This is a genomic window from Streptomyces bungoensis (assembly GCF_001514215.1).
Lineage (GTDB): Bacteria > Actinomycetota > Actinomycetes > Streptomycetales > Streptomycetaceae > Streptomyces > Streptomyces bungoensis.
Genome location: NZ_KQ948852.1, coordinates 12,292 through 67,292, shown reverse-complemented (window position 1 = coordinate 67,292; position 55,001 = coordinate 12,292). Strand labels below are relative to the sequence as shown.

The window sequence follows — 55,001 nt, the reverse complement described above, 5'->3', positions numbered from 1 at the left end:
CCCCACCGCGTGCCGCGGGGGTGACTGGCGCCGCGGACGTTTTACGTATAACCTCTCGCGCTACCACCCCACCGGACGGCACCGAAAGGCCCCGATGAGACGCCTCGCCCTGGTCACCCTCGTCGTCGACGACTACGACGAGGCGATCCGCTTCTACACCGGGGCGCTCGGTTTCCGGCTGGCCGAGGACGCGCCGCGCCCCGACGGCTCCCGCTGGGTCGTCGTCGAGCCCGGCCCCGCGGCCGCCGGCACCGGCCTGCTGCTCGCCCGCGCCAAGGACGAGGGACAGCGTGCCCGGGTGGGGGACCAGACCGGCGGGCGGGTCGGGTTCTTCCTGCACACCGACGACTTCGCCCGCGACCACGCCCGCATGACCGCCGCCGGCGTGACCTTCCTGGAGGCCCCGCGCCACGAGCCGTACGGCACGGTCGCCGTCTTCCAGGACCTGTACGGCAACCGCTGGGACCTGCTCCAGCCCGCCGCGTGACCGCCTGACCCGCCGAGAACCACCCGCCCGGAACCACCTGCCGAGGAAAGCCCTGCCATGACCGCGCCCCGCATCGACACCGAGACCCTCCGCCGGCTCCCCAAGGCCGTGCTGCACGACCACCTCGACGGCGGCCTGCGCCCCGCCACCGTCGTGGAACTCGCGGCCGCGGTCGGCCACGCCCTGCCCACCACCGACCCGGACGAGCTCGCCGCGTGGTTCTACGACGCCGCCAACTCCGGTGACCTGGTCCGCTACATAGCCACCTTCGAGCACACCCTCGCCGTCATGCAGACCCGCGAGGGCCTGCTGCGCACCGCCGAGGAGTACGTCCTCGACCTCGCCGCCGACGGCGTCGTCTACGCCGAGGTGCGCTACGCCCCCGAGCTGAACACCCGGGGCGGGCTCACCATGCGCGAGGTCGTGGAGACCGTGCAGGAGGGCCTGGCCGCCGGCATGGCCAAGGCGGCCGCCGCCGGCACCCCGGTCCGCGTCGGCACCCTGCTGTGCGGCATGCGCATGTTCGACCGGGTCCGCGAGGCGGCCGGCCTGGCCGTCGCCTACCGCGACGCGGGCGTCGTCGGCTTCGACATCGCCGGCGCCGAGGACGGCTTCCCGCCCGCCGACCACCTGGAGGCCTTCGACCTCCTGCGCCGCGAGAGCGTGCCGTTCACCATCCACGCCGGCGAGGCGCACGGCCTGCCCAGCATCCACCAGGCGCTGCAGGTGTGCGGCGCCCAGCGCATCGGCCACGGCGTGCGCCTGACCGAGGACATCCCCGACCTCGCGGCCGGCAAGCTCGGCCGGCTGGCGTCCTGGGTGCGCGACCGCCGGATCGCCCTGGAGATGTGCCCCACCTCCAACCTGCAGACCGGCTGCGCCGGCTCGATCGCCGAGCACCCGATCACCGCGCTGAAGGACCTCGGCTTCCGGGTCACCCTCAACACCGACAACCGTCTGGTGTCGGGGACGACGATGACCCGGGAGATGTCCCTGCTGGTCGAGGAGGCCGGCTGGACGGTGGAGGACCTGCGCACGGTCACCGTGAACGCCCTCAAGAGCGCCTTCGTCCCGTTCGACGAGCGCAACGCCCTCATCGAGGACGTGGTCCTGCCCGGCTACGCGGCCGCGCTCTGAACCAGGCCCTTGAGGTAGGCGGCCTGTCCGGCGTGCTGGAGGTCGTCGGACAGGACGCTCACCAGGCGCACCGCCAGCGTCACCGGCGGATCCCAGCGCTCGTCCACCACCCGCTCCAGGTCCTTGGCGGCCAGCGAGCGCAGGGCGCCGAGGGTCTGCTCGTGCACGGCGTCGTAGTACTCCGCCAGCGGCCCGGCCGACTCCACGCGCACCTTCGCCACCTCGGCGGGACCGTGCCCGTACCCGGTGTCGTGCCGCGGCAGGTCCAGGCCGAAGCGTTTCTCGAAGCCCTGGGAGAGCCACACCTGGTCGAGGCCGAAGGCGCCGGCGACGTGGTCGTCCTGCACCCGGGTGAGGTGCCAGACCAGCCAGGCGACGGAGTTGGCGCCGGGCGCCGGGCGGTGGTGCAGCTCGTCCGGTCCGAGGCCGTCGAGGGCGGCGTGGACTTCTTCCCGGATGCGGCCGTAGCCGTCGATGAGGATGTCCTTGGCATGCATGGGTCCACCATGGCGCATCGGGCCCGCTCGTGCGCCGCCGAACCTGCGGCCCGCGGCCGCGCGCCGCGAGGAGCTAGCCGCCCGTCTCCAGCAGCGTGACCAGTGCGCGGGCCGCCGGGCTGGTGGCCCGCTCCGGCGGCAGCAGGGCGACCGTCTCGTACTCCGTCTCGGCCGTGCCCTTCAGCGGGAGCGCCGTGAGCGCGGGCCGCTTGTGCCGGAAGTGCCGCGGCACGACGGCGACGCCGAGGTTCTCGTCGACCAGGTCCAGCAGGCTGTGCACGTCGTTGACCTCCAGTGCCACCGTGCGCCGGACGCCGGCCGCGGTGAAGGCGGCGTCGGTGGTGCGGCGCGGCCCCCAGTCCGGGTGGAAGTCGACGAAGACCTCACCCGCCAGGTCCTCCGGCCCGAGCACCGCCCCCGCCGCGGCGAGCCGGTGGCTGGGGTGGCACAGCACGGTCATCGGCTCGCCGGCCAGCGACACCGAGCGCAGTTGGTCGCCGTCCGCCCGGGTGCGGTAGGCGAAGGCCAGGTCCAGCCGTCCGGCCGCGACCTCCTCGGCCAGCGCGCCGGAGCCCGCCTGCCGCAGCCGGACCTCCACGTCCGGATGGCGCCGCCGGAAGGCCGCCAGCAGCCGCGCCACGGGCACCCCCGCGATGCACTGCTCGGTGCCCAGGGCCAGCGTGCCGCGCAGCACGCCCTGCACCGCGGCCACCGCCTCGTGCGCCGCGCGCACCTGGGCCAGGATCCCCTCGGCCTCCCGCAGCAGGGCGCGCCCCGCCTCGGTCAGCGTCACCCGCCGGGTGGTCCGCACGAACAGCGGCGCCCTGAGCTCCCGCTCCAGCGCCCGGATGGACGCCGACAGGCCCGACTGGGACACCATCAGGCGCTCGGCGGCCCGGGTGAAGTGCTGGTCCTCGGCGACCGCGACGAAGTGCTGGAGATGACGCAGTTCCATGATTGAGCAGCCTAGTCGCACAATCCCATCGCATTTACCTGTTGGACCGCTGTACACCGGCCGGGGAAGAGTGGACGGGCCCGACCGTGTGCCCACCCCTCTGGAGTCCTGTTGTACACCGCACACCCCGACCGCTACGCCGACCTGCCCTACCGGCGCACCGGACGCAGCGGCCTGAAACTCCCGGCGCTGTCGCTCGGCCTGTGGCACAACTTCGGCCCCGACCGGCCGGTCGAGACCCAGCGGGCCATCCTGCGCCGCGCCTTCGACCTCGGCGTCACCCACTTCGACCTCGCCAACAACTACGGCCCGCCGCCCGGCGCCGCCGAGTCCGCGCTCGGCGAGGCGCTGCGCGCGGACTTCGCGCCGTACCGCGACGAGCTGGTGATCTCCACCAAGGCCGGCTACCTGATGTGGCCCGGCCCGTACGGCGAATGGGGCTCGCGCAAGTACCTGCTGTCCTCGCTGGACCAGAGCCTGAAGCGGATGGGCCTGGACCACGTCGACATCTTCTACTCGCACCGTCCCGACCCGGACACTCCGCTGGAGGAGACGATGGGCGCCCTGCACTCCGCGGTGCAGCAGGGCAAGGCGCTCTACGTCGGCGTCTCCAACTACTCGGCGGAGCAGACCCGCGAGGCGGCCCGCATCCTGGCCGACCTCGGCACGCCGCTCCTCATCCACCAGCCGCGCTACTCGATGCTGGACCGGCGCCCCGAGGACGAGGGCCTGCTCGACGCCCTGGACGAACTCCAGGTCGGCTCGATCGTCTTCTCCCCGCTGGAGCAGGGCCTGCTCACCGGCCGCTACCTCGACGGCGTTCCGGAGGACTCGCGCGCCGCGAGCGACAGCCCCTTCCTCGACTCGGACGCGGTCACCGAGGACCTGGTCGGCCGCCTGCGCGCGCTGAACGACGTGGCCCGGTCCCGCGGCCAGACCCTGGCCCAGATGGCCCTGGCCTGGGTGCTGCGCGGTGGGCGGGTCACCTCCGCCCTGGTCGGCGCGAGCAGCCCGCGGCAGATCGAGGACAGCGTCGGCGCCGTGCGGAACCTGGACTTCGACGCGGAGGAACTGGCCCGTATCGACGCGATCGTCAAGGGCTGAGCACTCGGGGGCGCCCGTCCTGGCCGGACGGGCGCCCCCGTCGCGTGTCACTCCGCGGCCGGCAGCCGGTCCAGGAAGCCCAGCACCTGGCGGATGCGGCCCTCGCCGTCCAGGGTGATCACGTCGGACCCGGCCACCGGAGCCGAGCCGTCGGCCTCGTTCACCAGCTCCCAGCGGAAGCGCGCGATGTCGCGGTGCCCGTCCACCGCGCCGAGGAGGCGGAACGAGAACCCCGGGAACTGCTCCTGGGCGGCGGCGATCACGGCCGCGATCCCGTCGTGCCCGCGGACGTCCGCCAGCGGGTCGGTGTAGCTGCCGTCCGCGGCCCAGGCCGCGGCGACCGCCTTCTCGCGGGCCTCCGGTCCGGTGGCGTTCCAGGCCTCGAGGTAACGGGCGACGGCGCTCTCGTAACGGTCGGTGTTCACGGTCATGGCGAATCAGCCTCCATGGAGGTCGTCACTGCTGGTCAGGAGCCGGATCCGGGGGTTCGCCGATCCGGTGTGACCACCATGCCCGAGTGGCGGGGACCGGTCGATTACCTCCGGGGTCATGCCCGCGGCCGCGGCCTGCCCGTGCATTACCGGCCAGAACGGGCGGTGAATATGCCAGCAGACTGGCCGGAAAGTCATGGTGACACTGTGTCGTGAGTGGCGATACTCGACGTTAGGGGCACTTCCCGCACAGGGCCGCACACAAAGCGAGGCGACCCCCTGGCACCGTCCTGCACACCAGCGAGGCGACGGGGGAGTGATCGTGCACGACGAATTCCTGTGCCATGTCACGGCATACGGCATGTGCGGCGGACAGCGCGTCGGGGTGCCACTCGGCACCTATCGCGCGCCCACCCTCGCACTGGCGCTGTGGTGGTTACGGGACCGGGCGTCCTGGATCGCCGAACGCCTCGATCCCAGCCCCGAGGACCCCGCCTTCCCGGCGGGCGCGCTCGTCCCGGTCGCGGCCACCGTGGCCGACGTGCCCGCCCTGCTGCGCGCCTGGTGCGCGGACGTGGCGCGGCAGGAACGGGTCGGGGACGAGCTGGCCGCCGGACGGCTGGTGCGGATCGCGGCCAGCGACGACACCACCGAGTACGAACTGCTCGCCGAGTCCGTCGACGCCCTGCGCATGCAGCGCACCCTGCCCGCACTCGTCATGCCCGTCGCCTGACACGTGCCACGGCCCGCACACCAGGTCCACGGCCCCGCCTTCGCCGTCCGCGAGCTCCGGACCGGACGCCCGCCGTTCCGGCGCGAGAACCACACGGCCCCGCTGCGGGCCACCGGACGAGGAACGCCACCGACGCCCGCGACCCGCCCTGCGCGCCGTCCTCCGTCGGCGGCCACGCCGACACGGTGACGGACGCCGGCTCCGACCGGCCCACGGCCTCCACCGGGGCGGGCCGCCCCCATGTCCTCCGCTAGCCGCCCGGCGGCGCCGCCTCGTCCCCGCCCGCAGCGCCGCGCCGGAGCGCCGGCCGGGCCAGCAGCGCGCCGACGAAGCCCGCGCCCAGCCCCCACAGCGCGCCCAGGCCCACCGCCTCCCACAGCCGGGGTCTGAGGAACAGCTCCCCGGACAGACCGCCGCCCAGATCGCCGATGCCCAGCAGGGACAGGCCGTAGTGCGCCGAGATCCGGCACACCAGGCAGATCATGAGCACCGTCAGGGCCAGCGCTACGGCCAGCCGTACGGCGTGCTGATGGGCCCGGACACCGGGCGGCGACCGCACCGCCATCGCGACGGCGACCGCCGGCACCAGCACCACCTCCGCGACCAGCAGCCACCACATCGACGCGTCGTACGCGGTGAGCGTGCGCAGGTTGAGGGTCGACACGTCGGGCGTGCGCAGGATCTGGTCCAGCACGTGCGGCATCGGCAGCCCGAACGGGCCCTCGACCCGGCCGTGCCAGGTCGCCCCCTGCCCGAGGGAGAGCGCGAGCCACACCAGGTTGGGCAGCCCGAGCAGGATCAGCGCGAACGTCTCGGCCGGGTGCCCCCGCGTCGCCGCCGCCACCAGGGCGAGGACCAGCCCCAGGGCGACGTATCCGAGCAGCAGCACGAGCATCGCGTGCGCCGCCGGACGCACCGGCTCCCGCAGCCGCAGCAGCCGGCCCGGCAGCGGCGCGCCCGGCGCGACCAGGAGCGCCAGCACCAGCACGCCCGCCAGCCACAGCAGGCCGAACAGCACGGTCAGCGGCACGTCCGTGGTGAACCCGACCGTCGGCGCGACGCCGAACAGACCGGCGAGATCGCTCAGCGTGCCGTTGCCCACGTCGACGGCGAAGGTCTGGCGGGCGGCGAAGGCCAGCCCGATCAGCGCGAGCAGCCACAGCACGGCGAGCCGGGCCGCCCAGCCGGCCAGCTCCCCGGCCGAGGCGACGGCCCGGTGCCGCAACGGCCGCAGGAACGCCGCACCGATCACCAGGGCCCCGGCCAGTGTCACCGACAGGGGCATCACCGTGAGGCCGGCCCGGGTCCGTGCCAGGGCGCCCGCGTCACCGGAGAACTCCAGGCTGCCGCCGACCGCGGCCACCACGGTCGCGACGACCACCCGGGCGAAGGCACCGTCCGGCAGGTCCGCCGCCCCGGCCGCCCACAGGCCCAGCGCCGCGAGGACGACCATGACGGCCAGCCCGGTCAGCACGGCCGCCAGGGCCTGGACCCAGCCGTGACGGGTTACGGCCGGCGCGGAGGCGGTCGGAGGGCTCACACCTGTCACGCTAGGCAGCGCCCGCCGACCCCGCGCGCCGGGTGGGCCGTCCGGTGCCGGCCCACCCGGCGTCGGGTCGGGGGCGTGAGCGGGCCCACGTCATCGGGTGGACTGCTCCGTCCCACTCGGGGTACGAGGACAGGTGCGACCATGACCGGCCGGATTCGGCTTCCGAGAGAGACACCGCATGATCGAGCACCTGGGCGGGGCAGTGATACCGGATGGTTTCGACGTTCCCGTGGAGCCGCTACGACGCGCGGCGCACTACACCGGCGAGCCCGGATGCATCGCTGAGGCACGGGCCTTCACGACCCAGTTCCTGCAGCAGCTGAGGACCGAGTGGTGCGCGGTCGTCGACCGCACGACGGACGGTGACCTGCTGCTCGTCGTGAGCGAGCTGGTGACCAACGCCGAGCAGCACAGCAGCGGCCCCTACATCCTGGAGCTCGAGGGCACGGACGCCGCGGTCGTCGTGGCCGTGTACGACAGCAGCTCCGCCCTGCCGCGCCGGTTTCCGAAGAACCCCGAGCGCGTCGGCCGGCACGGCCTGGAGATCGTCCACGCCGTCGCCACCGAGGTGACCGTGGAGCGCGTCCCGGTCGGCAAGCGCGTGTGCGCGCGGTTCGAACTGAAGGGCTGAGATCCCCACGGCCGTACGCCCGGGTGCCCCGCGCCCGGGCGTGGCCGCCGGTGTCAGGCGCAGCCGAGTTCGCCGAGCATCCCCTGGCGCAGCCGGGTGATGATCCGCTTGATCAGCCGCGAGACGTGCATCTGGGAGCAGCCGAGCCGTTCCCCGATCTCCGCCTGGGTGGCCTCCTCGACGAACCGCATGTGGATGATCTGCCGGTCGCGGTCGCTGAGCTCGGCCATCAGCGGAGCGAGGGCGTGGAAGTCCTCGACGAGCCGCAGCCCCTCCTCCTCCACACCGATGAAGTCCGCGAGCACGGCCTCGCCGTCCTCGGGGCCGTCACCGGTGAGCGCGGCGTCCAGGGACGAGGAGTTGTAGCCGTTGGAGGCGAGCTGGGCCTCGACCACTTCCTTGACGGAGATGTTCATCAGCGTGGCGAGCTCGGCGACCGTCGGGTCGCGGTCGAGCCGGCTGGAGAGTTCCTCGCGCGCCTTGGCCAGCTCCACGCGCAGCTCCTGCAGCCGGCGCGGCACGTGGACCGCCCAGGTGGTGTCCCGGAAGAACCGCTTGATCTCGCCCACGATGTACGGCAGCGCGAAGGAGGTGAACTCGACCTCGCGCGCCAGCTCGAACCGGTCGATGGCCTTGATCAGGCCGATCATGCCGGTCTGGACGATGTCCTCCATGTCGTCCCCGCGGCCCCGGAACCGCCCGGCCGCGAACCGCACCAGCGACATGTTCATCTCGATGAGGGTGTTGCGTGCGTACTGGTACTCGTGCGTGCCCTCCTCCAGCTCGGTCAGCCGGCGGAAGAACTGCCGCGACAGCACCCGTGCGTCCCGCGGCGCGACGGAGGCCGGGTCCTCGACACCGGGCAGTGGTCCTTCGCCCGTCCCGTCCCGCCCGGCCTTCTCGACGAGCCCTGCTCCCGACCGGATCCCGGCGGTGTCCATTGCTGCCTCTCCCACGAAAGTCACGGTTCGACGCCTGCCTCTTCGGCCTTGTGTTCGAACTCTGCCCGTGTTGTGCCCGGGCCGTGTGTCCCCGTGTACCCGCGATGCGGGCTCTCACGCCTGTCCGCGGACGTACTCACGATCCGTGTACCCCTGTGCACGGCACGCATGCGCCCGCCGCGCTCATCGGCCGGAAAACACCGCCGTCCGGCTACCGCGGGACCTAAGGTGAGGAGGATGAGCAACCAGGTGAGCGACGAAGCCCGTGTGGTCCCGCTGCGCCCCGGGCCGGCCGCTCCGCCGGTCCCGCGGGCCACGCCCGGGGAACCGCTGTGGCGCGACCTCGTCGGCGGGGTGCTGCGCCGGGAGCGGCTGGCGCAGGAGCGCACGCTCCGGGAGGTCGCCGACGAGGCCCGGATCTCCCTGCCGTACCTGTCCGAGATCGAGCGCGGCCGCAAGGAGGCCTCCTCCGAGGTCCTGGCGGCCGCCGCCGGAGCCCTGGGCCTCGGCCTCGGTGAGCTGCTGTCGCTCGCGCAGGGCGAGCTGACCCGGCAGGCGGGCACGGCGCGCCGGACCACGCGCCACACCTCGTACCAGGGACTCTGCCTGGCCGCCTGAGCCGCCCCGTCCCCGGCCGCCGTCAGCCGGTGCCCTGCTCCCGCAGCTGCCGGAAGAAGGCCCGGACGTCGGCGACCAGCAGGTCCGGTTCCTCCATGGCCGCGAAGTGCCCGCCCCGGTCGAACTCCGTCCAGCGCACGATGTTGTCGGTCCGCTCCGCCCGGTGGCGCAGCGGGAGCTGGATCTCGGCCGGGAACAGGGCGAGCGCGGTCGGCGCCTTCGACGGCTCGGCCGGCCGGGCGCCGGTGCCGTCCGCGGCGTGCGCCCGCTCGTAGTAGATCCGGGCGGAGGAACCGGCCGTGCCGGTCAGCCAGTACAGCATCACGTTGGTCAGCAGCCGGTCCCGGTCGACCGCCTCCTCGGGCAGCTCGGCGCAGTCGCTCCACGCCTGGAACTTCTCGACGATCCAGGCGAGCTGGCCGACCGGCGAGTCGTGGAGGGCGTAGCCGACGGTGTGCGGCCGGGTGGACTGCTGGACGGCGTACCCCGTCCCCTCCCGGGACCACTCCTCCCACCGGCGCCACGACTCGCGGGCCCTGTCCCGCTCCGTCGGGGTGAGCGGTGCCAGCTCCTCCTCGGTGGGCTCCGCGAGCGCCTGCGCGCCCGGCAGCAGGTTGAGGTGCACGCCGATCACCCGCTCGGGGTGGGCCCGGCCCAGCTCGCGGGAGATCGCCGCGCCCCAGTCGCCGCCCTGCGCGCCGAACCGCTCGTAGCCGAGCCGGCGCATCAGCTCCACCCAGGCACCGGCCACCCGGGCCGCCTCCCAGCCCGGTTCGGTGGTGGGCCCGGACAGCCCGAAGCCCGGGATGCCCGGCACGACGACGTGGAAGGCGTCCGCCGGGTCCCCGCCGTGCGCCACCGGGTCGGCGAGCGGCCCGGCCACGTCCAGGAACTCCACGACGGAGCCCGGCCAGCCGTGGGTCAGGATCAGGGGTGTGGCGTCCGGCTCCGGGGAGCGCAGGTGCGCGAAGTGGACCCGCGCCCCGTCGACCGTGGTGGTGTACTGCGGCCACCTGTTGAGCTCCGCCTCGGCCGCACGCCAGTCGTAGTCGTGCCGCCAGTACCGGACGAGGTCCCGCAGATAGCCGGCCGGGACGCCGTAGTCCCAGCCCGTCCCGGGCAGCTCGGCCGGCCAGCGGGTGCGCTCGAGGCGTTCGTAGAGGTCGTCCAGGTCGCCCTGGGGGATCGTCAGGGTGAAGGGGCGGATGCTCTCGCCGGGCGAAGAGGTCATGATCCGGATGCTAGGGGGAGGCCGGCGTCACCCGTCCGGATCAGCCCCGGGATTGATCCGGACGGGCGTCACCCGTCCGGGCTAATCCAGGGTCCGGCCGATGAGTTCCGGGCGGAGCACCGGTCGATACGGGTGACCGTGCTCCACGCTCCGGGAGGTACTCATGCGCACCGACGGATTCACCACCTGTCTCTGGTTCGACGGCCGGGCCGAGGAGGCGGCCGAGTTCTACGTCTCCGTCTTCAAGAACTCCAGCGTCGGCCGGATCAGCCGCTATCCCGAGGGCAGCCCCGGACAGGCCGGCTCGGTCATGAGCGTGGAGTTCACGGCCAACGGGCAGAGGTTCGTCGCGCTCAACGGCGGCCCCCAGTTCACCTTCGACGAGGCGATCTCGTTCCAGCTCCACTGCTCCGACCAGCAGGAGATCGACCACTACTGGAGCCGGCTCACCGAGAACGGCGGCGAGGGCGGCCCCTGCGGCTGGCTCAAGGACCGCTTCGGCGTGTCCTGGCAGGTCGTCTACGACCGGCTGATCGACATGGTCTGCGACCCGGACACGGAGAAGGCGGAGCGCGCCACCCGCGCCATGATGGGCATGGGCAAGCTCGACGTCGCCGCGCTGGAGAAGGCGTACGCGGGGGAGTAACGGGCCCGCGGCGGGCACCTACCCGGCCTCGGCGAGGATCTCGGCGATCACGTGCCGGGAGCTCTCCACCAGCGCCGGGTTGGTGTCCCAGTAGTACGGCAGCTGGATCAGCGAGACCGACAGCGCCCAGCCCCGCCCGCGCGCCCACTCCGCGTCGCCGGCCCCCACCGCCTTGCGGAAGGTGTCCCGGGCGGAGGCCGGCAGCAGGTTCCAGGCGACGATCAGGTCCACGGCGGGGTCGCCGACCCCGGCGGTGCCGAAGTCGATCACTGCCCGGAGCCGGCCGCCGTCCACCAGCACGTTGCCCGGCGACAGGTCCCCGTGGGCCCACACCGGCGCCCCGGTGTGCCCCGGGGCCTCCAGGGCCTCCTCCCACAGGGCCGTGACGGCACCGGCGTCGACCCGTGCGCCCAGCTCGGCGACCGCCTCGCGGGTGGGCTCGTCCCGCTCCTCGAGAGGACGGCCCCGGTAGCCGGGCGGGGCGTCCCGCGGGGGGATCGAGCGCAGCGCGCGCACGAACGCCCCGAGGTCCTCGGCCAGCCGCTCCGGCCGCTCGACCGCCCCGGCGACGGGGTTGCGGCCCTCCAGCCAGCGGTAGACGGACCAGGGCCACGGGAAGTCCTCGTCCGGCTCGCCCACGCCCAGCGGCTCGGGCACGGGCACCGGCAGCACCGGCGCGAGCCGCGGCAGCCAGCGCTGTTCGTGCCGCACGTCGGGTACGGCCGAGGGCCGCCGGGGGAGCCGTACGACGAGGTCGGCGCCCAGCCGGAACATGGCGTTCTCGGTGCCGGACGAGGCGAGGCGGCGCACGGGCAGCGCCGCCCACGCGGGGAACCGGCGGGCGATCAGGCGGTGGACCAGCGGGGCGTCGAGGAGGAGCTCGTCCGCGTGCATGCGGGGCGGCTGCTGGGGGTCGAAGGCACTCATCGGGAGCCCATCCCACCGCCCCGGCGCCCTCGTTGTCGACGGGATTTTCACCGGGCCCCGGCAGCGGGACGCCTTCGGCGCGCGGGCCGGGCCCGGGATGACTAGCGTGAGGTGCCGGGACGTACCGTCCGACCGAGAGGGGCCGGGCCATGGCCGTGCAACCTGAGGGAACCCCCTGCTGGGCCGACGCGATGTTCGGCGACGTCGAGGCCGCCAAGACCTTCTACGGCGACGTCCTCGGCTGGACGTTCGGGGACTCGTCGCCCGAGTACGGCAACTACACGCAGGCGTACGCCGACGGCCGCGCGGTGGCCGCCGTCGTGCCGCCCATGCCCGGCGAGACGGGGCAGTCGCAGTGGTGCCTGTACTTCGCCACGCCGGACGCGGCCGCGACCGCGCGGCGGATCCGGGACAACGGCGGCGAAGTGCTCATGGAGCCGATGCGGGTCGGCGACCTCGGCACCCTGTGCCTGGCCCGCGAGCCCAGCGGAGCGGTGTTCGGCCTGTGGCAGGCGGGCACCCACGAGGGCTTCGAGGCGACGGCGGTCCCCGGCGCCTACTGCTGGGCGGAGGTCTTCACCCGCGAACCGGAGAAGGCCGACACCTTCCTCACCGCCGTCTTCCCGTACCGGGCGAAGGAGATCGAGGACGACGCGGTCGACTTCCGGATGTTCGACGTCGGTGAGAAGACCGTCCTCGGCCGGATGCGGATGACCGACGACTTCCCGCCCGAGGTGCCGTCGTACATCAACGTGTACTTCACCGTCGCGGACTGCGACGAGGCCGTGGCCCGGGCGACCGGGCTCGGCGGAGTCCTCCGCTTCGGCCCGATGAGCAGCCCCTTCGGCCGGTTCGCGGCGCTGAGCGACCCGCAGGGCGCGCAGTTCTCGGTGATCGACGTCACGACCACCGCGGGCGAGATGCCCAAGGTCAGGGACGTCTGACCGGCCCCGGACCGGCCACCTGCCCGGCCGTGGCATGATCGGGCGCATGCGTGAACGTGTGGTGGCCGCGTGCGACGGGGCTTCGAAGGGCAACCCGGGACCGGCCGGCTGGGCATGGGTGGTCTCGGACGACGAGCGGAACCCGGCCCGCTGGGAGTCGGGCCCGCTCGGCCGGGCCACCAACAACGTCGCCGAACTCACCGCCCTGGAGCGGCTCCTGGAGTCCGTCGACCCGGGCGTCCCCCTGGAGATCCGGATGGACTCCCAGTACGCGATGAAGGCCGTCACCGCCTGGCTGCCCGGCTGGAAGCGCAACGGCTGGAAGACGGCCGCCGGGAAGCCGGTCGCCAACCAGGAACTGGTGGTCCGCATCGACGAACTGCTCGACGGCCGCTCCGTGGAGTTCCGCTACGTGCCCGCCCACCAGGTGGACGGCGACCCGCTGAACGACTTCGCCGACCGCGCCGCCAGCCAGGCCGCCTCGGTGCAGGAAGCGGCCGGCAGCGCGCTCGGCTCCCCGGAGCCCCCGGCCTCGCCGGACACCCCCGCCGCCCGGGCGCCGCGCCGGAAGGCCCCGGCCCGCCGCACCGGCGGCGGAGACTCCGCGCGCACCCTGAAGGCGAAGTTCGCCGGCCGCTGCCAGTGCGGCCGCTCCTACGCGGCCGGCGAGTCCATCGCCAAGAACGCGAAGGGCTGGGGCCACCCGGAGTGCCGCACCGCCGACGCCTGACCGGCCCGGCCGGCCGCCCCTCAGCTGTCGAACGTGTAGAACCGCGTGTGGTCCAGCAGGTCGGCCGGCCGCACGTCGTTCCACGGCTTCATCGTCTCGTTCAGGTCGACGACGTCCGGGGTGCCGCCCGCCGGCACGTACCCCGCGTCCGGGTGCCGGCCCTGCCACTCGGCCCACAGCTTGTCGATGTAGGCGTGGTGCAGCCAGAACACCGGGTCGTTCGGGGAGACCCCGGTGGCCATCTGCCCGCCGACCCACACGTGCACCCGGTTGTGCAGGTTGACCCCGCGCCACCCCTCGAGGTGGTTGCGGAAGCCGTCCGAGGCGCTGTTGTACGGCGGCATGTCGTACGCCGCCATGGACAGCACCGACTCCACCTCCGCCCGCGTCGGCAGCTCGCGCACCCCCTGACCGAGCGAGCGGCGCAGGAACGTACGGCCGTCGACGCGTATGTTCATCGGCCAGTTGCCGGCGGACGCGGCGAACGGGCCGTCCATCACCCGGCCGTCCGTGCTGCGCCCGGTGCCGCCGAGGAAGTCCGGCGCCCACAGCGAGGCGCGCACCGTGCGGTCGGTGCTCCAGTCCCAGTACGGCAGCGCGACCGAGGAGTCGACCGCCTGCAGCGCCCCCTCGAAGTCGAGCAGGAATCTGCGGTGCCAGGGCAGGAAGGAGGGGGAGCGGTGGCCGGTCCGCTCGCCGTCGTCGGTGTCGGACATGATGAAGGCGTTGTGCGTGCGGACGAACTCGTCGTAGCGTCCGCTGCGCTTCAGTTCGAGGACGGCGGCCACGAAGCGCCGCTTCTCGTCGGCGGACAGGGCGGCCTGGTTCTTGCGTACGGTCATGTGCGGGGTGCTCCGGAAGTCCTGGCGGCGGGCGGTCAGTTGGCGGGGAAGGGCAGCAGCGGGGCGCCCTGCAGCTCGTCCACCGCGGCGCGGGCGGCGGCGCGCGGGGTGGGCACCGGGTCGTAGTGGCTGACGACGCTGATCCAGCTGCCGTCGGCGTTGCGCATCACGTGCAGCTCCACGCCGTCGACGAACACGGCGTAGCCGCCGCCGTGTTCGTGGTGGTGGCCGCCCATGGCCATCGGACGGCCCTGTATCCGGCGGCCCCGGTAGACCTCGTCGAAGGACTCCGGAGAGCCGTGCCGGTGATCGGCGGCCGGGGCCGCCGAGGCGGGCGCGGCGAGGGTGGCGGCCGTGGTGGTCGCGGCGGCGAGGGCGGCCGCCGCGGTGAGCGCGCGGCGCCGGGTGAGTTCGGGCATGCGGGACCCCCTGTGCGGGTGTTCGAACAGTGACTCCGCATGCCTATCGGGACCGGTGGGAGCGGAAGAAATCCCCCGGAACCGGTTGGCTCCGATCCGGACAATTACTTACATGTCGTGCAAAGTTGAACTAAGATGATCTTGCTGTGGCGCGGCGCCGGCCCGGCGTGGAACGGGGAATTCCTTGCCGTGGCGCCCGTGATCGCGACGGTTTCTGCCGACCGTGACCCGAGGGGGTGGCGCGGGTCACCGCGGCAGAGTGGCGCGATCCGGAAGTGCCGTGACGCCGCGACAGGCGCTGCTACTGTGCGTATTTGTCCACTACTCTCAGTGATAGCCAGGGGTGAGCGTGAAGGTCGTCTGTGTCGGAGGCGGGCCCGCGGGCCTGTACCTCGCCGTCCTGCTCAAGCGGCAGAACCCGTCCCACGACATCACCGTCCACGAGCGCGGTCCCGAGGGATCCACCTACGGCTGGGGCGTGACCTACTGGCGCGGCCTGCTCGACCGGCTCCACCGCCACGACCCGGACTCCGCGCATGCCATCGAGGCGAGCTCGGTGCGCTGGAACGAGGGCGTGGCCCACGTCCGCGACCGGGTGACCCGGCAGCCCGGCGACGAGGGCCGCGGCATCGGCCGCCACCGCCTGCTCGAGATCCTCGCCGACCGGGCGCGGTGTCTCGGCGTACGGCTGGAGTTCGGCAGTGAGATCACGGCCGCCGACCTGCCGGAGGCCGACCTCGTCGTGGCGGCCGACGGCGTCCACAGCGCCCTGCGCACCCGCCACGCCGATCACTTCGGCACCCGGATCCAGGAGGGCCGCAACCCCTACGTCTGGCTCGGCACCACCAAGGTCTTCGACGCCTTCACCTTCGCCTTCACGGAGACCGCGCACGGCTGGATCTGGGCCTACGGCTACGGCTACAGCGCCGAGCGCAGCACCTGCGTCGTGGAGTGCTCCCCGCACACCCGCAGCGGCCTGGGCCTGGACCGCGCCGACGAGGCCGAGGGACTCGCGCTGCTGGAACGGCTCTTCGCCGGCGTCCTCGACGGCCACCGGCTCATCGGCCGCTCCACGGCCGGCGCCGACGCTCCCTGGCCGACCTTCCGCACCCTCACCAACCGCACCTGGCACCGGGGCAACCTGGTCCTGCTCGGCGACGCCGCCCACACCACCCACTACTCCACCGGCGCCGGGACCACCCTCGCCCTGGAGGACGCCATGTGCCTCGCCACCTCCCTGCGCACGCACCCGGCCCTTCCCGAGGCGCTCGCCGCCTACGAGCGCCGGCGCAGGTCCGACCTGCTCGCCGCGCAGAGCGCGGCCCGCTACAGCGCCCGGTGGTACGAGGACCTGCCGCGCTACATGGACCTGCCCCCGCACCGCATGTTCGCCCTGCTCGGCCAGCGCCACTCCCCGCTGCTGCCGTACGTCCCGCCCCAGCTGTACTACGGCCTCGACAGGGCGGCGGCGCGACTGGAACCCCTGCGCCGGCTCAAGCGCCGGCTCGGCCCGAGCGTCGCCCGCGCCCTGCAGTCCCGGTCGGTCGGCACCCCCTAGCGCGCCCTCCTGGCGCATCCGCACGGTGACCGCGGGGTCTTCGGGGCGCCTCGCAGCGCGTGCGGCGGCACGATGGAGTGCAGGGAGCGGCTGCCGCACGCACGACGGGAGGGATTCCCATGGCTCAGCAGACGCCGACGAAGGCGCCGGTCAGGAAGCCCGTCAGCACGGGGAGCGTCTTCCTTTCGTTCGCGCCCTGGATCATCTTCGGCGTGGTCGCCGGCCCCAGCACCTGGGAGTACGCGGCCCTGGCCGCGCTGATCGCCGCCGTCGTGCTGTCGGGGCAGGATCTGCTGCACGGGAAGTTCCGGATCCTCGACGCGATCGGGATCGTCTTCTTCGCCGTCCTCTCCGTGCTCGGACTGGCCCTGAGCCGCGGTCAGCTCCTGTGGGTGGAGACGTACGCCCAGGTCGTCTCCAGCGGTCTGCTGGCCGTCGTCGCGCTCGGCTCGCTGCTCGTCGATCCCTTTACCGCCCAGTACGCCCGCGAGTCGACTCCGCGCGAGGTGTGGGACTCTCCGGTCTTCCGGCACGTCAACAGGGTGCTGACGGCCGCCTGGGGCACGGTCTTCGCCCTGATGGCCATCTCGACCTGGTCGGCGATCCGCTTCCCGTCCTACGACGACTGGCTCGACTGGGTCGTTCCGGTCGCCCTGCTGGTGTGGGTGGTGAGGTTCACCCAGCGCTATCCCGAGAGGTACGGGGCGCGGGCGACCTGAAGGACGCCGCGGGTGGCCTACCGGATCAGAACTCCGCTCGACCCGGGCGGACGCACCCGAGGACGTCCTGTCGTCGGCGACCTGCCCGGGCCAGGTCCCGGCAAGGTCCGGATGCGCGCACCCGACGGACTCGGGGGGTGTTCACCGGATAAGGTGAATCGCCGTTCACCTCGTATGCCGTGCCGTCCGCAGGAGCGCCGATGGACCAGCCCGCCCCGATATCCCAGCCGTCCGGCGCGCCGGCGAGCCGGCTGCGCGACCGGCTCACCATCCCGGTGCTGGCGTCGGGCGGCATCCTCATGGCGGTCATGCAGACCGTGGTCGTCCCGCTGCTGCCCGACCTGCCCCGGCTCACCGGGGCCTCCGCGGCCGCGGTCTCCTGGACGGTCACCGCGACCCTGCTCTCCGGCGCCGTGCTCACCCCCGTGCTCGGGCGGGCCGGTGACATGTACGGCAAACGGCGGGTCCTCACGGCCGCGCTCGTGCTGATGACGGTCGGCTCGGTGATGTGCGCCCTGTCCTCGAACATCGGCGTCCTCATCGCCGCCCGGGCGCTGCAGGGGGCCGCGGCCTCGGTCGTGCCGCTGTCGATCAGCATCCTGCGCGACGAACTCCCGCCGGAACGCCGGGGCAGCGCGGTGGCCCTGATGAGCTCCACCGTCGGCATCGGCGCCGCGCTCGGCCTGCCGCTCGCCGCCGTCGTCATCCAGTACGCCGACTGGCACACCATGTTCTGGCTGACCAGCGCCCTCGGGGCACTCGGCGTGACGGCCACATGGTGGGCGGTGCGGGAGTCGCCCGTCCGGGAACCCGGCCGCTTCGACGTCCTCGGCGCGCTGGGCCTGGCGGTCGCGCTGGTGTGCCTGCTGCTGGGCGTCTCCCAGGGCGGCCAGTGGGGCTGGGGCAGCCCCCGGGTCCTCGGGCTGTTCGCCGTCGCCGTCGCCGTCCTCGCCCTGTGGTGGTGGCAGCAGCTGCGCGCCGAACGGCCGCTGGTCGACCTGCGCCTGGTCACCCGGCCGCGGGTCGGCCTGTCCCATGTGGCCGCCCTGCTGACCGGGTTCGCCTTCTACGCCAACTCCCTCGTCACCGCCCAGCTGGTGCAGGCGCCGAAGGCCACCGGATACGGCCTCGGGCTGTCCATCGTCGCGACCGGCCTGTGCCTGCTGCCCGGCGGCGTCACCATGCTGCTCTTCTCGCCGCTGTCCGCCCGCATCTCCGCCGCGCGCGGGCCGCGCGTCACCCTCGCCCTCGGCGCCGCCGTCATCGCCTGCGGCTACGTGCTCCGCATCGCCGACAGCCGCGACCTGTGGATGATCATTCTGGGCGCGACCGTGGTGGCGACCGGCACCACCCTCGCCTACTCGGCGCTGCCGACCCTGATCCTGCGCGCCGTCCCGGCCCACCAGACGGCCTCCGCCAACGGCGTCAACGTCCTCATGCGCACCATCGGCCAGGCCACCTCCAGCGCCGCCGTCGCCGCCGTCCTGGTCCACCACAGCAGCCCCCTCGCCGGTGTCCCCGTACCCACGCTGCACGGCTACCTGCTGGCGTTCGCCATGGCCGGCGCCGTCGCCCTGGCCGCGTGCGCCGCGGCCCTGTCCATCCCCGGCGACACCCCCGCCGACGGCACCCGCCGCGCCGGCCGAACCACCCGGGGCGCCCGCGACGGCGCCATGGAGGGAGCATGACCGGTGTGACCACGCCCCCGTCCTCCGGCCCCGGCGGCCCCGCACCCGCCACCGAAGGCACCGCGACCGGCCGGCGCGACGCCGAGGCGACCAAGGCGGCCATCCTCCGCGCCGCCCGGTACTTCCTGGCCCGGCACGCGCAGGGCGACGTCACGCTCAAGGCGGTCGCCGAACGGGCCGGTGTCAGCCCGCCGCTGGTGCTGAAGTACTTCGGCACCAAGGACGCCCTCTTCGCCAGCGTCATGTCCTTCGACACCGACGCCGACGACCTGCTCGACGCACCCCTGGCGGAGCTCGGCCCGCACATGGTCCGCCACGTGCTGGCCAGCCAGCGCGAGCGCGGCGCCGACCCGCTGCTGCGCATCGCCTTCGCGCCCCTGCACGGCGAGCACGGCGACGTCCTGCGCGCCAACTTCCGCGCCCAGGTGACCGAGCGCCTCGCCGCCCGGCTCACCGGCCCGGAGCCGGGCCTGCGCGCCGAACTCGCCGTCGCCGCCCTCGTCGGTCTCGGCGTGATGTACGGCATCGCCCGCGGCCCCCACCTGCGCGACGCCGCCACCGACGCCGTCGCCGACCGGTACGGGCCCCTCGTCCAGGCGCACCTGACGCCCGGCCCCGGCACCCGCTCCGCCGGATCCGCGGCCGGATGACAGACTGTGGCCATGGACGAACGCGTGATCGGCAGGTCGGGGCAGTGGGCGTCGGTGGTCGGGCTCGGCACATGGCAGCTGGGCGCCGACTGGGGTGACGTGGACCCCAAGGAGGCGGAGGCCGTCCTGGAGGCGGCGGCCGAGTCGGGGGTCACCTTCTTCGACACGGCCGACGTCTACGGCGACGGCCGCAGCGAGGAGACCATCGGCACCTTCCTGCGCACCCGGCCCGACCTGCACGTGCTGGTCGCCACCAAGATGGGCCGCCGGGTCGAGCAGATCCCCGCGAACTACGTCCTGGACAACTTCCGCGCCTGGAACGACCGCTCCCGCCGCAACCTCGGCGTCGACCGCGTCGACCTGGTCCAGCTGCACTGCCCGCCCACGCCCGTCTACTCCACCGACGCGGTGTTCGACGCCCTCGACACCCTGGTCGAGGAGGAACGCGTCGCGGCCTACGGCGTCAGCGTGGAGACCTGCGCCGAGGCGCTCACCGCGATCGCCCGGCCGAACGTGGCCAGCGTGCAGATCATCCTCAACCCGTTCCGCATGAAGCCCCTGTACGAGGTGCTCCCGGCGGCCCGGGAGGCCGGCGTCGGCATCATCGCGCGGGTGCCGCTCGCCTCCGGCCTGCTGTCGGGCAAGTACACCAAGGACACGGTCTTCGCCGCCGACGACCACCGCACCTTCAACCGGCACGGCGAGGCATTCGACCAGGGTGAGACGTTCTCCGGCGTCGACTACGCCACCGGTGTGGAGGCCGCCGCCGAGTTCGCCGCGCTCGCCCCCGAGGGCTGCACCCCGGCCCAGCTCGCCCTGCGCTGGATCATCGAGCAGCCCGGCGTCACCACCGTCATCCCCGGCGCCCGCAACCCCGAGCAGGCCCGCGCCAACGCGGCCGCCGCCAAGCTGCCCGCGCTGCCGCCGGAGACGCACGCCGCGATCCGCGAACTGTACGAGCGCCGGATCAAGGACCAGGTGGAACACCGCTGGTAGCCGCCCCGGCACGCCCGGTTTGAACGCGGGTCCGGGGGGTTAGACGCACCGCATGACGCAGCAGGAACGGCGCCGGGGGCGCGACGAGACCGAGGAGGAGCGGGCCGACCGCATGTGGGGCGAGCTGATCCAGGAGGTCCGGGTCGCCCAGACCGGGGTGCAGATCCTCTTCGGCTTCCTCCTGACGGTCGTCTTCCAGCAGAAGTACGCGAGCCTCTCGCAAGCGGACCAGGCGATCTACATCGTCACCGTCGTCCTGGGCGCCTGCACGACCGGCGCGCTCATCGGCCCGGTGTCCCTGCACCGCCTGGTCTCCGGGCGCCGGGTCAAGCCGCAGGCGGTGCGGCTGGCCTCCCGGATGACCTTCGTCGGCCTGCTGCTGCTCCTGGTCACCATGGGCTCGTCGCTCCTGCTGATCCTGCGGGTGGCCACGAACAACGGCTACGTGCCCTATCTCGTCACCGCCGTGATCCTCTGGTACCTGGTGTGCTGGTACGGACTGCCCCTGTGGGCCCGGCGCAAGCACAGCTCGGACGGCTGACCGCAGGCCAGCCGCCCCCCTCCTCGCACCCCCGCGCCCGGCCGGACAACCCGGCCGGGCGTTCAGCTGCTGCTGAGGATCTCCGCCAGCATCTCGTCGACCCGGACCTCCTCCTGGCCGGGAGCCACCACCTGGTGCGCCTCGCGCAGGAACGCGGCGACCGCCGGCGCCCAGGCGAACACCACCGCGCGGTGCCGGCTGCCGTCGACCCGGAAGTCCCCGAGGAACTCCAGGCGCAGCTCCCGCCACATCCCGGTGGCGTGCGGCGCGATCCGTACGTCACCCACTCCGACCGGTCTGGTCAGTCCCTCGCCGAGCATCTGCCGGTCCAGCCGCCAGCGGGCCAGCACCCGGCCGTCGTGCGCGAACACGGCGGTGACCGCGAACGGGTCCTCCGCGTCGTAGCTCAGATGGGCGAGCACCGGGCAGCGGCCGGTGCCGTCCGTCTGGAGCTGCACCACCACGGTCTTGTGCACGAAGGAGTTCACGCGAGGGCCTTCCGGAAAATGGGCGTAGGGCCCTCTAGTACCCCCGTCGCGCACAAGATGCTCACCCAGGTGGCCGATTCCTCACGGACCGGCTCACCCGAAGGCTTCCCGCAGGGCGGGCAGCAGCGTCTTCGCCGACCAGTCGATGAACTCCCGCTGCGCGTCGCCGCCGATCTGCACCAGGGCGATCTCCCCGAACCCGGCCTCGGCGTACGGCCGTACGGCCTCCACGAAGGCGTCCGGGTCGTCGCCGCACGGGATCGAGGAGGCGACGTCGTCGGGGGTGACGAACTGGGTCGCGGCCTCGAAGGCGTCGGGGTGCGGCAGCTCGGCGTTGACCTTCCAGCCGAGGCCGAACCAGCGGAACTGGGAGTGGGCGCGCTTGACCGCCGTGTCCCGGTCGGGGTCGTGGCTCACCGGCAGCTGGCCGACCCGGGGCTTGCCGGTGCCGCCGTGCCGGTCGAACGCCTCCAGCAGCCCCTGCTTCGGCTCGGTGGCGATCACCAGGTCGGCGAGCTGCCCGGCGAGGCGGCAGGACTGCTCACCGGAGACCGCGATGCCGATCGGCGGCGGCTGGTCCGGCAGGTCCCACAGCCGGGCCGAGTCGACGTCGTAGTGGGTGCCGTGGTGGGTGACGTGCCCGCCCTCGAACAGGGCGCGGATGATCTCCACCGCCTCCTCGAGCATCTCGTGGCGGACGTCGACCGGGGGCCAGCCGCCGCCCACCACGTGCTCGTTCAGGTTCTCCCCGGCGCCCAGCCCCAGCCGGAACCTGCCCTCGGACAGCAGCTGCATCGTCGCCGCCTTCTGCGCCACCACCGCCGGGTGGTAGCGGACCAGGGGGCAGGTCACGTACGTCATCAGCGGGATCCGCGAGGTGGCCTGGGCGGCCGCGCCCAGCACGCTCCACGCGTACGGCGCGTGGCCCTGGGCGCGCAGCCACGGGAAGTAGTGGTCCGAGGTCACCGAGAAGTCGAAGCCGGCCTCCTCGGCCCGCACCACGTGCTCCACCAGGTCCCGGGGGCCGGCCTGCTCGGTCATCATCGTGTATCCGATTCGCACCATGGGGGCCGAGTCCCCGGGCTGCCGGGCGGAAAACGGCACGGATGCGCCGGTCAGCCCTTCGGCGGACGGAAGGTCCGCAGAAACGTCCGCAGGGCGAGCCGGTTGGCGGGGTCGTCCCAGGCCCCGGCCGGTGTCGTGAAGCGCAGGGAGAAGCCGTGCCCGCCGCCGGTCAGGAAGCCGCGCCCGAGGGTGTGCACCCGCAGGTCCCCGGTGCCGGACAGCCACTCCAGGTCGGCGGCCTCGTACCCCTGGTAGGTGGTGGCCCGGACGCCGCCGATCCGGTGGTAGCCGGGCAGCCGCTCGAGTTCCGGTTCGACGTCGTCGCGCCACACGGCGACCGGGTCGGGGCCGACGCGGCTGCTGGAGGTGACGGCGAGGGTGGGGGAGGCGCCGTCGGTGCCGAAGGTGACGCGGTAGGCGACGTCCCGCACGCGGGAGGTGGCCAGCCGCCGCCAGCCGTCGGGCAGGGCCAGGGAGAATCCCTCGGGCGCGGTGTACCGGTGGTAGCCGGCAGGCAGGGCGGTGGTGGCGCCGGCGCTGGGGCTGTGTCCGGCGGTGGCGGTCGGCCGCCCGGTGCCCGGACTCGGGCCGGCGCCGGGCGCCTGGCTGCCGGAGGGGCCGGCGGGCGGGGTGGCCGTGACGGCGGGCCGGGAGGGCGCGGCGGCCGACGGCGAGGTGCCGGGCAGGTGGTGGGTGGCGGCCAGGACGGCGGCCGCGACGGCCAGCACGGTGCCGGCCGTGAGGAGCAGCCTGCCGCGACCCCCCGGTCCGCGGTGCGGCCGGGATGCGGGCGCCGGGGAGGGGCCGGTCCCGGTGTCCTCGTCGAGGGCGCGGGTCAGGGCCTCGCGCAGCACCGGACGGGTCAGCCGCTCCCGGGAGTTCTTGCGCAGCAGCCCCTGCACCGCCTGGGTCAGCGGCCCGGTGCGCAGCGGGGTGCGCAGGGGCAGCCGGTCGACGGCCCGCAGGGTGGCATCGGGGCGGCCGCGGTCGCGGAACGGCGGACGACCCTCGACCGTCGTGTAGAGGATCGCGCCCAGCGCCCACAGGTCGGCGGCCGGCCCGAGGCGCTCGTCGCGGGCCTGCTCCGGCGAGGCGTACGACGGCGCAGCCAGCCTCGGTACCAGGGTCGTGCCGGCCAGCCCGAACCCGGCCACCAGGACCGGCCCCCCGTCACGCACGAAGATCTGCCCGGGACTCAGCTCGCCGTGGGTGATGCCCTCGTCGTGCGCGGCCTGGAGCACGTCGAGGACGTCCAGGCCGAGCCGCGCCGCCCGGGGGATGCTGAACGGGCCCTCCCGGTCCAGGAGTTCGCCGAGGGTCGTGCCCTCGATCCAGTCCGTGACGGTCCACAGGGCGCCCGCCTCCACGACGGCGTCGACGACCGTGGCGACCCGGCCCGGGCACAGCAGCCGCATGATCTCGGAGGTGCGCACGACCCGGGCCGTGGCGCGGCGCACGGTGTCCGCGTCCGTGTCTCCCGGCAGGGCGGTCTGCGCCACCATGCGGGGCTGGTTCGCCGTCACGTCCTCGGCGTACCACCACAGCCGGTTCGTCTCGCGGGCGAACACCTCGAGCAGCCGGTACCGGCCGGCGACCAGCTCGTGTGCCCCGACGTGCGCCTCGACCATGGTCATCCCTCGCTGAACCGCTGCCGCGTCTCTTCCCACAGAGGTACGCGGGGCACGCGGGGGAGTGTTCAAAGGAATGCGGCTCCGGCGCCGTTCTTGCCTTTTATTCAACTCCTCGAAAGGGCTTGCGAGTTCACAAAGGAGGTGCGCCGCCGGGCGTCCACCTGCGGGTAACCGACGGTAAACGCCCGGGTGTCGAACGGGACTCACAGCAGGCCGAAGCGCTCCGCCCAGCCGGTCACGTCCCCGGGCGCCGCGTTGCCCCCGCACACCACGAGCCCGAGCCGGGCGCCGTCGCCCACCCGGGCCAGCACCTGCCGGGCCGCGGGCAGCAGACAGCCCGCGGCCGGTTCGGTCCACAGCTTGGCGTGCTCCGCGAAATCCAGGCAGCCGCGCACGGCCTCCCGGTCCGGCACCACCAGGACCTCCTCGACCAGCGCGGACACGTGGTCGTAGGTCAGCCGGGAGACCGAGGGCGCGCTCAGCGTGGTGACCAGGGAGGACACCGGCACCGGCACCGGACCGCCCGCACGCAGCGCGGCGGACATCGCCTCCGCGCCCTCCGTCTCCACGCCCCACACCCGCACACCGGGGCGCCGGGCGCGCAGCGCGGCCGCCACCCCGGCGATCAGGCCCCCGCCGCCGATGCTGACGACGACGTCCGTCAGTTCCCCGGCGTCCTCGGCGAACTCCAGACCCACGGTGCCCTGACCGGCGACCACCACCGGATCGTCGAACGGGTGGACCAGGGTCAGGCCCTCGTCCCGCAGCCGCATCGCCAGGTCGAACGCGCTGTCCATGCCGTCGGTGAGCCGCACCGACGCGCCGGCCTGCGCGGCGAGCTCCAGGGAACGGGCCGGGGCGGTGCGCGGCATCACCACGGTCGCCTTCACGTCGAGGGCCGCCGCCGTCACCGCGAGCGCGATCCCGTGGTTGCCGCCGCTGACCGCCACCACACCGGCCGCCCGCTCGGCCTCGCTCAGCGACAGCAGCTTCGCCGCCGCCCCGCGCGCCTTGAAGGAGCCGGTGTGCTGCAGCAGCTCGAGCTTGGCGGTGACCGGGACGCCGAGGAGCGCCGTGAGCCCGGGGCTCGGCACGGTCGGGGTGCGTACCACGTAGGGGGCGATGCGCCGTGCGGCGGCTTCGATGTCCGAGATGCCGATCAAGGCCGTTCACCTTCCCGGCGCGGGACTGGAAACCGCGCCCCCCGCACCCTGACCCGCGCGGCCGCCCCAGGTCAACACGGTATCGGCGGGCCCGGCCCGGCGAGGTCGCTCAGCGTTCCCAGCTCCCCGAGTGGTCCACCAGCCGGAGGATCCGCCCAGGGCGTCCTTGGCCAGGGGCAGCCGGGTGAGCCGGGCCCCGGCCTCGGCCGTGAGCCCGCGGGCCTGGGCCTGCGCGACCCGCCTCCGCTCCGTGGGGGAAGTCCGCTCGGAGTTCGCGGCCCGCCAGACGAAGGATCCCGTCTATCGCGTCCGCAGCCGGGGACGGCCGGGCGGCAGGTGCGCGTCTCGGGATCGATCCCGCGGTCCTGGGCCTGCGCGACCCGCCACGGGGTGGGCCGGCCCGCTCAGAGTTCGCGGCCCGCCAGGTGGTCCACCAGGCGGAGGATCCCGCCCACCGCGTCCTCGGCCAGGGGCGGCCGGGTGAGCAGGGTCCGCGCCTCGGCGGTGAGCCTGCGGGCCTCGGCCAGTGCTGCTGCCCGGCCGCCCGCCGCCTCGATCAGGTCCGCCGCCTCCGCCTCCCGGCCGGGGGAGTCCAGCAGGGCGGGCAGCCGGCGGGCGGCGGCGGGGGAGTCCAGCGCGGCCAGCACCGGGAAGGTCTTCTTGCGCTCCCGGAGATCGCCGCCCGCCGGCTTGCCGGTGACGGCCGGATCGCCCCAGATGCCGAGCACGTCGTCCACCAGCTGGAAGGCGACCCCGAGGTGCCGTCCCGCCCGGTCCAGCGCGGCCACGGCCGGACCCGGAGCCCCGCCGAGCGAGGCACCCAGCGCGGCGGCGCAGCCCAGCAGGGCCCCGGTCTTGTGCTCCGCCATCACCCGGTACTCCACGGGCGTCACCCGCTCCGGCCCGGTGAAGGGGCGTGCGGCGAACAGCAGGTCGTCGGCCTGGCCACGCACCAGATCGGACAGCGCCGCGGACAGCAGCCGCAGGCTGCGGGCACCGCCCGGTGCGGCGGCGAGGGTCTCCACGGCCAGGGCGAACAGGGCGTCACCGGCGAGGACGGCCGGTCCGGTGCCGTACGCCTTCCACACGGCGGGGCGGCGGCGCCGGGTGGCGTCGCCGTCCATGATGTCGTCGTGCAGCAGGGAGAAGGCGTGCACCAGCTCCACCGCGACCGCGGCCGGGACGCCGGCCCGCCCGTCGGCGCCGGCCGCCCGGGCACCGAGCACCGCGAGCGCCTGGCGCACGCCCTTGCCGCCGGACGCGCCGGCGGGCGCGCCGCCGACCTCGCACCAGCCGAAGGAGTAGCCGGCCATCTCGGCCACCCACGGATGCAGCCGCCCCACCGCCTCCGTCAGCGCGGGACGCACCAGCACCCGGCAGCGGTCGAGGAGTTCGGGGGCGGAGGGCGGCGCCTGCACCGCCGAGGGGAGCGCCGTCACCGTACGGCCTCCGCGACCGGGCCGAACTCCTCCTGCGCCCGGGCCACCATCTCCCGTGCGTGCCGCAGCCCGCCGCGCTCCAGGGCCCGGGCCAGCTCGTCGAGTTCGGCGGCCGTCTCGGCGCGGTCCCGGCCGAGCCGGGCGCGCGACTTGGCCAGCCCGAGGCGGGCCAGGGCCTCGCCGCGCGGCTCGCTCATCGCCCGGAACTCCTCCAGCGCCCGCTCGTACAGCGCCCGGGCCTCGGCGTATCGGCCCGCACGGTAGTAGACGTTGCCCTGCATCTTGTGGTTGTAGGCGAGCGCGCTGGAGAGGTTCATCTCCCGGCAGGTCGCCTCCGCCCGCGACAGCAGCTCCAGCGCGCCCTCTGTGTCCCCGTCGCGCGCCGAGAGGATGTCGGCGAGTCCGCGCAGCGCCCAGGCGTGGCCGCGCCGGTCCTCGGCCCGCTCGGCTATCTCCGCCGCCTCCTCGAACAGCGCGTACGCCCGGTCGTGGTCGCCGGTGTTGCGGTGCATCTGCGCGATGCCCTCCAGCGCCCACACCGTGTGCCGGGCCTCGCCGCGTCGGCGGGCCTCGGCCAGCAGCTGCTCGTGCAGCCGGCCGACGGCCTCGTAGTCGCCCTGGATCCGGCCGGTCTCCGCGAGCCCGGCGAGCGAGTAGCCGCGGACGACGACGTCGCCGCCGCGCTCGCCGAGTTCGGCCGCGAGCCCGAGCAGCCGCCACGCCAGCGGGAACGCCCCGCGCTGCCGGGCGAGGGTGCCCCCGCTCCACAGCGCCCACGCCATGGCCGCGGTGTCCCCGGCCTCGCGGGCTGCCCGGTAACTCGCCTTCCAGGCCCGGTCGGCGTCCCCGATCCGCCCGAGCCGCCGGTGGGCCTCGGCCACGGCGAGGCCGCAGCGCGCGGCCTCGCCGGGGAGGCCCGACCGCTCGGCCTCGCGCAGCCGCTCGGTGGCCTCGGCCAGCACGTCGACCAGCGAGGAGTTCACGGACAGGGTGGTCAGGGCGCCCTGATACTCCGGGGCGAAAGCCTTGCCGTACATGCGTACCCTTCTATACACAGCGTGTATACATGACGTGTATAGCGCGTCGGAAACGTGCCCCGGCCCGGGGGCCGGGGCATGGTCTGTCGCCGGTCAAGACGCGGGTACGACGGCGGGGGTTGCCTGTGAGGCGCAGATCACCCCGCGGGGCCTCAGTGCTGCTGTGCCTTCTGCGGCGTGGCCTCGCTCGGCCGCACCACGACGAACCCCTCGCCCTGGAGCATCAGCTGGACGGCCTCACCGCTGCCGCCCCGCAGCATCGAGCCGAAGGACTGGGAGCGGTGCAGCGAGGTCTGCAACCGCGCGGTCCAGCCCACCACCGCGTCCGTGTCCACGTACACCGGGTACTGCTCCGAGACCGGTATGACCAGCGGGTTGCCCTCGCAGACCAGGCCGAGCCGACCGTGCCCGCTGAACACGCTGTTGAACAGGCCGCCCCCGGCGACGCCCGCGCCCTTGACCGTCCTGATCTCGTACGACAGCGACGGGTCGAAGCACAGCACGTTGCGGCCGTTGACGGTGAACAGGTCGCCGGGTTCCACCTCCACGACGAAGCAGTTCTGCGCCTCGTGCGCGAACCACACCTCGCCCTGGCCGCGCACCGCCATCAGGGGCAGCCCCTCGCCGGTGACGGCGCGCTTGAGCATGCCGCCCACGCCCTGGCCCTTGCGCTCGAACTGCAGGGCGCCGCGGTGGGCGATCATCGCGCCCTGGCGGGCGTACATCTCGCCGTTCACCGCGTACTTGATGCACTTGGCGTTCTCGACGGACATGCCCGGCTCGACGGCCGGACGCACCACGTGCTCACTGGAAAAGAGGTCACCCTTCATGCGGGGCATGGTGTCCCGGACGGAGTCGTTCCGCCAAGATCACTGCACGCCCCGATCCCTCACTCCCCGATCCCTCACACCCCGTCCGGCTCGTCCGGCGCGTCCGTGTCCGCTGCCCCGGCCGCGCGGGCGGACTTCGCCGGCTTGCCGCAGAACGCGGACTCCAGCACCCCCGATAGCGTGCCGAGCACCGTGCCGTTGTTCGACGTGGTGGCCATGGCCGTGACGCTCCGGCTGCCGTCCCGCGTGGTGAACGCGTAGGTGTAGTAGCCCTGGACCACGCCCGTGTGGCCGTACACCGACACCCCCGCAGGACAGGTCGCGCCGGCGCAGTCCGAGCCCGTACGCGGTGGTGGCGTCGACCCGGGTGAAGCGCTCCATCTCCGCGAGCCGTGCCGGGGACAGCAGTCTGCCGCCGACCAGCGCGGAGTAGAACGTGTCGAGGTCCTTCGCGCTGGAGATGACGGCGCCCGCGCTCTGCGCCCACGACACCGTCTGTTCCGTGGCGTCGACGGGTGCGGCACCGGGCGCGTCCGGGGTGAGGTACCCGCGGGCGTACCGGCCCGGGATCCGGGTGTCGGGGTGGACGTAGAAGGTGTCGCGCAGGCCGAGCGGCTTGAAGACGCGGTCCTCGTAGGCGGTCTTCACGGAGTGGCCCGTCAGCTTCTCGATGAGCAGGCCCGCGACGACGAAGTTGGTGTTGGAGTAGGAGTAGGCGGCGCCGGGTGCGTTGGTCCGCGGCTTCTCGAGGGAGAGCGCGACGAGGTCGCGGTAGCCGAAGACCTTGTTCCGCACCGCCTCGAACCCCGCGACGCTGTCGGCGAACAGGTCGTTCGTGTAGTCGTACAGCCCGCTGCGGTGGCTCAGCAGGTGCCGCACCGTGATGCGGTCGTCCGGCAGCAGCCCGGGCAGGTACCGGTTGACGGGCGCGTCCAGCTCCAGTCGGTGCTCGTCGGCCAGTTGCAGCAGGACGACCGCCGAGAAGGACTTGGTGACGCTGCCCACGCGGAAGCGGTCGCCGGCGCTGATGCCCCGCAGCGTGCCGCGGTCCGCGACTCCCCGAGTCGCCTCGTAGGCACGGCCGTTGTCGTCGATCCGGGCCAGCGCGCCCGGCGTGCCCTGCGCCACCGCGGTGCGCAGCACCCGGTCCACGCCCGCGGTGTCCGGTGCCGGGAGGGACACCGCCGGCGGAGCGGCCGCCCCTCCGGTCGCGGCCCGCGCCGGGACCGCGAGCAGTGACAGCGCGACCGCCCCGAGTACCGCACCCCTGCCCACCGCTGTTGCGACCATCCGGCAACCACTCCCATCCGCGCGGAACCTGATGCGACATCGGTCACATTCCGGCCTGGGAACCTAGGCGATGAGAACGGCGTCTCCCCAGCCGACACACAGTCGGTCATCCCTTGATCACTCTATGGCGCTCATTTGCAAAGAATTGCCATAGAAGAGTGCGAAATGGATCATTCCGGCTTTACGTGTCCATGACTGATCGGGAAGGGTTTCCCACCGGGGCCCGACCAGCCCCCTTGGCGCCCAACAGCGCCATGTCTCAGGGCGGTTGGTGATCCCGGCCGCCTTCATCGAAGGAACCCTGATCAGATTGCGTAGACCGCACATACGTACCGTGGCGGTCGCCGTCGCGGTGACGACGGCTGCCACGGGCCTGGCCGGTACCGCCTTCGCCGGTCCCTCCACGGGGGTGGAGCGCACGTCCTCCGCCGCCCCGATCGCCACGACGGTGGTGGAGGCGGCGCGCACCGCGGCCTTCGCCCACGCCACGGCGACGGGCGTCTCGCAGGGCGACGAACTGCACGCCCAGGACGTCCTGGTCGACCCCGAGGGCGCCCGCCACGTCCGGTTCGTCCGGACGCACGGCGGCATGCCGGTGCTCGGCGGCGACCTCGTCGTCCACCTGAACCGGCAGCTGTCCTACACGGGGGTCACCCGCGCGGCCCGGCACACCGTCGAGCCGGCCACCACCAAGGCCAAGCTGACGCCGGCCCAGGCCGCCGCCAAGGCCGCCCAGGCCGCCGACGGCGAAGCGGGCAGCGCCGAGCTCGTGGTGGACGCCCGCGATGGCGCGTCCGCGCTCGCCTACCAGGTGCCGGTCACCGACGCGGCCGGCTCGCACACCGTCGTCGTGGACGCCGTCACCGGCAAGGTGCGCAGCAACACGCCCGACGCCGACGAGTTCCTGTCGCCGAAGCTGCTCGACGCGCTGCGCAGGCGGGGCGAGACGGCCGACCCGTCCACCGGCACCGGTGCCACCGGGAGCGCCGGCCTGCTCGGCTCCGGTCTTTCGGGCGCCACCCACTACCCGGCGACCGCGCACGGCACCGGCAACACCCTCTTCGTGGGCAAGGTGGGTCTGACCACCACGGCGACCTCGCGGGGCCACTACCAGCTGAAGGACCCCAGCCGGTACGGCACCGAGGTCCGGGACGCCAAGGGCAAGTACACGGAGAGCTTCGGCGCCGGCACGAAGTTCACCAACACCACCGACGTGTGGGGCAACGGCAAGACCACCAGCCGCTCCAGCGCCGCCGCCGACGCCCAGTACGGCATCACCAAGACCCTGGACTTCTACAAGAAGACCTTCAACCGCAAGGGCATCGCCGACAACTCCAAGGCCGCCCGCGGCATGGTCCACTGGGGCAAGAAGGTCGCCAACGCCTTCTGGGACCCGACCTGCACCTGCATGCTGTACGGCGACGGCGACGGCGACATGTTCAAGAAGCCGCTCGTCGTCCTCGACGTCACCGGTCACGAGCTGACCCACGGCGTGGTCGAGGCGACCGCCAACCTGCAGCCGACGTACGTCGACTCAGACGGCAACCAGTACGGCGAGCCCGGCGCGCTCAACGAGTCCCTCGCGGACATCTTCGGCTCCAACGTCGAGTTCTACGCGAAGAACGCGAAGGACACGCCGGACTACCTGATCGGCGAGAAGCTGGGCCTGCAGCAGAAGTTCCTGCGCCGCCTGGACCACCCGTCGCTCGACAAGCTCGAGGGCACGATCGACTACTGGGCGCCGGACACCGAGTCCACCGAGGTGCACGCGGGCTCCGGTGTCTCCTCGCACGCCTACTACCTCCTCGCGGAGGGCAGCGGCCAGAAGAAGATCGGCACGGTCACCTACAACTCGCCGACCTACGACGGTTCCACCGTCAAGGGCATCGGCCGCACCAAGGCCACGGCCATCTTCTACCGTGCGCTGACCCGCTACATGGTCTCCACGACCAGCTTCCACGACGCGCGCGTCGCGACGCTGCAGGCCGCCAAGGACCTGTACGGCGCGACCAGCACCGAGTACAGGACGGTGGACGCGGCGTGGGCCGCGGTCAACGTCACCGCCGCCAACACCCCGGCCGCCGGTCACTGACCGGCGCCCGAGCAGCACGGCACCACCGGATGCCCCGCCCCGCGCGGGGCATCCGCACGTGCGGCGCGGTCCCCGCCGGGGTGTGCACACGGCGCGGCGGCGGGACGCGGACCAGCCGGGGCACCCGGCGCCCTCGCCGGGCGCCCCGGTACCCCTGCCGCGGGCCGACCGGTCGGAGTGCCTTCGTCACCTGGGCGGCGGCCCCCTGCCGCTCCGACGGCCATGGCGTGCGGGTGTCGCCCGGAGCCGTGACGCCCGCGACCCGGGGTGTGCCCCGCCCGCCCGGCGCCGACCCCCGCGTGCGGCCCGGCCGAGCCGACGGGACGCGGTGCTTCGCGGGCCACCGGGACGTCCCGGACCGACCGCCCGGGACTCCCGCCCGCAGCACAGCGGGGCGCTCAGCGCAGTGTCTCGGCCCAGTTGTGCGGTACGCGGCCCGCCGGGCCCGGTACCGACTGGTCGGTGGGGTGGCCGGCGGGCGGTGCCAGCTCGGGGCCGGAGGAGTACAGCTCCTCGGTGTCGTAGTTCCAGAACCAGTCCTCGCCGGGCTCGAAGCTGCGGATCACCGGGTGCCCGGTGGCGCGGTAGTGGGCGGTGGCGTGCTTGGCGGGGGAGTCGTCGCAGCAGCCGATGTGGCCGCAGGCCGCGCAGCGGCGCAGGTGGAACCACCAGCCACCGGCCTCGTCGCACTCCACGCACCCGGTGCCGCTCGGCGGCGCGCTCGGGTCGATCGCGGCCTCGTCACTCATCGTGTCTCCTCCTGGGTCGTCAGTGCGGACGCCTCGTCCGGCGTCTCGGCGGTCAGCGGCAGCAGCACCTGGAACCGGGTGTCGCCGGGCACCGACTCGACCCGGAGGGTGCCGTGGTGCTTGTTGACGACGATCCGCCAGGAGATGTCCAGGCCGAGCCCGGTGCCCTGGCCGACCGGCTTGGTGGTGAAGAACGGGTCGAAGATCCGGTCCCTGATCTCCGGCGGCACCCCGGGCCCGGTGTCCCGGAACTCGACCAGCAGCCGCTCGTGGTCCGGCGCCGTCCGCACGGTCAGCGTGCCCTCCCCGCCCGCGCCGGCCATGGCCGACACCGCGTTGTCGACGAGGTTGGTCCACACCTGGTTCAGCTCCGCCGGGTAGGCCGGGACGGGCGGGAGCGAGCGGTCGTAGTCCTTGACCACGCGGATGCGCGGGCCGATCTTGCCGGACAGCATCAGCAGCGTGCTGTCGAGGAGTTCGTGCACGTCGACCACCCGGTAGGGCGCCCGGTCCAGCTGCGAGTACTGCTTGGCCGCGTCGACGAGGTGCGAGATCCGGGTGGTCGAGTCCTCGATCTCGTTCATCAGCAGCTCGGTCTCGATGGTGTAGTTGAGCCAGCCCACCGCCCCGGGCAGGATCTCCTCGCCGACCGCGGCCGCGACCTGCTCCAGCCAGTCGACGTCGAGCCCCGCCTGCACGAACGTGGGCGCGATCTGCCAGCCCTGGTCGATGCCGTGGTCCTCCAGCCAGTCGCCGAGGGCGTCCTCGCGGTCGGAGGCCTCCAGCGGGCTCAGCGCCGGCGCCTTCGCGACCCGTTCGGCGGTGCGCTCCTGGATCTCGATCAGGCTCGCCAACGCGTCCCGGGAGAACGGCCCTTCGGCGATCACGGCGAGCTTGTGCCGCATCTTCGCGACCCGCTCGCGCAGGCTCGAGGTGGCCCGCACCGCCGCGGCCGCGGGATTGTTCAGCTCGTGCGTGAGCCCCGCCGACAGCGAGCCGAGCGCCAGCAGCCGCTCCCGCTGACCGATCATGGCCTGGGTGTTCTTCGACCCGAAGAACAGGCCCTCCAGCAGGTGGACGGCCATCGGGAACCACTCGCTCATGATCGACGCGAAGGTGTCCGCCGGCAGCACGAAGAACCGCGTCGGCTCCGTCACCCGCATCGAGTTGTTGTACACCTGCCGCACCCGGTCCCCGAGGTACGCCTGCATGGCGCCCCCGTACACCCCGCGCTGCGAGGTCCGGCTGACCTCCACGTCGTCACCGCCGACGCGCCGCGAGAGCACCACCGTGCCCTCGATCATCACGTAGAAGCAGGTGGCGGGCTCCCCCTCGGCGTACACCGGGCCGGGCTGGAACAGCTCCACCCGGCCCGCGGCGCACAGCCGCCCCAACTGCTCGGGCGTCAGCTTCTCGAAGAGGAACAGCGATCCGACCTCCTTCGGGCTGCACGGCACCACCTGCCCGCTCACGACTGCTCCAGGTAGCGGTGGACGAGCATGACGGCCATGGCTCCCTCTCCGACGGCGGACGCGACGCGCTTGGCGGACTCGGCGCGCGCGTCGCCCGCGACGAACACGCCGGGAACGCTGGTCTCCAGGTGGTAGGGCGGCCGGTCCAGCTCCCAGCCCTCCGGCGGCCGCCCGTCGGCCGTCAGGTCGGGCCCGGCCAGGATGAACCCGCGCCCGTCGCGCAGCACCGTCTCGCCGAGCCAGTCGGTCAGCGGGGCCGCGCCGATGAACACGAACATCCACTGGGCGTCGACCCGTTCGCTGTCCCCGGTCGTCACATGACGCAGCGTCAGCTGCTCCAGACGGCCGGACCCGTGTGCCGCGTCGACCACCGTGCGGCTGCGCACGGAGATGTTCGGGGCGTCCTCGATCTGCTGGATCAGGTAGTACGACATCGACGCCGACAGGTCCGGGCCGCGCACCAGCAGGGTCACCGACTTGGCGAACCGGGACAGGTACATGGCCGCCTGCCCCGCCGAGTTGGCGCCGCCCACGATGTACACGTCGTGCCCCTGGCAGGCGGCGGCCTCGGTCAGCGCGGAACCGTAGAACACCCCGCACCCGGTCAGGTCGGTGCAGCCCTGCGCCTCCAGTTGCCGGTACTGCACGCCCGTCGCCAGGATGACGCTGTGCGCGGCGATCGCCGAGCCGTCGGCGAACCGCACGACGCGCGCCGCGCCGTTGACCTCCAGCCCCGTCACCTCGCGCGCGGTGAGGATCTCGGCGCCGAACCGGGAAGCCTGCCGCCGCGCCCGGTCGGTGAGCTGGGCGCCGGAGACGCCGTCGGGGAAGCCGAGGTAGTTCTCGATCCGGGAGCTCTGCCCGGCCTGCCCACCGGTCGCCGACCGCTCCACGAGCACGGTCCGCAGCCCCTCCGAGGCCCCGTACACGGCGGCTCCGAGCCCGGCCGGGCCGCCGCCGATGACCACGAGGTCGTAGAAGTCGGCCGCCGGCGTCGTCGCCAGCCCCACCCGCGCGGCGAGCTCGGGCGCCTCGGGCTCGACCAGGACCGTGCCGTCCGGGGCGACCACCACCGGCAGCCGCTGGCCGTCCTGCCCGGCCGCGTCCAGCAGCCGCCGCCCCTCCGGCTCCTCGACCGAGTACCAGCGGTACGGCACCTGGTTGCGGGCCAGGAACTCGCGCACGTCCGACGACCGCGCCGACCACCGGTGCCCCACGACCTTGGTGCTGGGCACCGGCTTGTAGGCGCTGCTGCGCCACGCCTGCAGCAGGTCGTCCAGCACCGGGTAGAGCTTCTCCTCCGGTGGGTCCCACGGTTTGAGCAGGTAGTGGTCCAGGTCGACGACGTTGATCGCGTCGATCGCCGCGTTGGTGTCCGCGTACGCGGTCAGCAGCACCCGGCGCGCGCCCGGGTACACGTCCAGGGCCTGTTCCAGGAACTCGATGCCGTTCATCCGCGGCATCCGGTAGTCGGCCAGGATGACGGCCACCAGGTCGCCGCGCAGCTTCAGCTCCCGCAGCGCCTCCAGCGCCGATTCGCCCGACTCGGCGCGCACGATCCGGTACGACTCGCCGTAGCGTCTGCGCAGGTCACGGGCGACGGCCCGGGAGACTCCCGGGTCGTCGTCCACGGTCAGGATGACGGTCCGCGCTGCGTCGGCGGCCTGTGCCATACGACTCCCACCCCGGGTCGGCTGCACGGCACGGCGGCGCTGGGCCGGCCGCACCGGTTCACGGACATCGTATGGTCGATCGGCCCGGTTCGCTCAGTAGATCTTCCCCGGCCGCCTTCGTGCGCCAGACTGGCCCGCGGACACCGATCATGAGGAGGCCCACGCGATGACACGCCCGATCACGGCAGGGGTGGACGGTACCGGGGAGAGCCTGGCGGCCGTGCACTGGGCGGCCCGGGAGGCCGTGCGCCGGAAGCTGCCCCTGCGGGTGGTGCACGCCTGGCGCTACGAGGAGTCGCTCGCCGTCGCCGACCGCGGCACGCAGCACGGCTGGGTGTCGCAGGGCGTGGCTGAGGCCGTCCGCGCCGTCCGCGAGCGGCACCCGGAGCTGGAGGTGACGTCCGGCGTCGTCGAGGGCGAGCCCGCCGAGGTGCTGGCCGATGCCGGGGCGCAGGCCGAGATGCTGGTGCTCGGCTCACGCGGGCACGGGCCGCTCGTCGGCTTCCTGCTGGGCTCGGTGGGCCGGCAGGTGATCGCCGAGACGGTCCGGCCGGTGGTCCTGGTGCGCGCCGGGGACCGGCCGGAGGCCGAGGCGGCCGGCCGGGACGTCGTCGTGGGCCAGCACGGCGGCCCCGAGGACAGCGCGGCCGCGCTGCGGTTCGCCTTCGAGGCGGCCGCCGCCCGCGGCGCGACCGTCCGCGCCGTACGGGCCTGGACGCTGCCGCCGGTCTTCGCCTACAGCCCCGGCTCGCTGAAGCTCCTGGACGACGCGGGCGGCCTCGAGCCGTACGAGAAGAAGGCCCTGGCCGAGGCGCTGCGGCCGTGGCGGGAGCGCTTCCCCCAGGTGCCCGTGGCCGAGCACGTGGAGATGGGCAGCGCGGGCCAGGTGCTGCTGTCGCTGGCCGGGCGGGCGCAACTGCTGGTCGTGGGGCGCCGGTCGCACCGTACGGCGGTCGGCGCCCGGGTCGGCTCGGTCGCGCACGGGGTGCTGCACCACGCCGAGTGCCCGGTCGCCGTGGTCCCGCACGAGTGAGCTACTCGGGGGTGGTCGGCTCCAGGGTGGTGCGGGCCCTGGGCAGGACGTTGGTGATGTAGTCCTCGACGGCGGTGCCGAGGCCGATGTCGTGCTGCGCCCGCTCGGACAGGTACCAGCGGTGCTCGAGGAGTTCGTGGTAGATCTCCGCCGGGTCCATGGTGCCGCGCAGCTCGGCGGGCACGGCCCGCACGGTCGGCCGGAACACGTCCCGCACCCAGCGGTGGGCGAGCACCTCCGGGCGGGCGGCCAGGGGGTCGCCCGGGGCGTAGTCGTCCTGGGTGGCCATCCAGCTCTCCAGGTCGTTCAGCAGCCGCCGGGCCTGGTTCTCCTCGGTGTCCAGGCCGGTCAGCCGCAGCAGCTGGCGCTGGTGGTGGCCGGCGTCGACGACCTTGGGCACGAAGGTGACGCTGTCGCCGCCCGGGGCGTGCTCGATCTGCATCTCGGCCACGTCGAACCCGAGGTCGTTCAGGCGGCGTATCCGGCGCTCCATGTAGTGGTACTTGCCGGCCGGGTACACCGAGGTCCGGGTCAGCTCCTGCCACAGCCCGCCGTAGCGGGTGCATATCTCGTGCCCGAACTCGATCGGGTCGACGGACGGGTGCAGCGCGCCCGACGCCTCCAGGTCCAGCAGCTCGCCGCTGATGTTCACGCGGGCGAGGTCGAGGTCGTAGTCGCGCTGCCCGGAGCTGAGCCGGGGGTGCAGGTCGCCGGTCTCGGCGTCCACCAGGTAGGCGGCGTACGCGCCGGCGTCCCGCCGGAACAGCGTGTTGGACAGCGAGCAGTCGCCCCAGGCGAACCCTGCCAGGTGCAGCCGGACCAGCAGCACGGCGAGGGCGTCCATCAGGCGGTGCATGGTCGCCGGGCGCATGGTCGTCTCGAACATCGAGCGGTACGGCAGCGAGCCGCGCAGGTGCCGGGTGACCAGCACCGGCTCCAGCGGCTCCCCTTCGGTGCCGGTGCGGCCGGTGACCACGGCGAGCGGGTCGACGGCGGGGATGCCCAGCCGGTCGAGGTCGCGCAGCAGCTCGTACTCGCGCAGCGCGGGCCGTTCGGCGAGCTCCTTGACGGCGATCACCTCGTCGCCGGCCCGGGCGTAGCGCACGACGTGCCGGGAGATGCCGCGGGGGAGCGGCACCAGGTACTCCTCGGGCCACTCCTCCAGGGGCACGTCCCAGGGCAGGGCGAGCAGGAGCGCGGGGTGCTCCGGGTTCGTTGCGCTGATCTGCAGAGCCATGGGAGGAACCTTAAGGGGCCCCTCGCGGAACTACCGGGCCGCCCGTTCCCCGGCCTGTTCGGCGGCGGCGCGCACCGGGCCCCGGTGCAGCGGGCCGTGCCCGGGCAGCAGGGTGTCGCCGTCGAGCGCCCCGATCACCTCCAGGGAGGCCAGCGCCTGGGCGCGCTCGTGGTGGAAGAAGGTGTGGAGCAGCTGGGGACCCTTGATCCGGGAGGTGGCGTGACCGCTGACCAGGGCGTCGCCGGATATCACGATCCCGGCGCCGGGCAGGTGGTAGACGCAGTGGCCGCCGGTGTGGCCGGGGGTGTGCACGGGCACCGGGCGGCCGGGCAGGTCGAGGGGGCCCTCGGCGGGGAACGGCTGGGGGGCCGTGACCGGGTTGTGCTCGGTCCCGCCCACCCGGATCACGTGCGCGGCCCAGGACAGCACGCCCGGCCGCCAGGCGTTGCGCACCACGTCTGCGATGGTGGCCTGCTGCAGGAACTCCCGCCGGGCGTGCGGGACCTCCCGGGGGTGCAGGTAGACCGGGATGCCGTGGGCGGCGCGCAGGTACTCGGCCGAGCCGATGTGGTCGTTGTGCGCGTGGGTGATCAGGACGGCGGCCACCGCCTCCGGTGCGGCGCCCACCGTGGCGAGGGACTCCAGGACCCCCTCCCGGTCACCGGGGTAGCCGGTGTCCACCAGGGTGACGGCGTCGCCGTCCTTCAGGATCACCCAGTTGGTGTGGTGGCCGTGCACCAGGTAGGTGCCGTCGGCGACTTGGCGTACCTCTGCCCGCATGATCTCCCCGAACCCCTGAGCGGCTGTGCGTCGGGGACAGCCAACCAGATACCGCACCGCTCCCCGCAAGAGGCCGGGGGTCAGCGCACGCCCCGCGGCCGGAACTGGACGCTGATGCGCGGTCCCGCCGCCCGTGTCGTCTTGGGCACGCAGTGCTCCCACGTGCGCTGGCAGGAGCCGCCCATCACGATGAGGTCGCCGTGGCCGAGCGGCCGCCGCACCACCGTGCCGCCGCCCCCGGCGGGCCGCAGCAGCAGGTCCCGGGGCTCGCCCACGGACAGGATCGCGACCATGGTGTCCTCGCGGGCGCCCCGGCCGATCCGGTCCCCGTGCCAGGCCACGCTGTCCCGGCCGTCGCGGTAGAAGCACAGGCCGGCGGTGGCGAACGGCTCGCCCAGCTCCTCGGCGTAGTGCGCGGACAGGGCCGTACGGGCCTCGTCGAGCACGGGGTGCGGCAGCGGGTCTCCCTCCGCGTAGTGGGCGAGCAGGCGCGGTACGGCCACCACGTTGTCGTACATCTTCCGGTGCTCGGCCCGCCAGGGGACCTCGGCCGCCAGCCGTTCGAACAGGGCGTCGGCGCCGCTGAGCCAGCCCGGCAGCACGTCGATCCAGGCGCCGGAGCCCAGCCCGGTCCGGCGCAGCCCGCCGAGGGAGCCGAGCCGCAGCTCGTCGGTCTGGTCGAACAGGGAGCCCTGGAGGTGCGTGGCCATGGGGCCAGCGTACCCCTTAATCGAAAATACGTTCCCATGTGATCAACGGTGTGCGCGGGGCCGTTTCGATACATCGACGTATCCGATACATTGACGTATCCGAAGCGGAGGAGAGCGGGCGGAAGAGGGGGCGGTGCGCGTGCGGGAGACGCCCGAGACGGCCAGGCGCGTCACCCGGCGCCGGGTGCGGACCCGGGCCCGGCTGCTCGGCGCCGCGTTCGAGGTGTTCGCCGCCAAGGGCTTCGGCCGGGTCTCCATCGAGGAGGTCTGCGAGGCCGCCGGCTTCAGCCGGGGCGCCTTCTACTCCAACTTCGCCACCCTGGACGAGCTGTTCTTCGCGCTCTACCGGGAACGCGCCGACCTCATCGCCGCCCAGGTGGCCGACGCCCTCGCCCAGGACGGGCCCGACCTGGACGTGCCCGCCTCCGTGGACCGGGTCACCGAGGTGCTGCTCCTGGACGTCGACTGGCTGCTGGTGAAGACCGACTTCCTGGTGCACGCGGCCCGTGACCCGGCCGTCGCCCAGGCCCTGCTGGACCACCGCGGCCGGCTGCGCGAGGCCGTCGCCGACCGGCTCTCCCGGGCCCGCGGCCACACCGAACTGCCCGCCGTGCTCGGCGGCGCCGACGGCGCCGCCCGCGCGGTGGTCGCGGCCTACGACGGCGTCACCACCCAGCTGCTGCTGGACAGGGACGTCGACGCCGCCCGCGGCTGGCTCAAGCAGCTGCTGACCGCCCTGCTGACCGACGGCGGCGGCGTCCCGACGCGGAAGCCCTAGCAGCAACCGAAGTCGTACAGGTCTTCAGAGGGAAGGACACCGAACGCCATGGACGCGGACGTCATCGTCGTCGGAGCGGGCCTCGCCGGCCTGGTCGCGGCGCACGAACTCACCAGCCGGGGGCGGCGCGTCGCCCTGGTCGACCAGGAGAACGCCGCCAACCTCGGCGGCCAGGCGTTCTGGTCCTTCGGCGGCCTCTTCCTCGTCGACTCGCCCGAACAGCGGCGCCTCGGCATCAAGGACTCCCTCGACCTCGCCTGGAACGACTGGCAGGGCAGCGCCCGGTTCGACCGGGTCGAGGACGAGGACTCCTGGGCGGTGCGCTGGGCCCGCGCCTACGTCGAGTTCGCCGCCGGCGAGAAGCGGTCCTGGCTGCGCGGGCACGGCATCGAACTGCTGCCGACCGTCGGCTGGGCCGAGCGCGGCGACCTCAGGGCGGACGGCCACGGCAACTCCGTACCGCGCTTCCACATCGCCTGGGGCACCGGCACCGGCGTGGTCGAGCCCTTCGTCCGCCACGCCCGGCAGGCCGCCCGGGACGGGCTGCTCACCTTCCACCACCGCCACCGGGTCGACGAACTCGTCGTCGCGGACGGCGCGGCGCGCGGCGTGCGCGGCACCGTGCTCGCCGCGGACGACGCGCCGCGGGGCGTCGCCTCCAGCCGCGAGCGCCTCGGCGACTTCGAGCTGACCGCGCAGGCCGTCGTCGTCACCACCGGAGGCATCGGCGCCGACCACGACATCGTCCGCCGCTACTGGCCCGCCCGGCTGGGCACGCCGCCCGCCGAGATGGTCACCGGCGTCCCCGCCTACGTCGACGGCCGGATGCTCGACATCAGCGCCGAGGCGGGGGTGCGCCTGGCCAACCGGGACCGGATGTGGCACTACACCGAGGGCCTGCAGAACTGGGACCCCGTCTGGCCCGGCCACGGCATCCGCATCCTGCCCGGCCCGTCCTCCATCTGGCTCGACGCCCTCGGCCGCCGCCTGCCCGACCCCTGCCTGCCCGGGTACGACACCCTCAGCACACTCAAGTACCTGCGCACCACCGAGGACATCGCCGGCTACGACCACTCCTGGTTCGTCCTCACCCGCAGGATCGTCGAGAAGGAGTTCGCGCTCTCCGGCTCCGAGCAGAACCCCGACATCACCGCCAAGGACCGCAAGGCCGTGCTGCGCGACCGGCTGCTCGGCAAGGGCGCTCCCGCCCCGGTGCAGGCGTTCCTCGACAAGGGCGCCGACTTCGTGACGGCCGGCACCCTGGAGGGGCTGGTCGAGAAGATGAACGGCCTGACCGGCGAACCGCTGCTGGACGCGGCCGGGGTGCGCCGCCAGATCGAGGCCCGCGACCTGCAGATGGCCAACCCCTACAGCAAGGACGCCCAGGTCCAGGGGATCCGCAACGCCCGCCGCTACATCGGCGACCGCCTCGGCCGGGTGGCCGCGCCGCACCGCATCCTCGACCCGGCCGCAGGTCCCCTGATCGGCGTCCGGCTGCGCGTGCTGACCCGCAAGACGCTCGGCGGCATCCAGACCGACCTCGACTCCCGCGCCCTCGGCTCCGACGGCACCCCGATCGACGGGCTGTACGCGGCGGGCGAGGTGGCCGGCTTCGGCGGCGGCGGCGTCCACGGCTACAACGCCCTGGAGGGCACCTTCCTCGGCGGCTGCCTCTTCTCCGGGCGGGCGGCCGGCCGGGCGGCGGCCCGGCAGACGGCCTGACGCCTGCTGACCTGCCCTCGCGGGCCGACTCCCCGAGGCCGCCGAGCAGTTCGGCGGCCTCGGGCGTCCCGGCACCCCCGATCCGGGCCATCGGACCGCGACGCGGCACGACTTGACCGGAAAGAGGGCGAAACCGGTCCACCGTATGCATAGTCTGTGCGCGAAACGATCATCAGCCACCCCCTAGGCTTTGAGGAGTGCCCGTGACGCCACCGCGCAGACAGGCCCCCATAGGACGTACCGCAGTCCTCCGCCGCGAGGCGGTCCTCGCCACCGTCCCCGTCGCCGTCGCGGCGCTGCTCGGGGCCGCGGGACCCGCGGCGGCCGGCACGACGGGCGCGGCCGGCGCGGGCGACCCCTACTTCCCGCTCAGCGGCAACGGTGGATACCACGTCAGCCACTACGACCTGACGCTCGGTTACGACACCGCCACCCGCCACCTCGACGGCAAGGCCGTGCTCACCGCCCGCGCCACCCAGAAGCTCACCCGCTTCGACCTCGACCTCAAGGGCCTGAAGGTCACCGGCGTCACCGTCGACCGCACGGCCGCCGCCTTCCGGCGCAGCGGCCAGGAACTCGTGGTGACCCCCCGTCACACCCTGCGCGACGGGCAGGTGTTCCGCGTCACCGTCACCTACCGCGGCACGCCGAAGCCGGTCACCGACCCGGACGGCTCCGCCGACGGCTGGATCCCCACCGACGACGGCGCGTTCGTCGCGGGCGAACCGCAGGGCGCCATGACCTGGTTCCCGGCGAACAACCACCCCAAGGACAAGTCGTCGTACGACTTCACCCTGACCGTCCCGAAGGGACGCACCGCCGTCGCCAACGGCGTGCTGCGCTCCGAGCGCACCGCCCACGGCCGCACCACCTTCCGCTGGCACCAGGCCGAGCCGATGGCCGCCTACCTGGCCACCGCCACCATCGGCAAGTTCCAGGTCGAGCGGTACACCACCCGCGACGGCGTCCAGGTGTACAACGCCGTCGACGCGCGCGAGGCCCGCGCGGCCGCGCCCGTGCTGAAGAAGCTGCCCTCCGTCCTCGACTGGGAGAGCAAGCTGTTCGGGCCCTACCCGTTCCGCGCCGCCGGCTCGATCGTCGACCACGCACCGGACGTCGGCTACGCCCTGGAGACCCAGAGCCGGCCCGTGTACGACAGGGCGCCCGACCTGAGCACCCTCGTGCACGAGAACGCCCACCAGTGGTTCGGCGACTCCGTCTCGCTGACCACCTGGAAGGACATCTGGCTCAACGAGGGCTTCGCCACCTACGCCGAGTGGCTCTACGCCGAGCAGCACGGCGGCGACAGCGCGCAGAAGACCTTCGACGCCCTCTACGCCCGCCCCGCGAGCGACCACCTGTGGGCGTTCCCGCCCGGCGACCCCGGCAGCGGCGCCAACATCTTCGACACGCCCGTCTACGCGCGCGGCGCGATGACCCTGCACGAGGTGCGCAAGGCCGTCGGCGACACGGACTTCTTCCGGATCCTGCGTGCCTGGGCGACCGCCCACCGGGCCGGGCACGGCACGACGGCCCAGTTCGTCAAGCTGGCCGAGCACGTCTCCGGCAAGGACCTGGACGCCCTGTTCCACACCTGGCTGAACACGAAGGGCAAGCCGAGTCAGGCCTAGAACCTGACAGGTTCCACACATGAGTCGGCCAGAGTCCGACGCATGATCCAGCGCAGAACCGCCGTCGCTCTCCTCGCCTCCCCGCTGCTGCTCACCGGCTGCGGCGGCGGAGCCGAGGCGACCGGGCGCCGGCCCACCGCCACCGGCCGGGCGACGGCGGCCGCTCCCGCGCCCCGGACCACGGCGCAGGTAGCGCCGCGGGGCATACCCGGCCTCGGACCCGCGACGACGGCCGCGATACCCGCGCGCTGCCGGCAGGCCGTCGTCGTCACCGGACGCGGCCGGAACTCCCCGCTCTGCACGGTCGTTCTGCACCGGCGCACGGAGGCCGGCTGGCACGCCGGCCACGCCTGGTTCGGGCACAACGCGCTGCGCGGCTGGACCACCCACCACCTGGCCGGCGACCTGCGCTCACCGGCCGGCGTCCACACCCTCAGCGACGCCGGCGGCCTGCTCCCCGACCCCGGCAGCCGGCTCCCGTACCACCACTCCGCCGGCTTCGCCTCGCCCGGCACCGGCTTCCACGGCGAACCCCTCGCCGGATCCTTCGACCACGTCATCGCCGTCGACTACACCCGCGAGCCCGGCACCTCCCCCCTGGACTGGACCCGCCCGCTCGGCCCCCGCCGCGGCGGCGGCGTCTGGCTGCACGTCGACCACGGCGGCCCCACGCACGGCTGCGTCAGCGTCGCCCGGGCCCACATGAGGGAACTCCTGCGCACCCTCGACCCCCGGCACCATCCGGTGGCCGTCATGGGAGACGCCGACCTGCTCGCCCGCTGACGCCCTTAGGATCCGAACTCGTGTGCGCACATGTGCTGGTCGCCGAGGACGACGAGAAGCAGGCCGAACTCATCCGCCGCTCCCTGCTGGCCGAGGGGCACACCGCCACCGTGGTGCACGACGGCGCCGCCGCGCTCGACGCCGCCCGCCGGCTCGGACCCGACCTGGTCGTGCTCGACCTCATGCTCCCGGTCGTCGACGGCTTCGGCGTGTGCCGGGTGCTGCGCGACGGCGAGGACCCCGGCATCCCCGTGGTCATGCTCACCGCCCGCTCCGCGGAGGACGACGTGCTGCTCGGCCTCGAACTGGGCGCCGACGACTACCTGACCAAGCCGTACAGCCCGCGCGAGCTGATGGCCCGCATCCGCACCGTGCTCAGGCGCAGCGGCCGCGGCACGGACGCCCGGGGCGGAGACCCGGTGGTGCGGGCCGCCGGGATCAGCGTCGACCCGGTGCGGCACGAGGTGCGCCGCGCGGGCGAGCCGGTGGAGTGCACGCCCGCCGAGTTCCAGATCCTGCCGGCCATGGCGGGGGAGCCGGACCGGGTCTTCACCAGACGGCAGTTGCTGCGGTGCACCCGCGGCTTCGACCGGGCCTCCACCGAACGGGCCGTCGACGTGCACATCATGAACCTGCGCCGGAAGATCGAGGCCGACCCGCGACGGCCGGTACGCCTGGTGACCGTGTTCGGCGTCGGCTACAAACTGAACGGCGGCCGGGCGTGAGACGCCGGATACCGCTGCGCAAACGGCTGCTCGTCCGGCTGCTCTCCGTCTCCGCCCTCATCGCCGTCTGCTCGGTCGCGGCCACCGCCTGGCTCGCGGTGACGACCACCACCAGTGCCCTGAAGGAGGAGCAGGGCCAGGACCTCGCCGCCGACAACCGCATCCTGGCCACGCTCAGCGGCTACGCGGCCACCCACGCCGACTGGTCGGACGTCCGGCGCACCGTCCGCGGGCTGTCCCGGGCGACCGGCCGGCGGATCGCCCTCACCACCGCCGACCGCACCCCCGTCGCCGACTCCGCGCCGCACGGCACCCCGCTGCCGCCCCGGCCCGCCGCCACCGTCGACCGACCGAGCGGAAGGCCCTGGAGGCGCAGCAGGACCTGGCCCGCCCCTGCATGAAGCGGGCGGTCCTGGACCTCGGTGAACCCTGTTTCTCACCTATGCTGCACCCAGGTGCAGCCCTACATCTCCCCAGCTGCCGAGCTGCTCCTCGACATCGGGGACCAGAACCGTTCATGTGGACTGAGCGGGGTTGAGCCCGGCCAGCCGCGCGCCCCGAACGGTCCTGGGCGCACTGGTCCCTGGCGTACTCAACCCCGGGGCGGCGACATACATCGCGTGCGTGGTCCGACCTGGGAGGCCAGTTCCCTGTGCGAACTGTGAACGTCGTTACAGCCAAAGGCGACAGGGAGGCCCTGAACCGTCACTCCGGTGGAGCAGGGGCCCCGCACGCCGACGCCGTACCTGGCGTCCCAGATCGCACGATCACTTAACCCAGTCGGCTCAGGGCAGCGCAAGTCCGAGAGTTGACCGTCACACGATGGAGTTAGTGTGACTTGACGTACGCATCTTGAGAAGCAGCACCAACCCCTCCCGCTTCGACATGTCCCCGGCCAACAAGGCCAAGGTGGTCGGCGCGGCCGGTCGGTGGAACTGTGGGTGGCGCGCCGCCTGTACGACTACGCGCACCTGCCGCACGAGAAGGGCCCCGGCGTGCGTCCCTGGGTCCTGTCGGGCCGGGAGACGGGCCGGGGCCCGGACAACGAGCCGCTCGTCGTGGACGTGGACCCGCTGTGCCGGATCGCCGACGGCGTGATCGACGAGGCCAGGGCCGAGGTGGCCCGGCAGGAACGCGCGTGGGGGCCGCTGCGCCGCGGTGGACGCTGAGCGGCCCCCGACGGGCTGCGGGTCAGCCGGAACGCGGCCGGGAGCGGGCGCGGCGCCGCAGTGCGCGCCGCTCCAACTCGGTCGTCCCGCCCCAGATGCCGATGCTCTGGTCCGTGTCCATCGCCCAGTCCAGGCACTGCTCCTGAACGGGGCAGCGGGCGCACACCGCCTTCGCGCGCTGGGTCTGCACCTGCGCGGGCCCGGCGGTGCCGATGGGGAAGAACAGATCGGGGTCCTCTTGGCGGCACACGGCATGGTCGCGCCAGTTGTTCATCGATGTCTCCTGCGATCTCAGTCGTCCGTGCCTGTCGAATGGTTGCGTCCGGTTCGGGTGACCGGTCAGGACGGCATGAAACAGCGGAAACCCCACGAGGACGGTGAGACGGCCGGGTGACGGCCGGACGGAGGCCGTCTCCGGTCACTGCTCGCGCAGGCCCCAGGGGGAGTCGTACGCGGTCAGCAGGTCGAGGAACGGACGCGCGGGGAACGCCTCCGGGCCCAGCACGCCCGTGCCCGACCAGGCACCGGTGGCGAGGAGTTCGAGCGCGACGACCGGATTGACCGCGGTCTGCCACACCACCGCCTGGCAGCCGTACTCCGCCATGGACCACTGGTTGTCGACCACGTGGTACAGGTACACCTCGCGGGGCGCCCCGTCCTTCGTGCCGCGCACCCACGTGCCCGCGCAGGTCTTGCCGTGCATCCGCTCGCCCAGCGTGGCCGGATCGGGCAGGCAGGCGGCGACCACGTCCCGCGGCGAGACCCGCACGGGGCCGTCCGGGCCGGGCACCGTCACCGGCGCCGTGCGGTCCAGTCCCAGTCGGTGCAGGGTCTTCAGCGTCTCGATGAACTCCCCGCCCAGCCCGTACTTGAAGGTGACCCGCCGCGCGCCGACCCACCGCGGCACCAGCAGCACCTCCTCGTGCTCGACGTTCACGCACTCCACCGGGCCGATGCCCTCGGGGAAGTCGAACACCTCCGGCTCGCTGAACGGCGCGGTGGTGAACCAGCCGCGCCCCTCCTCGTAGACGACCGGCGGGTTCAGGCACTCCTCGATGGTGGTCCAGATGCTGAAGGAGGGCGCGAAGTCGTAGCCGTCGACGGTGAGGTTCGCGCCGTCGCGGACGCCGATCTCCTCGATCGTGTCGAACAGTTCGTCGGCCGCGTACCGGGCGAACACGTCCGACAGGCCGGGCTCCACGCCCATGCCGACCAGCGCGAGCGCGCCCGCCCGCTCCCACTCCGCGGCCGGCGCGAACTGCTCGTCGCCCAGCTTGACCCCGCACTCCTCGTACGGCCGCTCGGGGTGCGGCCGGGACAGCGACATCGCCATGTCGACATAAGTGGCGCCGGCCGCGCGCGCCGCCCGGAACAGCGGCATGACGAAGCGCGGGTCGGTGGCGTTGAGCAGGACGTCGCAGCCGTGGCCGGAGAGCAGGGCCGCCACCGCCGCCTCGTCGCCCGCGTCCACCCGCGCCGCGCGGAACCGGTCGCCGGCGTCGCCGAGGGCCGCGACCGCCGCCTCGGCCCGGGCCGGGTCGTAGTCGGCGACCACCATCAGGTCGAAGAACGGACGCCGGGCCGCGATCCGGGTGATCGCGGTGCCCACACCGCCGGCTCCCACGAGCAGTACACGCATGATGAAGAACTCCCTGCCTGAGATCTGGGACGAAGAAACGGAACGGATACCTGGCAGGCGCGCCTTGACCCGATACAACGCCGCGGCGTGGCGTAAGGTCAATGGCGTTGGCATAAGGGCCGCTGGCATCAGCCACCGGTTCCCGGGCCCCAGGAAGGATCCGCCGTGCCCAAGCCCGTCGTGCCCGAGGAGCGGCGCCGCCGGCGCCGGCCGACCCGGAGCGGCACCGTGCTGTCCGAGCGGCTGATCGTCGACACCGCGCTGCGGCTGTTGCGCGAGCACGGCAGCAGCGGGCTCACCGCGCGCCGCCTGGGACTCGCCCTGGACTGCGACCCCAGCACCCTGTACCGGTACTTCCGCGGCATGGACGACCTGACCCTGGCCATCGGGGACGCGCTCATCGGGCAGGCGCTGCGCGGGTGGGCGCCGACCGGGCGGTGGCGGGCGGACCTCGAGGCGATCGGGCTGCGCATCCACGCCGCGTACGTGGCGCACCCGCAGGCCGCGCTGCTGACCGCGAGCCGGGTCACCGGCCGCGCGCACGAACTGGCCGCCGACGAGGCGGTGCTGGACGTCCTGCGCCGGGCCGGGTTCCCGCTGCCCGAGACGGTCCGCATCTACCACGCGTTCATCGACCAGACGCTGGCCTTCGCCGCGCTCGACTCCGCCTCCCTGGCCCTGCCGACCGCCTCCCAGCGGGCCGACGAGGACCAGTGGCGCTCGACCTACGCCCGGCTGCCCCGCACGACGCACCCGCGCATCGCCGAGGCGGCCCCGCTGCTGGCCCGCCGCATGCTCACCAGCGCCTACCCGACGGCCCTGGACATGCTGCTGGACAGCGCCGCGACCCGGCTGGAGCAGCCGGGGTGACGGACACCGGGGGCCGCGCCCGGCTCAGTCCCGCAGCGCCTCGCGGGCCGTCGCCGCCACCGCCTCCGCCAGCGCCGCCAGGGCCGGGGAGTCGAGCTTCCACTGCTGCCAGTAGAGGGGGAGGTCCGTCCAGTCGTCGGGGGTGAGCAGGGTGAGCCGGCCCTCGGCGAGGAGGGGGGCCGCCTGGGGCTCCGGGATCATGCCCCAGCCCAGGCCCGCCGCGACCGCGTCGAGGAAGCCCTCCGAGGTGGGCACGTAGTGCCGCAGCGGGCCGGCGGCGGTGCCGCCGAGGTGGCGGACGAACCCGTCCTGGAAGTCGTCCTTGCGGTCGAAGACCACGACGGGCGCCGCGGGCAGGAGAGCGCGCAGGGACCCGTCCAGGTGGCGTTCGGCGAACCCGGGCGCGGCCGCCGGCAGGTAGCGCATCCGGCCGAGCGGGCGGACCGAGCAGCCGGGCACCGGGTCGGGGGAGGAGGTCACGGCGGCCATCACCAGCCCCTCGCGCAGCAGCGCCGCCGTGTGGTCCTCGTCCTCGCGGTGCAGTTCGAAGCAGAGCCCCGGCGCCCGGGTGAGCGCGCCGAGGAACCAGGTCGCCAGCGAGTCCGCGTTCACCGCGACCGACACCCGGGTCGGCTCCCCGGCACCGCTCATCCCGAGCTCGCCGCGCGCGTCCCGCTCCAGCCGGACCAGCTGCCGGGCGAACCGCACCAGCACCTCCCCGGACTCCGTCGGCCGCACCGGCTTGGTGCGCTGCAGCAGCACCCGGCCCGTCCGCTGCTCCAGTGCCTTGATGCGCTGGCTGACCGCGGACGGCGTCAGGTGCAGGGCCGCGGCCGCCGCGTCGAAGGTGCCCTCGTCCACCACGGCCAGCAGGGTGCGCACCTGGTCCAGCGGAAGCTCCGTCATCACGAGAGCTAAGGGTACGTAAGAATCTTTAGCTGTACGAGCGGTGATCGTCCGCTTAGCGTCGAGGACATGAACCACGCCCTGACCGCCGCGGCCGCCGGATTCGGCACCGGCCTCTCCCTGATCGTCGCCATCGGCGCCCAGAACGCCTTCGTCCTGCGCCAGGGGGTGCGCCGCGACGCCGTCCTCGCCGTGGTCGGCATCTGCGCCCTGTCCGACGCGGTCCTCATCGCGCTGGGCGTCGGCGGCGTCGGCGCGGTCGTGGTGGCGTGGCCGGGCGCGGTGCGGGCCGTCGGGCTGGTCGGCGGCGTGTTCCTGCTGTGCTATGGCGCCCTGGCCGCCCGCCGGGTGCTGCGGCCCGGCACCGGCCTCACGACGGACGGCGAGGCGGCCGGCTCCCGCCGCCGCGCGGTCCTGACCTGCCTCGCGATGACCTGGCTCAACCCGCACGTCTACCTGGACACCGTCTTCCTGCTCGGCTCCCTCGCCGCCGACCGCGGCCCGCTGCGCTGGACCTTCGGGCTCGGCGCCGCCCTGGCGAGCCTGTGCTGGTTCGCCGCCCTGGGCTTCGGCGCCCGGCTGCTCGGCCGCCTCCTCGCCCGGCGCTCGGCCTGGCGCGTCCTGGACGGGCTGGTCGCCGTCACGATGCTCGGCCTCGGCGCCCTGCTCGTCAGCGGCGCCTGAGACGAAGGATTCGGTACCCCCGGCCGGTCCTGCCATAGTGATCCCGCATCGAAAGGTGTAAGAACCAACCTCTGCCGACGACCAGGACGCCCGTGGACACCAGCGAGAGCAGCAGCACCGCCCCCGACACCGCCGGTCCGGACGCGCCCGCCCCGCCCCGGCGCGGCTGGCGCCGCTGGGCGATGGACACCCGGCCCCTGCGCATCCCGGCCTACCGGCGCCTGTGGTCGTCGACCGTCGTCACCGCCGTGGGCAGCCAGCTGACCGCCGTCGCCGTCCCCAAGCAGATCTACGACATCACCCACTCCTCGGCCTGGGTCGGCTACGCCAGCCTCGCCGGCCTGGTGCCGATGGTGGTGTTCGCGCTGTGGGGCGGGGCCGTCGCCGACACGGTGGACCGGCGCAGGCTGCTGCTGGTCACCAACTGCGGGATCGCCGTGACCTCGCTGCTGTTCTGGGCGCAGGCCGTCACCGGCCTGGACTCCGTCGCCGTGCTGATGGTGCTGCTCGCCGTGCAGCAGGCGTTCTTCGGCCTGAACTCCCCGGCCCGCAACGCCTCCATCGCCCGCCTCGTGCCCGCGCGGGAACTGCCCGCGGCCAACGCGCTCGGCTCCACCGTGATGCAGACCGGCGCCGTCGCGGGCCCGCTGCTGGCCGGTGTGCTGATCCCGGTCATCGGGCTGCCCGAGCTGTACCTCGTCGACGCGCTCGCCCTGTGCGTCACCGTGTGGGCGGTGTTCCGGCTGCCCGCGATGCCGCCGCTGGGCGACGGGCCGGCCCGCCGGGCCGGGCTGCGGGCGATAGCCGACGGCTTCCGCTACATCTCCGGGCACAAGGTGCTGCTGCTGTCCTTCCTCGCCGACATCGTCGCCATGGTGTTCGGCATGCCCCGCGCGCTGTTCCCGGAGCTGGCCGCGCAGACGTACGCCTCGTGGGGCGAGGGGCTCGCGCTCGGCGTGCTGTTCGCCGGCATCCCGGTCGGCGCGGTGCTCGGCGGTCTGTTCTCCGGTGTCTTCTCCCGGGCGCGCCGGCACGGCTGGATGGTGATCGGCGCGGTGGTCGGCTGGGGGGTCGCCGTCGCCGGGTTCGGGCTGAGCGGGAACCTCTGGGTGGCCGTGGCGTTCCTCGCCGCCGCGGGTGTGGCCGACATGGTCTCCATGGTGTTCCGCGGGGCCATCCTGCTGTCCGCCGCGACCGACGACATGCGCGGCCGGATGCAGGGCGTGTTCACCGTGGTCGTCGTGGGCGGCCCGCGCCTGGCCGACGTCCTGCACGGCACGGCCGGCTCCGCCTTCGGCCCCCGGGCGGCCGTGGCGGCCGGCGGCGCGCTGGTCGTCGCGGTGATGCTGGCGCTCGCCGCCGCGGTCCCGGCGCTGCGCCGCTACCGGATCTGAGGGCGGTCGGCGCCCGGCCTCAGATCAGCCCGGTGCGCCGCCGGATCGCGTACTGGTCCATCAGCTTGCCGCGGGTCGTCTCCAGCCGGTGGGCGAGGATCTCGGCGACCGTCCGCACCAGGGAGAGCCCGAGCAGCGGGTCCTCCACGCACAGTGCCAGCACGGACGGCCCGTCGAACTCGTAGGCGCGTACGTTGCTGAACGCCACCGCGCCGAAGTCCCACTCGTACGGCGGGAAGAGCCAGGACCACCCGAGCATGTCGCCCGCGCCCAGCGTGGCCACGGTGACCCGCTGCCGGGAGGTGACCTGCTGGTCCAGGTGGACCGCGCCCGAGCGGATCACCCAGAAGCGGTCGGCGGTCCCGCCGGGCTCGAAGATCCGGCTGTCCTCCGGGAAGGACACCTCCCTGGCCAGCTCCATCAGCCGCTCGCGCTGGGCCTGCGGCAGGGCGGTCAGCAGTTTTATCGCTTTGGTCATGGCGCGGGGCTCCTCGCCGGCAGCGGTACGGACGCGTCCCTCGATTGCCTCTCGGGTGCTTCCCTAAGCCCATTTCAGCCGCTGCCGCCGTCCGGGGCACCTCGAAGGACGCGGATTCTCCCGGCGGTCCCTCGTGCGGGCATGGAAAAGCCCTGGCTGGACGGGGGAGGCCAGCCAGGGCCGTACGGGGTGGCGAGGGAGGACCGCTCGGATCGACTCCGTCACCGCGTATGGATGAACACTAAACCATTCGGTCGGAGTTCGCCCAATCGTGAGCGGGTCAGGTGACCTGTTTCACTCCCGGCGCGGCCGCGGGCCTGCCGCCCGGGTCGACGATCTCCTCCAGCACCCGCAGCACCGCCTCGTAGGCCCCCGCCCGGACGGACGCCTCGCGCGCCCCGTCCGGATCGGTCGCCGTCAGGCTCTGGGCCCGCTCCCGCCAGGCCCGTTCCTCCTCGGCCGCCCGGTCCCTGCCTCGCCGGATGCGCCGCAACACCTCGTCCGCGTCCACCACTTCGGTCATGGGAACCGGGTACCCGGCCGTCGGGCGGTGATGGCACCGGCAGGGGCGGTGTCCGCCAAACGTGTTTGACGTCACGCAGAGAGGTCAGCCGGAAAAGGAGAACCCGTCAAACCGGGCACGATACAGGGAGGGAAACGGATGCGCGAGACGTATCGGAACGACTCCTCGGCAGACCTGCGGGAACCGTGCCGGACCCTGCCGTCCCGGCCGGCCGACGCCCGCCGGACGGTGCGGCGGGTGGTGCACGAGCGGTGCGCGGCCTGCGCCTACACCTGCGACGCCGGCGCCCTCGAGGACGCCCTGCTGGTCACCTCGGAACTCACCACCAACGCCATCCTGCACGGCGGCGGCATCACCGACTTCGACGTCGACGTCGACGGCGTGGACGTCAGCGTGTCGGTCAGCGACCGCAGCGACGAGCTCCCGGTGGCCGCCGCCCCCGCCGACGACTACGGCCGCTCCCGGCTCGGCGGCCGCGGCTGGCCCATCGTCTGCAGGCTGGCCAGGGACGTCACGGTCGCCGATCTGCCCCGCGGCGGCAAGCGCATCACGGCCGTCGTCCCCCTGCGCTGAGACCCCACGGGCGAAGTTCCGGCAAAACGGCGTTTGCCATCGGGGCGCAGGGGCAGGCGGAATCTTGTGCTTCGGACCGGAGGCGCGCGCCCAGCGGAGATCTGCACTGCTGCTGCGGCCCCCTCCGGCGGGCCCAGGCGGTGTCTCCGCGGCGAACCCTGACAGCACCGTTCGGGCGAGGACCAGGAGCCCCACGTTCCACCCCGCCCTGAAACCCCGTTCAGGAGCGATTCCGCATGCTGACCGACATGTCGACAAGCCGTCCCGGTACGCCCGACAACACCGCCACCGCCCCCGCCGCGCCCCTACGGCGTACCCACGACGACGCTCCCGACACCGCGGCGCTCTTCGCCCGGATGGCGGAGCTGGAGGACGGCCCCGAGCGGGACGCCGTCCGCGACGAACTCGTGACGGCGTGGCTCCCCATGGCCCACCGCATCGCCGGCCGTTTCCGCGACCGCGGCGAGTCCGTGGAGGACCTGCGCCAGGTGGCCGCGCTCGGGCTGGTCAAGGCCATCGACCGCTTCGACCCCTCCCGAGGGGCCTTCGAGAGCTACGCCGTGCCCACCATCACGGGCGAGGTCAAGCGGCACTTCCGGGACCGGATGTGGGCCCTCAGGGTGCCCCGCCGGGTGCAGGAACTGCGCAACCGCGTGCGGGTGGCGCGCCGCGACCTCACCCAGAACCCCGGCAGCCCCGAACCGAGCGCCGCCGACATCGCCGCCCACACCGGCCTCACCGAGGAGGAGGTCGCCGCCGGCATGGAGGCGCTGGAGAGCTTCAGCACCCTCTCCCTGGACGCGGAGCTGTCCAGCGGCGACGACGGGTACAGCCTGGCCGACACCCTGGGCGCGGCCGACTCCTCCTACGACGTCGTGGTCGACCGCGAGGCCGCCAAGGAGGGCCTGCGCCGGCTGCCCGAGCGGGAACGGGCCATCCTCTACATGCGGTTCTTCGAGGACATGACGCAGAGCCGCATCGCCGACAAGCTCGGCATCTCCCAGATGCACGTCTCCCGGCTCATCAGCCGCAGCTGCGCCCGGGTCCGCGACGAGGTGCTGGGGCAGGGGCCCGGTGGCCGGGGCGCCCTGTGAGCCCGAGCCCCGGACCGAGGAGCCTGCCCGCATGCTGATGCCCTCTCCCGCCGTCCTGCGCGGGCTCGTCGAGGAGTACGAGACGCTGCTCGCCGAGGAGACCCTCGCCGGAGCGGCGGAGCCGAGCCCGCGCCTGCGGGACCTCGGCTACACCCTGTGCGTGTCCACCGGCACTCGGGAGATACGCGGCGCCCTGGCGGCGGCCCGCGCCCACCTGGCCACGACGGCATCCGCGCCGGCCCCCCCGGCCGCGCCCCGGTCCGATCCGCCGGCCGACCGGCCCGGGCCCGCCACCGCCTCGGTCATCGCGCTGCGTCCCGGTGGGCACCTCGCGACGCCGGCCGCCGAGGCGCCCCTGGCGGCAGGCGG

At 73.6% G+C, this 55,001-nt stretch carries 55 protein-coding genes and 3 pseudogenes; 30 read left to right on the top strand and 28 right to left on the bottom strand.

The features are described from left to right. Window positions 1-94 precede the first annotated feature (94 nt). A complete protein-coding gene (locus AQJ66_RS04595; RefSeq protein WP_061916953.1) occupies window positions 95-487 on the top strand; it encodes a VOC family protein in 393 nt (130 codons plus the stop codon). A 57-nt stretch (window positions 488-544) separates the two neighbouring features. Continuing rightward, window positions 545-1,624 carry an adenosine deaminase gene (locus AQJ66_RS04590; RefSeq protein ID WP_061916949.1) on the top strand — a complete coding sequence of 360 codons (1,080 nt, stop codon included), beginning with the start codon at window positions 545-547 and terminating at the stop codon, window positions 1,622-1,624. On the opposite strand, the gene AQJ66_RS04585 is transcribed toward AQJ66_RS04590, so the two are convergent. Then, window positions 1,606-2,121: a mycothiol transferase gene (locus AQJ66_RS04585; protein ID WP_061916946.1), complete on the bottom strand. Its 516-nt coding sequence runs from the start codon at window positions 2,119-2,121 to the stop codon at window positions 1,606-1,608. The genes AQJ66_RS04590 and AQJ66_RS04585 overlap by 19 nt on opposite strands. A 73-nt stretch (window positions 2,122-2,194) precedes the next feature. Next, entirely contained in the window at window positions 2,195-3,076 is an 882-nt protein-coding gene (locus AQJ66_RS04580) for a LysR family transcriptional regulator (protein WP_061916944.1), read from the bottom strand. A 111-nt stretch (window positions 3,077-3,187) separates the two neighbouring features. Between AQJ66_RS04580 and mgrA the strand changes: the two genes are divergently transcribed. Continuing rightward, the gene (mgrA, locus tag AQJ66_RS04575; protein WP_061916941.1) at window positions 3,188-4,180 is read left to right on the top strand and encodes an L-glyceraldehyde 3-phosphate reductase; all 993 of its coding nucleotides are present in this window, start codon (window positions 3,188-3,190) and stop codon (window positions 4,178-4,180) included. 47 nt (window positions 4,181-4,227) lie between these two features. Here the strand turns inward: mgrA and AQJ66_RS04570 are convergent, their stop codons facing one another. Then, window positions 4,228-4,611 (bottom strand): nuclear transport factor 2 family protein, encoded by a 384-nt coding sequence (locus tag AQJ66_RS04570; RefSeq protein ID WP_061916938.1) that lies wholly within the window; start codon window positions 4,609-4,611, stop codon window positions 4,228-4,230. A 322-nt stretch (window positions 4,612-4,933) separates the two neighbouring features. On the opposite strand from AQJ66_RS04570, the gene AQJ66_RS04565 reads away from it, so the two are divergent. Then, on the top strand, window positions 4,934-5,344 hold the full coding sequence (locus AQJ66_RS04565; protein ID WP_061918255.1) for a hypothetical protein: 411 nt from the start codon (window positions 4,934-4,936) through the stop codon (window positions 5,342-5,344). A gap of 250 nt (window positions 5,345-5,594) precedes the next feature. On the opposite strand, the gene AQJ66_RS04560 is transcribed toward AQJ66_RS04565, so the two are convergent. Beyond that, complete coding sequence (locus AQJ66_RS04560) at window positions 5,595-6,884, bottom strand: streptophobe family protein (RefSeq protein WP_061916936.1); 1,290 nt, start codon at window positions 6,882-6,884, stop codon at window positions 5,595-5,597. A gap of 187 nt (window positions 6,885-7,071) precedes the next feature. On the opposite strand from AQJ66_RS04560, the gene AQJ66_RS04555 reads away from it, so the two are divergent. Further along, window positions 7,072-7,524, top strand: a complete 453-nt coding sequence (locus AQJ66_RS04555; protein ID WP_061916933.1) for an ATP-binding protein — start codon at window positions 7,072-7,074, stop codon at window positions 7,522-7,524. Between the two features lie 53 nt (window positions 7,525-7,577). On the opposite strand, the gene AQJ66_RS04550 is transcribed toward AQJ66_RS04555, so the two are convergent. Beyond that, complete coding sequence (locus tag AQJ66_RS04550; protein WP_061916930.1) at window positions 7,578-8,465, bottom strand: RNA polymerase sigma factor SigF; 888 nt, start codon at window positions 8,463-8,465, stop codon at window positions 7,578-7,580. A gap of 237 nt (window positions 8,466-8,702) precedes the next feature. On the opposite strand from AQJ66_RS04550, the gene AQJ66_RS04545 reads away from it, so the two are divergent. Beyond that, the gene (locus AQJ66_RS04545; protein WP_061916928.1) at window positions 8,703-9,083 is read left to right on the top strand and encodes a helix-turn-helix domain-containing protein; all 381 of its coding nucleotides are present in this window, start codon (window positions 8,703-8,705) and stop codon (window positions 9,081-9,083) included. 22 nt (window positions 9,084-9,105) lie between these two features. Here AQJ66_RS04545 and AQJ66_RS04540 read toward each other — a convergent pair whose 3' ends face one another. Then, the gene (locus tag AQJ66_RS04540; RefSeq protein WP_061916925.1) at window positions 9,106-10,314 is read right to left on the bottom strand and encodes an epoxide hydrolase family protein; all 1,209 of its coding nucleotides are present in this window, start codon (window positions 10,312-10,314) and stop codon (window positions 9,106-9,108) included. Between the two features lie 163 nt (window positions 10,315-10,477). Here AQJ66_RS04540 and AQJ66_RS04535 point away from each other — a divergent pair, with 163 nt between their 5' ends. Continuing rightward, window positions 10,478-10,960 carry a VOC family protein gene (locus AQJ66_RS04535; RefSeq protein ID WP_061916922.1) on the top strand — a complete coding sequence of 161 codons (483 nt, stop codon included), beginning with the start codon at window positions 10,478-10,480 and terminating at the stop codon, window positions 10,958-10,960. Between the two features lie 18 nt (window positions 10,961-10,978). Here AQJ66_RS04535 and AQJ66_RS04530 read toward each other — a convergent pair whose 3' ends face one another. Continuing rightward, a complete protein-coding gene (locus AQJ66_RS04530; protein ID WP_244162745.1) occupies window positions 10,979-11,887 on the bottom strand; it encodes an aminoglycoside phosphotransferase family protein in 909 nt (302 codons plus the stop codon). A 149-nt stretch (window positions 11,888-12,036) separates the two neighbouring features. Here AQJ66_RS04530 and AQJ66_RS04525 point away from each other — a divergent pair, with 149 nt between their 5' ends. Further along, on the top strand, window positions 12,037-12,831 hold the full coding sequence (locus tag AQJ66_RS04525; protein ID WP_061916919.1) for a VOC family protein: 795 nt from the start codon (window positions 12,037-12,039) through the stop codon (window positions 12,829-12,831). A 46-nt stretch (window positions 12,832-12,877) separates the two neighbouring features. Further along, on the top strand, window positions 12,878-13,561 hold the full coding sequence (locus AQJ66_RS04520) for a ribonuclease H family protein (RefSeq protein WP_244162744.1): 684 nt from the start codon (window positions 12,878-12,880) through the stop codon (window positions 13,559-13,561). Between the two features lie 20 nt (window positions 13,562-13,581). Here the strand turns inward: AQJ66_RS04520 and melC2 are convergent, their stop codons facing one another. Together melC2 and melC1 are read right to left on the bottom strand one after the other, a co-directional pair. Continuing rightward, window positions 13,582-14,403, bottom strand: a complete 822-nt coding sequence (gene melC2 / locus AQJ66_RS04515) for a tyrosinase MelC2 (protein WP_061916914.1) — start codon at window positions 14,401-14,403, stop codon at window positions 13,582-13,584. 35 nt (window positions 14,404-14,438) lie between these two features. Next, a complete protein-coding gene (gene melC1 / locus AQJ66_RS04510; protein ID WP_061916911.1) occupies window positions 14,439-14,822 on the bottom strand; it encodes an apotyrosinase chaperone MelC1 in 384 nt (127 codons plus the stop codon). A 343-nt stretch (window positions 14,823-15,165) separates the two neighbouring features. Between melC1 and AQJ66_RS04505 the strand changes: the two genes are divergently transcribed. The 6 genes from AQJ66_RS04505 (at window position 15,166) to AQJ66_RS04480 (ending at window position 20,974) form a co-directional block, all read left to right on the top strand. Then, on the top strand, window positions 15,166-16,380 hold the full coding sequence (locus AQJ66_RS04505; protein ID WP_061916909.1) for an FAD-dependent monooxygenase: 1,215 nt from the start codon (window positions 15,166-15,168) through the stop codon (window positions 16,378-16,380). A 119-nt stretch (window positions 16,381-16,499) separates the two neighbouring features. Then, entirely contained in the window at window positions 16,500-17,099 is a 600-nt protein-coding gene (locus AQJ66_RS04500) for a hypothetical protein (RefSeq protein ID WP_061916906.1), read from the top strand. A 200-nt stretch (window positions 17,100-17,299) separates the two neighbouring features. Further along, a complete protein-coding gene (locus AQJ66_RS04495; protein ID WP_061916903.1) occupies window positions 17,300-18,787 on the top strand; it encodes an MFS transporter in 1,488 nt (495 codons plus the stop codon). Then, window positions 18,784-19,437, top strand: a complete 654-nt coding sequence (locus AQJ66_RS04490) for a TetR/AcrR family transcriptional regulator (RefSeq protein WP_061916901.1) — start codon at window positions 18,784-18,786, stop codon at window positions 19,435-19,437. Before AQJ66_RS04495 ends, AQJ66_RS04490 begins: the two co-directional genes overlap by 4 nt. A 12-nt stretch (window positions 19,438-19,449) precedes the next feature. Further along, window positions 19,450-20,433, top strand: a complete 984-nt coding sequence (locus tag AQJ66_RS04485; protein WP_061916898.1) for an aldo/keto reductase — start codon at window positions 19,450-19,452, stop codon at window positions 20,431-20,433. A 52-nt stretch (window positions 20,434-20,485) separates the two neighbouring features. Then, a complete protein-coding gene (locus AQJ66_RS04480; protein WP_061916896.1) occupies window positions 20,486-20,974 on the top strand; it encodes a DUF6328 family protein in 489 nt (162 codons plus the stop codon). A gap of 62 nt (window positions 20,975-21,036) precedes the next feature. Here the strand turns inward: AQJ66_RS04480 and AQJ66_RS04475 are convergent, their stop codons facing one another. The 8 genes and pseudogenes from AQJ66_RS04475 to AQJ66_RS04440 form a co-directional block, all read right to left on the bottom strand. Then, a complete protein-coding gene (locus tag AQJ66_RS04475) occupies window positions 21,037-21,462 on the bottom strand; it encodes an SsgA family sporulation/cell division regulator (protein ID WP_061916893.1) in 426 nt (141 codons plus the stop codon). A gap of 93 nt (window positions 21,463-21,555) precedes the next feature. Then, window positions 21,556-22,527: an LLM class F420-dependent oxidoreductase gene (locus AQJ66_RS04470; RefSeq protein WP_061916888.1), complete on the bottom strand. Its 972-nt coding sequence runs from the start codon at window positions 22,525-22,527 to the stop codon at window positions 21,556-21,558. Between the two features lie 50 nt (window positions 22,528-22,577). Continuing rightward, window positions 22,578-24,161, bottom strand: coding sequence for a serine/threonine protein kinase (locus AQJ66_RS04465; RefSeq protein WP_061916886.1), 1,584 nt, complete (start codon window positions 24,159-24,161; stop codon window positions 22,578-22,580). A gap of 200 nt (window positions 24,162-24,361) precedes the next feature. Then, entirely contained in the window at window positions 24,362-25,321 is a 960-nt protein-coding gene (locus AQJ66_RS04460; protein ID WP_061916884.1) for a threonine/serine dehydratase family protein, read from the bottom strand. Window positions 25,322-25,725: 404 nt separating this feature from the next. Further along, entirely contained in the window at window positions 25,726-26,760 is a 1,035-nt protein-coding gene (locus AQJ66_RS04455) for a polyprenyl synthetase family protein (protein ID WP_061916881.1), read from the bottom strand. Further along, on the bottom strand, window positions 26,757-27,797 hold the full coding sequence (locus AQJ66_RS04450; protein ID WP_061916878.1) for a tetratricopeptide repeat protein: 1,041 nt from the start codon (window positions 27,795-27,797) through the stop codon (window positions 26,757-26,759). The genes AQJ66_RS04455 and AQJ66_RS04450 overlap by 4 nt, the downstream gene beginning before the upstream one ends. A 152-nt stretch (window positions 27,798-27,949) precedes the next feature. Next, window positions 27,950-28,627: an AIM24 family protein gene (locus AQJ66_RS04445; RefSeq protein ID WP_061916875.1), complete on the bottom strand. Its 678-nt coding sequence runs from the start codon at window positions 28,625-28,627 to the stop codon at window positions 27,950-27,952. 74 nt (window positions 28,628-28,701) lie between these two features. Continuing rightward, window positions 28,702-29,917: pseudogene (locus tag AQJ66_RS04440) on the bottom strand (serine hydrolase domain-containing protein). Between the two features lie 334 nt (window positions 29,918-30,251). Between AQJ66_RS04440 and AQJ66_RS04435 the strand changes: the two are divergent. Next, window positions 30,252-32,009: a M4 family metallopeptidase gene (locus tag AQJ66_RS04435; protein ID WP_244162743.1), complete on the top strand. Its 1,758-nt coding sequence runs from the start codon at window positions 30,252-30,254 to the stop codon at window positions 32,007-32,009. Window positions 32,010-32,407: 398 nt separating this feature from the next. Here the strand turns inward: AQJ66_RS04435 and AQJ66_RS04430 are convergent, their stop codons facing one another. From AQJ66_RS04430 to AQJ66_RS04420, 3 genes are read right to left on the bottom strand one after another with little or no spacing between them, the layout of a single operon-like run. Then, the gene (locus tag AQJ66_RS04430) at window positions 32,408-32,758 is read right to left on the bottom strand and encodes a UBP-type zinc finger domain-containing protein (RefSeq protein ID WP_061916869.1); all 351 of its coding nucleotides are present in this window, start codon (window positions 32,756-32,758) and stop codon (window positions 32,408-32,410) included. Then, complete coding sequence (locus AQJ66_RS04425; protein ID WP_061916866.1) at window positions 32,755-34,230, bottom strand: ATP-binding protein; 1,476 nt, start codon at window positions 34,228-34,230, stop codon at window positions 32,755-32,757. The genes AQJ66_RS04430 and AQJ66_RS04425 overlap by 4 nt, the downstream gene beginning before the upstream one ends. After that, the gene (locus tag AQJ66_RS04420) at window positions 34,227-35,903 is read right to left on the bottom strand and encodes an NAD(P)/FAD-dependent oxidoreductase (RefSeq protein WP_061916861.1); all 1,677 of its coding nucleotides are present in this window, start codon (window positions 35,901-35,903) and stop codon (window positions 34,227-34,229) included. The genes AQJ66_RS04425 and AQJ66_RS04420 overlap by 4 nt, the downstream gene beginning before the upstream one ends. Before the next feature lie 166 nt (window positions 35,904-36,069). On the opposite strand from AQJ66_RS04420, the gene AQJ66_RS04415 reads away from it, so the two are divergent. After that, window positions 36,070-36,936, top strand: coding sequence for a universal stress protein (locus AQJ66_RS04415; RefSeq protein ID WP_061916858.1), 867 nt, complete (start codon window positions 36,070-36,072; stop codon window positions 36,934-36,936). 1 nt (window position 36,937) lies between these two features. Here the strand turns inward: AQJ66_RS04415 and AQJ66_RS04410 are convergent, their stop codons facing one another. The 3 genes from AQJ66_RS04410 to AQJ66_RS04400 all read right to left on the bottom strand — a co-directional run bounded on the left by AQJ66_RS04410 (window position 36,938) and on the right by AQJ66_RS04400 (window position 39,663). Continuing rightward, window positions 36,938-38,173, bottom strand: coding sequence for a DUF4032 domain-containing protein (locus tag AQJ66_RS04410; protein ID WP_061916855.1), 1,236 nt, complete (start codon window positions 38,171-38,173; stop codon window positions 36,938-36,940). Window positions 38,174-38,203: 30 nt separating this feature from the next. Beyond that, the gene (locus AQJ66_RS04405) at window positions 38,204-38,953 is read right to left on the bottom strand and encodes an MBL fold metallo-hydrolase (protein WP_061916852.1); all 750 of its coding nucleotides are present in this window, start codon (window positions 38,951-38,953) and stop codon (window positions 38,204-38,206) included. A gap of 80 nt (window positions 38,954-39,033) precedes the next feature. Further along, on the bottom strand, window positions 39,034-39,663 hold the full coding sequence (locus tag AQJ66_RS04400; RefSeq protein WP_061916849.1) for an alpha-ketoglutarate-dependent dioxygenase AlkB: 630 nt from the start codon (window positions 39,661-39,663) through the stop codon (window positions 39,034-39,036). Window positions 39,664-39,802: 139 nt separating this feature from the next. Here AQJ66_RS04400 and AQJ66_RS04395 point away from each other — a divergent pair, with 139 nt between their 5' ends. The 7 genes and pseudogenes from AQJ66_RS04395 to AQJ66_RS04365 form a co-directional block, all read left to right on the top strand. Continuing rightward, entirely contained in the window at window positions 39,803-40,441 is a 639-nt protein-coding gene (locus tag AQJ66_RS04395) for a TetR/AcrR family transcriptional regulator (RefSeq protein ID WP_061918251.1), read from the top strand. 48 nt (window positions 40,442-40,489) lie between these two features. Further along, window positions 40,490-42,163 (top strand): FAD-binding dehydrogenase, encoded by a 1,674-nt coding sequence (locus AQJ66_RS04390; RefSeq protein WP_061916846.1) that lies wholly within the window; start codon window positions 40,490-40,492, stop codon window positions 42,161-42,163. A gap of 203 nt (window positions 42,164-42,366) precedes the next feature. After that, window positions 42,367-43,794 carry a M1 family metallopeptidase gene (locus AQJ66_RS04385; protein ID WP_061916843.1) on the top strand — a complete coding sequence of 476 codons (1,428 nt, stop codon included), beginning with the start codon at window positions 42,367-42,369 and terminating at the stop codon, window positions 43,792-43,794. Between the two features lie 42 nt (window positions 43,795-43,836). Further along, window positions 43,837-44,577: a L,D-transpeptidase family protein gene (locus AQJ66_RS04380; RefSeq protein ID WP_061916840.1), complete on the top strand. Its 741-nt coding sequence runs from the start codon at window positions 43,837-43,839 to the stop codon at window positions 44,575-44,577. Window positions 44,578-44,597: 20 nt separating this feature from the next. Beyond that, the gene (locus AQJ66_RS04375; protein ID WP_061916837.1) at window positions 44,598-45,302 is read left to right on the top strand and encodes a response regulator transcription factor; all 705 of its coding nucleotides are present in this window, start codon (window positions 44,598-44,600) and stop codon (window positions 45,300-45,302) included. Next, a pseudogene (locus AQJ66_RS04370) lies at window positions 45,299-45,649 on the top strand (two-component sensor histidine kinase); the annotation flags it as partial. The gene AQJ66_RS04375 and the pseudogene AQJ66_RS04370, both read left to right, overlap by 4 nt. 576 nt (window positions 45,650-46,225) lie before the next feature. Next, window positions 46,226-46,471 (top strand): annotated as a pseudogene (locus AQJ66_RS04365) (DUF6098 family protein); the annotation flags it as partial. 22 nt (window positions 46,472-46,493) lie between these two features. On the opposite strand, the gene AQJ66_RS04360 reads toward AQJ66_RS04365, so the two are convergent. Together AQJ66_RS04360 and AQJ66_RS04355 are read right to left on the bottom strand one after the other, a co-directional pair. Then, window positions 46,494-46,745 (bottom strand): WhiB family transcriptional regulator, encoded by a 252-nt coding sequence (locus AQJ66_RS04360; RefSeq protein WP_061916831.1) that lies wholly within the window; start codon window positions 46,743-46,745, stop codon window positions 46,494-46,496. Window positions 46,746-46,889: 144 nt separating this feature from the next. Next, a complete protein-coding gene (locus AQJ66_RS04355) occupies window positions 46,890-48,110 on the bottom strand; it encodes a saccharopine dehydrogenase family protein (RefSeq protein ID WP_061916829.1) in 1,221 nt (406 codons plus the stop codon). Window positions 48,111-48,275: 165 nt separating this feature from the next. Here AQJ66_RS04355 and AQJ66_RS04350 point away from each other — a divergent pair, with 165 nt between their 5' ends. Next, entirely contained in the window at window positions 48,276-48,980 is a 705-nt protein-coding gene (locus AQJ66_RS04350; RefSeq protein ID WP_061916826.1) for a TetR/AcrR family transcriptional regulator, read from the top strand. 24 nt (window positions 48,981-49,004) lie between these two features. Here the strand turns inward: AQJ66_RS04350 and AQJ66_RS04345 are convergent, their stop codons facing one another. Next, the gene (locus tag AQJ66_RS04345; RefSeq protein WP_061916823.1) at window positions 49,005-49,889 is read right to left on the bottom strand and encodes a LysR family transcriptional regulator ArgP; all 885 of its coding nucleotides are present in this window, start codon (window positions 49,887-49,889) and stop codon (window positions 49,005-49,007) included. Between the two features lie 66 nt (window positions 49,890-49,955). Between AQJ66_RS04345 and AQJ66_RS04340 the strand changes: the two genes are divergently transcribed. Both AQJ66_RS04340 and AQJ66_RS04335 read left to right on the top strand, forming a co-directional pair. Next, window positions 49,956-50,570: a LysE/ArgO family amino acid transporter gene (locus AQJ66_RS04340; protein ID WP_061916820.1), complete on the top strand. Its 615-nt coding sequence runs from the start codon at window positions 49,956-49,958 to the stop codon at window positions 50,568-50,570. 92 nt (window positions 50,571-50,662) lie between these two features. Next, window positions 50,663-51,964 (top strand): MFS transporter, encoded by a 1,302-nt coding sequence (locus tag AQJ66_RS04335; protein ID WP_061916817.1) that lies wholly within the window; start codon window positions 50,663-50,665, stop codon window positions 51,962-51,964. A gap of 19 nt (window positions 51,965-51,983) precedes the next feature. Here the strand turns inward: AQJ66_RS04335 and AQJ66_RS04330 are convergent, their stop codons facing one another. Beyond that, window positions 51,984-52,442 (bottom strand): cyclic nucleotide-binding domain-containing protein, encoded by a 459-nt coding sequence (locus AQJ66_RS04330; protein WP_061916813.1) that lies wholly within the window; start codon window positions 52,440-52,442, stop codon window positions 51,984-51,986. A 280-nt stretch (window positions 52,443-52,722) separates the two neighbouring features. After that, entirely contained in the window at window positions 52,723-52,965 is a 243-nt protein-coding gene (locus tag AQJ66_RS04325; protein ID WP_061916810.1) for a hypothetical protein, read from the bottom strand. Between the two features lie 138 nt (window positions 52,966-53,103). Between AQJ66_RS04325 and AQJ66_RS04320 the strand changes: the two genes are divergently transcribed. The 3 genes from AQJ66_RS04320 to AQJ66_RS40830 form a co-directional block, all read left to right on the top strand. After that, on the top strand, window positions 53,104-53,538 hold the full coding sequence (locus AQJ66_RS04320; RefSeq protein WP_061916807.1) for an ATP-binding protein: 435 nt from the start codon (window positions 53,104-53,106) through the stop codon (window positions 53,536-53,538). A 236-nt stretch (window positions 53,539-53,774) separates the two neighbouring features. Beyond that, window positions 53,775-54,632 (top strand): RNA polymerase sigma factor SigF, encoded by an 858-nt coding sequence (locus AQJ66_RS04315; RefSeq protein WP_061916804.1) that lies wholly within the window; start codon window positions 53,775-53,777, stop codon window positions 54,630-54,632. A 31-nt stretch (window positions 54,633-54,663) separates the two neighbouring features. After that, the coding region (locus tag AQJ66_RS40830) for a DUF5133 domain-containing protein (protein WP_061916801.1) at window positions 54,664-55,001 on the top strand (338 nt) is incomplete at its 3' end.

Bases quoted from the DNA above. Each gene is read 5' to 3' on its own strand.
- AQJ66_RS04535 (WP_061916922.1), top strand. From the start codon at position 10,478: ATGCGCACCGACGGATTCACCACCTGTCTCTGGTTCGACGGCCGGGCC.
- AQJ66_RS04390 (WP_061916846.1), top strand. From the start codon at position 40,490: ATGGACGCGGACGTCATCGTCGTCGGAGCGGGCCTCGCCGGCCTGGTC.
- AQJ66_RS04330 (WP_061916813.1), bottom strand. From the start codon at position 52,442: ATGACCAAAGCGATAAAACTGCTGACCGCCCTGCCGCAGGCCCAGCGC.
- AQJ66_RS04580 (WP_061916944.1), bottom strand. From the start codon at position 3,076: ATGGAACTGCGTCATCTCCAGCACTTCGTCGCGGTCGCCGAGGACCAG.
- AQJ66_RS04485 (WP_061916898.1), top strand. From the start codon at position 19,450: ATGGACGAACGCGTGATCGGCAGGTCGGGGCAGTGGGCGTCGGTGGTC.
- AQJ66_RS04400 (WP_061916849.1), bottom strand. From the start codon at position 39,663: ATGGCCACGCACCTCCAGGGCTCCCTGTTCGACCAGACCGACGAGCTG.
- AQJ66_RS04410 (WP_061916855.1), bottom strand. From the start codon at position 38,173: ATGGCTCTGCAGATCAGCGCAACGAACCCGGAGCACCCCGCGCTCCTG.
- AQJ66_RS04420 (WP_061916861.1), bottom strand. From the start codon at position 35,903: ATGGCACAGGCCGCCGACGCAGCGCGGACCGTCATCCTGACCGTGGAC.
- AQJ66_RS04530 (WP_244162745.1), bottom strand. From the start codon at position 11,887: ATGAGTGCCTTCGACCCCCAGCAGCCGCCCCGCATGCACGCGGACGAG.
- AQJ66_RS04450 (WP_061916878.1), bottom strand. From the start codon at position 27,797: ATGTACGGCAAGGCTTTCGCCCCGGAGTATCAGGGCGCCCTGACCACC.
- AQJ66_RS04550 (WP_061916930.1), bottom strand. From the start codon at position 8,465: ATGGACACCGCCGGGATCCGGTCGGGAGCAGGGCTCGTCGAGAAGGCC.
- AQJ66_RS04525 (WP_061916919.1), top strand. From the start codon at position 12,037: ATGGCCGTGCAACCTGAGGGAACCCCCTGCTGGGCCGACGCGATGTTC.
- melC1 (WP_061916911.1), bottom strand. From the start codon at position 14,822: ATGCCCGAACTCACCCGGCGCCGCGCGCTCACCGCGGCGGCCGCCCTC.
- AQJ66_RS04415 (WP_061916858.1), top strand. From the start codon at position 36,070: ATGACACGCCCGATCACGGCAGGGGTGGACGGTACCGGGGAGAGCCTG.
- AQJ66_RS04495 (WP_061916903.1), top strand. From the start codon at position 17,300: ATGGACCAGCCCGCCCCGATATCCCAGCCGTCCGGCGCGCCGGCGAGC.
- AQJ66_RS04585 (WP_061916946.1), bottom strand. From the start codon at position 2,121: ATGCATGCCAAGGACATCCTCATCGACGGCTACGGCCGCATCCGGGAA.
- AQJ66_RS04500 (WP_061916906.1), top strand. From the start codon at position 16,500: ATGGCTCAGCAGACGCCGACGAAGGCGCCGGTCAGGAAGCCCGTCAGC.
- AQJ66_RS04545 (WP_061916928.1), top strand. From the start codon at position 8,703: ATGAGCAACCAGGTGAGCGACGAAGCCCGTGTGGTCCCGCTGCGCCCC.
- AQJ66_RS04360 (WP_061916831.1), bottom strand. From the start codon at position 46,745: ATGAACAACTGGCGCGACCATGCCGTGTGCCGCCAAGAGGACCCCGAT.
- AQJ66_RS04470 (WP_061916888.1), bottom strand. From the start codon at position 22,527: ATGGTGCGAATCGGATACACGATGATGACCGAGCAGGCCGGCCCCCGG.
- AQJ66_RS04555 (WP_061916933.1), top strand. From the start codon at position 7,072: ATGATCGAGCACCTGGGCGGGGCAGTGATACCGGATGGTTTCGACGTT.
- AQJ66_RS04490 (WP_061916901.1), top strand. From the start codon at position 18,784: ATGACCGGTGTGACCACGCCCCCGTCCTCCGGCCCCGGCGGCCCCGCA.
- AQJ66_RS04405 (WP_061916852.1), bottom strand. From the start codon at position 38,953: ATGCGGGCAGAGGTACGCCAAGTCGCCGACGGCACCTACCTGGTGCAC.
- AQJ66_RS04590 (WP_061916949.1), top strand. From the start codon at position 545: ATGACCGCGCCCCGCATCGACACCGAGACCCTCCGCCGGCTCCCCAAG.
- AQJ66_RS04355 (WP_061916829.1), bottom strand. From the start codon at position 48,110: ATGCGTGTACTGCTCGTGGGAGCCGGCGGTGTGGGCACCGCGATCACC.
- AQJ66_RS04315 (WP_061916804.1), top strand. From the start codon at position 53,775: ATGCTGACCGACATGTCGACAAGCCGTCCCGGTACGCCCGACAACACC.
- melC2 (WP_061916914.1), bottom strand. From the start codon at position 14,403: ATGACCGTACGCAAGAACCAGGCCGCCCTGTCCGCCGACGAGAAGCGG.
- AQJ66_RS04430 (WP_061916869.1), bottom strand. From the start codon at position 32,758: ATGAGTGACGAGGCCGCGATCGACCCGAGCGCGCCGCCGAGCGGCACC.
- AQJ66_RS04540 (WP_061916925.1), bottom strand. From the start codon at position 10,314: ATGACCTCTTCGCCCGGCGAGAGCATCCGCCCCTTCACCCTGACGATC.
- AQJ66_RS04480 (WP_061916896.1), top strand. From the start codon at position 20,486: ATGACGCAGCAGGAACGGCGCCGGGGGCGCGACGAGACCGAGGAGGAG.
- AQJ66_RS04340 (WP_061916820.1), top strand. From the start codon at position 49,956: ATGAACCACGCCCTGACCGCCGCGGCCGCCGGATTCGGCACCGGCCTC.
- AQJ66_RS04320 (WP_061916807.1), top strand. From the start codon at position 53,104: ATGCGCGAGACGTATCGGAACGACTCCTCGGCAGACCTGCGGGAACCG.
- AQJ66_RS04595 (WP_061916953.1), top strand. From the start codon at position 95: ATGAGACGCCTCGCCCTGGTCACCCTCGTCGTCGACGACTACGACGAG.
- AQJ66_RS04325 (WP_061916810.1), bottom strand. From the start codon at position 52,965: ATGACCGAAGTGGTGGACGCGGACGAGGTGTTGCGGCGCATCCGGCGA.
- AQJ66_RS04445 (WP_061916875.1), bottom strand. From the start codon at position 28,627: ATGAAGGGTGACCTCTTTTCCAGTGAGCACGTGGTGCGTCCGGCCGTC.
- AQJ66_RS04465 (WP_061916886.1), bottom strand. From the start codon at position 24,161: ATGACCATGGTCGAGGCGCACGTCGGGGCACACGAGCTGGTCGCCGGC.
- AQJ66_RS04570 (WP_061916938.1), bottom strand. From the start codon at position 4,611: ATGACCGTGAACACCGACCGTTACGAGAGCGCCGTCGCCCGTTACCTC.
- AQJ66_RS04520 (WP_244162744.1), top strand. From the start codon at position 12,878: ATGCGTGAACGTGTGGTGGCCGCGTGCGACGGGGCTTCGAAGGGCAAC.
- AQJ66_RS04380 (WP_061916840.1), top strand. From the start codon at position 43,837: ATGATCCAGCGCAGAACCGCCGTCGCTCTCCTCGCCTCCCCGCTGCTG.